Source organism: Micromonospora sp. NPDC003197, assembly GCF_053590565.1.
The window spans coordinates 1-57,671 of the sequence record NZ_JBSFTE010000017.1 but is presented as its reverse complement, the minus strand read 5'-3'; the positions used below and the strand labels follow the sequence as shown (position 1 = coordinate 57,671).

Here is a 57,671-nt window from a genome sequence, read left to right as displayed (position 1 = left end):
ACCCCTGCGGTGGCCAGGACGCCGACGCCCAACCGGTCACGCAACTGCTCCGCGAAGGACCGTATGCCGTCGCGCGGTACCCGTCCCGCCTCACAGGCGACCAGCAGGATGTCCGGACTGCCCGGCCCCCAGCCATGGGTCGTACGCAGATGGTCGGCGAACTCGACCGCCGTCATCCGCCGACCCTCCACCTGGATCAGCTGGGTCGCCGCGTCGAAGTGCGTCACCACGGTCAGGGTGTTCGCCGTTCGCGGTGCGATCGCCGCTGCGGCCCGTTCCGCTTCGGCGAGCGGCGAAATCGGATCGCTGAGCAGAAGCACGTGCCCCGCAGCGGACGCCGCCTGGCTCCGTACGTCAGCCGCGCCCGACGTACCGGTGGACCGCACGACGGTCAACTCCCCGAGAGCCCGGGCCAGATCCCCGGTCAGCGCCCGGGAGGCACCGCCGGATGCGGGATACCACTTCCAGCCGAGCCCCGTTGTCGAGCCCAGCCCGGCTACCCGCAGCATGCTCCGGTGGCCCGGGCGCTGGTGGAGTTCGGGTCCTCCGCTGACCGTCCCCGTGCCGGTGGTGAGCACGGTGCCCCGGGCCGCCAGCACCCCCACTCCGAGTTCCTCCTGCAACTGGCGGGCGAACGAGCGGCCGGATCGACCGAGCATCGACCGTGGCGAGCGGCCGGCAACGCTCGCGACCAGCACGATGTCGGGTCCACCACGCTCCGGCCAGCCATGCTCGGCGCGTAGGTAGGTAGCGAAGTCCCTGGCCGCCAACTGCCGGTCGCCCACCCGGATACGCTGCTGGACCGGGTCGAACTCGGTCACGACCGTGAGCATCCCGGCGGCGGGGACCGCCTGGGCCGCTGCCGCCCCGTCCAAGGACCCTGCCGCCCCGTCGGTCGAGGATGTCCCGAGCCACAACGTCGTACCGCCGGTAGCCGCCAACGTCGCAGTGGTCGAGGTCGCGGCCGAATCCCCGGTCAACTCCACCAGTTCCCGTACGGTCGCGTCGAGGGCGAGCTTCGCCGTGTACCAGGTGTCCTGTGCCGTGAGCCACCGCTGGGCGAGGTCGGCATGCTCGGTCCGGCGCAACTCGTCCCAGTCCAGCGGGGTCACCGCACCTGCGTCGAACTCGCCGGTGATCCGCTGTTGTTCGAGTTCCAGGTCGACGGCCTGCCACTCCTGGAACCGGGTGGTCACGGTCATGGCCTGCGCGTTCGCCCTGGCGAGCAGCGTCATCGCGGTCGGATCACCGGCGAAGCCCAGGTGCTGGGCGGCGTCGCGAAGGTCCATCCAGACCGGGGTGGAGTCCGGGACGAGCAGCACCGACTGCGCGGTGTTCGACCCGACGGCGTGGTGGACCTCGACGGCGACGACGATCTCCTCGGTCCACTCGACCTGAGCGCTGGGCTGGAGCTTGTTCACCAGGCCGACATCGGTGGTGATGTTCTGCCCGGCGCTGCCGCTCACACCCTCCCGGGTGTCGCCATAGCCGGTGAGCGCGCCGCCCGCCGAGGTGGCGTTCGGGTCGATGTCCTTGATCGCACCCCAACTGCCGCCCACCTGCCCGCCCGTCGGGCCGGTGTCGTCGGGCTGGTAGGCACCGCTGAGGGTCCCGATCGGCACCCCGATCCGGGCCACATTGGCGGTCACCGTGCTGCCGATGACCCGCCCGGCCCGTACGTCGCGCAGTTGCGGCGGCGAGACAACGGAGAGCCGGGCTCTGGCCACCCGGCTGTACAGGGTGACCGTGACCCGGCTGCCGGTCGCTGTCGGCTCGACCAGATCGACGCTGTACGGCCTGGCCAGCCGCATCATGGTGCTGCCCCACATCGCGGTCTGGCTGAACGCCGTCATGAGCTGGTGGGTGAGCGGCGCGCCCAGCCGGGCCAGTCCGTCCTCCCCCAGGTCGTGCAGGGTCCGCACGATCGCCGCCTGGACGAGCGCCGCTCCCCGGAAGTCCGACGGCTGGTACTTGACCGGCACCGGCACGGCTGCGGCGGCCTGCCAGCGCCGCAGCTCGGTGTCGGTCCGGACGGACCGCTTTTCGAACGATCCCGGGGGCGGGGCGGGGTGCCCTGCTCCACCCGGGGTGCTGAGGTGATTGGCCACCCGGTCCAGGACCACCTCGTGCGTACGCGTCAGCGGTGCGCCGAGCACCTTCCCCTGGTGGTAGGCGGTGATCTGGAAGGTGACGGTCTGCGCTATCCGGGCCCATGCTCCGCCGGCGTCGACGACCAGGTAGGTCCGGTCGCTGACGGTGTTGGTGGCGGAGACTGTGCTGACGTGGCCGGTCCGGTCGGTGACCTCGCCGCCGCCCCCGCCGGTGCCGGCCTGGCCGAGCAGTTGAGCGGTCCCGGCCAGATCCGCCCGATGGGTCCCGCTGCTGGACTGGGTTGTCGTCGCCACCCCCGCGACGTTCATCTCCAGCGTCTTCGGTGCCGGCAGCAGCCGATCCAGCCGGGGGCCGGTCGGCCTGCCGTGCGCATCGACCGCGAGGACCTGCATAACGACCTGGACCGACTCCCGACCGACCACGCCGGGGTATTCGAGCAGGAACGACGATCCACCGTCGACCAGTTCGCCCCAGTGCGACGCGAGGTACTCGACGGTGGTGTGCCCCAACACCGTGTCGGTGTTGACCAGGCTCGTCAGGTTCGTCCCCAGCAGTGGCGTGTCCGAACCGACCAGCGCCGGCAGTCGCAACTCCCGCAGCCACCGCAGCACCGCGCTGCCCAACGCCGGCGGGTTCAGTGGTCGACCGGTGCCGAGGTTGGCCGGCGGCGCCGCCAGTGACGTCGGGAGGGTCATCGGGGTGCGCGGAGCGGTGTGGAACATCTGCGGCAGGGCCAGCATCGGCAGACTGCTCGGTGCCGCCATGGGCGGACGGAGTACGCCCATGCGCCGGGCCAGGTCCGAGGTCATCAGGCCGTACAGCCTGGCACCGTCGACCATCCGGGAGGCCCGGTACGTCCGGTCGGCGCGGAAGGTCTGCTGCTCGGTCAGGACCACGTGCACCACGAACCTGACCGTGGCATTGACCGTCAGTTGGATGCCCCGTTCGCCGCTGAAGGTCTCGTTGCGCTCGATCTCGCCGCTGGTGGCCGACTGCCTCCCGTGCTCACGTTCGACGCCCAGCCGTCCGGCCAGCTGTCCCTTCAGCGTGGTCGAGGCGGTGGGGACGGAGATCCGACCCCCGGCCGAGAGATCGGCATGGAAGGCCCGACTCCGCGAGTTGATCAGCCCCTGTGATCCCGAGGTGCCGTGCTCGATGTCGTGCCGCACCATCCCCTCCGGGCCGGGCGTCGCGTTCGTTACCACGGCCCGGACATACACCGCCGCCTTGACCGCGCTGTCCCCGAGCACCTCACCGAGGTTGGCCAAGAGCACCGCCTGGCGGGACATCGAGGGCAGCATCGCGGCCAGCCGATCGGCATTGACCTGCTGGAGCAGTTGCAGGTGCCCGAAGGAGCCGAGTACCTCGACGCCGAGGGCCGTTCCCCGGCCGACCGGCAGCTTGGCGAACCGACGCCACGGGTCGTCCGCGACCATCGCGTCCCGCGCCTGACGTAGTGCCGAGCCGATGGCACCGCGAAGCGCCGCCGCCCCATCGACGTAGAAGACGTGGTCCCAGTGGGTCACCTCGCCGGTCTGCGGTGCGGCCAGGCTCAGGTCTTCGACGAGGTTCGCGTCCAGCTCGACGACGCTCGTGGTCAACTCGTCCAGGGACAGTGCCTCGGCCGCCGCCTGCCCGGCCTGGAAGGTCCGGTCGTGCGACACCGAGAAGGCCAGCCCCTGTTCGAACGTGTCCAGCGCGACGACCTGGTCGTTGGCCGCCAACTGCCGGGTGGTGGCCAGTCGTACCGGCTGCGGCACCTCGTCCAGCATTCGGCTGCCGAAGCTCCGTGGCCAGTCGGTGGGTTCCTTGAGGGCGTACAGCTCCATCGTGAACCGGAGCTGGTCGGCGAAGACGGCGGTCTGCTTGTCCCCGGCGTCGAGGTACGTCTCGTTCGCCATGTTGGTGGCGGACGCGCCACGACGTCGGGTGTAGCGCAGCCGGCCGACGGCGGACACGTTGCCGCCCAGCAGCGCCTCGGCCCGTAGTTCGTACCCTCTGATCCTGGTCGCCCTGCGCTGGTGCGTCTTGGCGATGACCCGGAGGTTGCGCAACGGGGTGCGCCGCAGCCGCTGCGGGTCCGTCGGTGAACTCGACCCCCGGTACGACCCCAGGTAGGTGGGACCTCGATGTCGGTCGACCCGCTCCGCCGTCAGCAGAACGACCAGACTGCGGCGACTCGCCGCCCCCAGGTACGGCAGGTGGATCACCAGGGTGTCCGAGGTGAGCGTGAGCAGGTCGGCGGCGAGCCGGGTCGGCCCGGCCTGGGTGGAGAGGCTTCCCGCGTTCTCCAGCGCCTGGACCACGTTCCGCATGATCCTCTTCTGCGTGTACCCGACCCGAGCGTCGTTCCAGGTCGGTAGGAATCGGCTGGTGTCCCGGTTCTCGGGCAGCGCCAGAATCTGTTGGATCCGCTCGGCGAGGGTCGCGGCCAACAGGTACACGCCGTACGCCGTGGTCTGCCCCGGACGCAGCCGGCCGTCCTGCCACATGTAGCGCGGCAGGATCCGGTTTCCTCCGGAACTGTCGGTCAACTGCGCGAGACGATCGATCAGCAGCTGGTCGGCGGACCGACTCCGTTGGGAAACGGCAACCGTCGGCGTGGCTGGTTCGACAGCCGATGTGATGACCGGTTCGACCGCCGATGTGGTGGCCGCCCCGACAGCCGATGTGACCAGCGGACTCGGTGTCGTGGCCGGCTCGGCGACCAACGAGGTGGGTGCGGGCAGCGGACGTTCCGGCGCCAGGTGTGCGGTTGCCTGCGCCAGGTGTGCGGTTGCCTGCGCCAGGTGTGCGGTGGCCGCCGCCACCAGGTCGAGCGCAGCCCGTTCGACGACGACGATCCGCACCGTCACGGGTGCGTTGACCTGCGGTCCCCGACGGGTCAGGATCCGCGACCGGTACGCCGCCTGACGTAGCTCCACCTCGTAGGTGGTCCGATACAGGCCGGTCGCCACCCGGTTCAGCTCCTGGGTGGGCCGACTGGTCGTAGCCAGCACGGCAGAGCTGCTCGACGAGGCGGCCAGCTTGACCCGGGGCCCCACGAGCAGCTTGAGCAGACCGAGATTCGCCCCGCTGTACGCCGCGAACCGGCTACCGGTGCTGCTCACCGCCTCGATACCCGCCTCGTAGGACGCGGTCGGTTGGAAGCGTAGCCAGGACTCCTCGCCCACCTCGCCCAACTGCTGCACCGCCACCAACCGCATCCGGGCTTGGACGCCGGTGGCGTAGCGGGGCAGGCCGAACCACCGCTTGGACATCACCAGTTGGGGCGGCTGGTCGCTCTTGAGCTGGCCGGACAGATCCGGGCCGGCAAAGTTCCGGCGGATCTGCTTCCGACCGGTGCTGCCCGGATCCGCCACGGACTGCCCCGCCAACAGGTGGAGCAGACGTCCGGCGAGACCACCGTCGTCGACGACCTGGACCGGGTAGAGACCGGGCTGCAGTAGCGCCACCGCCGCCTGGTCGAGTTGGTGCACCGGCTGGTTCTCTGTCGGGGTCAGCAGACCGAGCCCTGCGGTCAGCCGGAAGAAGTGCTTACCGGCCAGCCGGTTGATCGCCGCGTCCGGGTCGGTCGGCGGGACGTTCGCCCCCGCCTCCCCCACCACGATCCGGACCACCACCGTGGACTCGACCAGAAACGAGTCGTTCTCGCCGAAGAGCATGTAGTTGTCGGTGACACTGGTCGAGCTGGTCGCACCGTACGCCGGGCGTGCCAACTGCGCACCGGCACCGACCGACACCGGGACCCCGGCGAGTTCCATCGGCGCGACCAGCATCGCCGATCCGGCCTGCTGGTCGACCCGACCGACCGAGGCACCCTGCACCGCCCGCTGGAAGTGGCTGAGTCGGTGCCCCGGCTCGTGGTGGACCCGGTCGTCGGACGCGGGGCGGGGCAGCAACTGCACCCACACCGTACGCATCCGCGATCCGCTCAGCACCGAGCCGGAACTCGACTCGACCTCGTACGCCTGCGCGGTGTGCAGGAACGTCTGCGGTGCCGTGGACAGGTCGGCCAGGAGTTCGGCGGCGCTGGTCACCGACAGGCCGAAGTGGCGTAGGACGCTGGTTGCCTCCTCCACCAGCCGCGCCGACCAGTCGGTCAACTCCAGCAGGTCGGCGGGGTTGTTCAGCAACTGCGGCACCGCCATGACGGCAGCGCGTACCTTCGCCGCGTTCTCGGCGTTGGCCTCGATCACTCCCGCCCAGACCGGGTCGGTCAGGGGCACGGTGGTGCTCGTCGACGCTTCGGCCAGCCCCGCCGTGTTCGCAATCCGGGTGGGAACGGGCGGCGAGAGCAGGGACCGGCCGGTGGCAGGCACCCTCCGGTTGAACACCGCCGCCGCCAGGTGCGCCGACCTGCCCCAGTGCACCGGTTCCAGCGGCCCACCTGGCGTGGGTACCTGGACGATACCGCCCCGGATCTGCGGCAGAACCTTCGTCAGGTGCGGTCCCATGGTCTGTGCCGGTACGGCCGGGTTCGGCGGGTACCACTTCCAGCCAACGGCCGGGCCAAGACGTCCCAGGGTGAACACCAGCCGGCCCTCAGCCCGGCGCAAGCCGATGTCGTCCGCCACCACCTCACCGTCGGCCCGGGTGAACGCCGAGGCCCGAGGGGCCAGGACACCGACCCCGAGTTCCGCACGTAGCTGCCGGGCGAACGACTGCCCCGAGCGAACGCCCAGCCAGGATCTCGGGGACCGACCTGCCGTACAGGAGATCAGCAACACGTTCGGGCCAGCCACCGGCGGCCAGCCGTAGTTCGTACGCAGGTGTTCGGCGAACTCGCGGGCGGTCAGATAACGCTTCCCCACCTGGATCCGCTGACCCGCTTCATCGAAGTGGCTCATCACCGTCAGCAGATTCGCCGCCCCGGGAGCGGCCTCCACCGCCGCCCGCTCCGCCGCGAACTCCTGTGGCCCCCGGCTCCCCAACCACAACACGTACCCGCCCGACGCAGCCCGGGACCGGACGTCCGGCACCACCTCGACCCGTGGCCCCAACCCGTCCCCCGGATCGGCCACCGGCCGCACGAACACGTCCGCACCGAACAGATTCGCCAACCCCACCGAACCGGGCGACTGCCCGGCCAACACCGACACGTCCCGGACCAGCTCCGGACTGACCGCGACCAGCACCTCACCCGGCGCCGGCGTCGCCGTGCCCCAGGTGCGCACCGGTCCGGGCCCCGGCTCAGCCACCCACTCGCGTACCAACTGACGTACGTCCGTCCTCCCCGCCCCCGCCGGCAACGTCAGATAGCCCCACCTACCCGAGTCAGCAGGCTGATGCCGCTGCCCTGGCATCGCGTCGACCGTCGCCACCGCCGCGCGAACCAGGCCCCGCCACAGACTGGCCTCGTATGCCGCGAGGCCCGTCCTGCCCTGGCCGGTGGTCTCGTCGAGCATCGACGTGCGCGAGTCAATGTCGACGTACTGGTCCAGATATCGGTACACCGCCCGCAGCCCCTGCTCTGACAGAGGCTGCCAGCCCGCCGGCAGGTCTCGGCGGGCGACGACGACGTCCTCCTCGTACTGACCGCCAGGCCCGACCAACTCCGCCGCCATCAGGTCGCTCTCCCGTAACCGCCAGCCAGTGGCAACCGGGAAGTTCAACGCGCTGGGCACCCTAAGAAACGCGCCGGCCGGCGCGGGCAGCTCTTCTGACAATCGCGGAGCGTTGTCCGGGAAACGCTCCTGCGCCGCCTCCGGCTGCCGCAACGGCTCACCCACGCGGCGTCCGTACACGCGGTAGAACCGAGCGGCCGGGTGGTCCGGATCGGATACCAGCGCGGGCGCGCCACGCTTCACCGGCTGGTTCACCGCAACGAACCACTGGTCGGTCAGGTTGTTGTGCAGCACCAATCCACCGGCTGCCAGCAGGGCAACCTCCTGGTCGAGGCGCTGCGCCAGAGCGTCCGCAACCCGCTGGGCCACCGGCAGGAACGGCACCTCGCCGGCAACCTGGGAGTACGGGTTGCAGGCCGTCAGCAACAACTCTGGGCGCTGCCCCTGCCAGTACGGATCGTTCAGGACCATGTCGGCCACCGCGGCCGCGCCGAAATCCCTACCTTCGGTAATGCCCGTGCCCCACGGCCCGCCGTGCATGACTATGGTGTACACACCCGGTATGGGGTGGGCACGCACCGTCCCCATAAGCAGCAGCAGGTCACGTGGGGCCGGCGGGTTGCCCAGAACAATACGGGCACCAGGTGCCACGACACTGGACGCAAAGAGTTCTCTGGTGTCTCCATCCAGCTCCGGGGGCAGGTTCAGGCCCAGATCAGCGGTAGCGACGGCGTCGAAGGTCGGCAACCACTGCACAGGCTCTGCAGCCGAAAGATGCACAGGGGAATCGATGCGGAGAGAAGGGCCGAAGTTCCTCCTGGCAGCCAGCCGGCTGGTGCCGGAGAACGGACGAAGTAGCCGCCAACCCTTCTTTCGCTCCAGGGCGGGCAGCAGCTTCAATCCATCAGCGGTGCCATATACGCCTGCCCGCCCCGCGACGATCCGTCCCTGGACAACACCAACCGATCCGATCGGTGCCGCCACCTTGCGGGCGAGTCGGTTGCTCAGTCGTTGCGCAAGCGGGTTGCTGTCGCGGTGCATGGCGTCGGCAAGAAAGAGGATCGTCTTTCCAGCCCACACGTCCTGGTTGACCCTGAGGTACGCCGCGATCTCCCCGGCCACGTCCACGGAGCCCGAGCCATCCGCTCGGCTGACAAACGTCGGCACGTTGTGAATGAAAACCGGATAGTACTGATCGGATGGTGCCGCGCGCCATGCCGTCTTCAATGCCGCCACACTCGGTGAATCGATGCCATTGACCGCCCAGGTCAGACCAAGTTCATCCCGCGAGATTCTCGGTGAGGCGTGAAGGAGCTTCACGACGAAGCCGTCCGTGTCGTTTCCGAGTAGCTGCCATGGCTGGTAGGCAAGAGCGGCAAAGCCAACCGGCGTTCCCCACGCGACCTGCCCCAGACCAGCTCCCGAGAGGATGAGCTCATTGCTGACCTGAACCTCGATGACGTCGGTCAGCGGACCGGTACGCCGCGCACTGGTCAGGATCGGCCCGTATTCGCTTCGATTGAACCGGTACAGCAGCGAGTCCTCCGCTGACCGATTCGGCACGGGCTCCAGATAGGCGTAGCTGTAGCCATCCGGGTCGTCCATCTCTGGAAGCTCAGCCAACGCGGCCCAGACCGGCTCTACCAACGTCTCCCACAGGATCCGGGAAGGTCCCTCATTTTTTATGTCATCCGGGTCGATTTCGGGTGTCAAGTCCCAGTCCCGCACGTACCGCCACAACGCCAGCAGATCCGCGTCGCTCACCGACAGGTCCGGTGCCGCCGCCCGGGCCGCGATCAGATCCGGGTCACTCGCCAGGCTCGCGGTGTCGGCGCTCAGGGCGGAAGACGAAGCCAGCAGCGGGACGCTCGGTGCGCTCCAGCTGACCGACTGCAACGGCCGAGCCGGCGTGGGCATCGAGACAGCGGTACGGCGCAGTTCCCGCAGGCTGGCCAACAGATCAGGGCCCAGTTCCTGGGCTGGGACGGACTGGTCTCGTGGATACCACCGCCAGCCTGCCCCCGGCTGTTGCGCCGCAACCGGACGCAGTTGCACGCCGCCCCCGGGGGCGGAAACGACCTCGATACCGGCCGCCACCACCCGACCGTTGGGCAACGTGTACGCCGGCCCGCCGGGCGCGAGCACCCCGACCCCCAGTTCGGCCCGCAGCCGCTCGGCGAACGACCCCAGTGGCGGCACCGACCGGCCCGCTCCACAGGCGACCAGCAACACGTCCGGACCGCCCGAGGGCGGCCAGCCATAGTTCGTACGCAGCTGGTCGGCGAACTCCGTCGCCGTCAGGAACCGGTCCCCCACCTGGATCCGCTGACCAGCCTCGTCGAAGTGGCTCACCACGGTCAGCAGGTTCGCCGCCCGGGGCGCCACCGCCACCGCCGCCCGCTCCGCCACCACATCCTGCGGACCCCGGCTCCCCAACCACAACACATGCCCACCCGACGCGGCCCGAGACCGCACGTCCGGCACCACCTCGATCCGTGGTCCCAGCCCATCGCCCCGATCGGCCACCGGTCGCACGAACACGTCCGCACCGAACAGATTCGCCAACCCCACGGAACCCGCCGCTGGCCCGGCCAGCACCGACACGTCCCGGACCAACTCCGGACCGATCGCCACCAGAACGGTATTCGGGGCGGGGGACGCCACACCCCTGGTACGCACCGGCCCCACCACCGCGTTGGCCAGCCAGTCGACCACCGCCTGCCGCGGGTCGACGGCCGACGACACCGGAACACTGACATACCCCCACCCGCCCGAGTCGGCCGGTCGGGGCGGGGTGGCCGGCCAGGCACTCACCGCCGCCACCGCCGTACGCACCAGGCCCCGCCACAGACCGGCCTCGAACGCCGCGAGCCCGGTCCGGGCCACAGCGTTCTCGTCGAGCATCGAGGTGAGCGATGCGATGTGGTCGTACGCCCGCAGATAGCGCCACAGCGCTGGGGTCCGGTGCTCGTGGTGGACCGCGTCAGGCAGGCCGAGCGCCTCGACCGCCCGTACGTCCGCCGCGTACTGGCCACCGGGTCCGACCAGCTCTGTCGCCATCAGGTCGGCGGGCTCCATGTGCCAGTCACCGACCACCGGAAAGGGCAGGTCCACGGGCACCGGATAGATCGGCGACGTGTCGTCCGAGGGTGTGTTCACCGGAGTGGTCCCCACCGGGTACCAGCGCTCCATCGGCACCGGTGCCGCCAGAGGCTCGCCGTCTCTACGCCCGAACACCCGGAAGAACCGCGCGGCCGGATGGCTGTCACTCGGCACCGCCACCGAGCCGTCGGGACGAGGTACGTAGACCTCGACCAGCCGTACGCCCTCGGGTTCGGAGGTGACCACCGTGCCACCGGCGGCCAGCACCGTCACCGGCTGACCGAGTTGCCGCACCAGTGCGTCGGCGACCAGTTGGGCCACCGGGAGGAACGGCACCCCGTCGGGACGCTGGGCGTACGAGTTGCAGAAGGTCAGCAGCAGTTCGGGACGGTTGCCGGATTCGTCCGCGATCCAGTACGGGTCCACGGCGAGCGCCTCGGCCAGCACCTCCGCGCTGAAGAGTTCGCTGCCGACCGCGATCCCGGTCGGCTTGGCGTGCAGGTCGACCTCGTACATCCCCGGCACGCCGTCGCTGCGGACCCGTTCCAACACCAGGGCAAGGTCCTCCGCGCGAGGTGGATTCCCGTAGATGAGCCGCCCGCCCGGTACCAGGACGCTGCTTTCGAACAGCAGCTCGGCGTCGTCACTGAGCACGTCGTCATCCGCCAGGTCGGGTGCCTCGTCGCGGGGTAGTGCCTGCGGCTGGTCCAGGGTTGGCAACCACTGGCGGAGTTCACCGGTTTCCGGGAGGCTGACGCTGGCCGATCCGCCGAGGACCGGGCCGAAGGCCGCTGACGGAGCCAGGTGCGGATTGGGCCAGAAGTTCGCCCAGCCGGACCGGTTCCCGGCCACAAGCCGCATCGAGAGCGTCTCGTCCGGAGCTTCGAAGATTCCGAGTCGCCCAGCAACGATCCGGCCGCCGATCACCATAACCGCCCCGGTGGCGGCCACCACCCGATGTTGGAGCAGTTCGGCGACCCGCTGGGCGAACGGGTTTCCCCGGGTGGACAGGGCGTCGGCGATGAGGACCGGAATCCGGCCCTGCCAGACCGCGCGATTCACCCGCAGATACGCGGCCAGCGTCGTCGCCCGGTCCCGTGCGGCACCGTTCCGGTAGTCCAGCAGGACATCCTCGGGCGCGTTGTAGAGGAAGACCGGGTACAGGTCAGGGTTCTGCCCCGGATCCCACGCCCGGCGAAGCCGCTCCACGCCCGGGTGCGGCGCTTCCCAGTGGACGACCATGCCCGTGGCGTCGACCTGCTGCTGCGACGCGTCGACCATGGGGGGTCGCAGGGCAAAGGCGACACCCTCCCCCGGCCGTCCGATCCTGAGTTCCCATTCCTGATGGGCCGGCATCGTCAGGCCCGCAGGTTCCCCCGCCTCGACCCCCGAGATGCCGCTGACCGACCTGACGAGGGCGTTGCTGAACTCGACCTCCACGGTGCCGTCGGGTACGGGGCGGCGCGGCCCGGTCGGGGTCGGTCCGAGGGCGCGATTGTTCAGCATCTCGAGGAGTGACGCAACGATGGGACGTCCCGGCGGCAACCGCAGATAGGCGTAGCTGACCCCGTTCCGGTCGCCGACCCAGGGCAGTGCCTCCCACACGGCCAGGGTGGGCTGGACCAGGCGGGTCCACAGGTTCCGGTCCGGCCCCGGGGTGCTGATGCCGGCCTCGGTGAGACGGGTGGTCAGGTTTCGGTCCCGCACGTACCGCCACAGCGCCACCAGCTGGTCGGCGTCGAGTCGCATGCCCAGGGCCGGCGACAGGCGTTGCACCGCGGCCGTCAGGTCCGTTGTGTATGCGTCGTCGGGCGGAGCAGCCAGCATGGTGCTAGCCCCGGCCGAGGCGAGCACAACCGCGCCGACATCGTTGGCCGGCGGGTCCGCAGAGCGGTCCGCCCACTCCACCGGCTGTAGGGCCAGCCCTTCCGACTCGGACGAGGTGACCTCGCCCTGGCTCAGGCGGTGCAACACCTGGGTGAGCGAGGCAGATAGATCGACCACTGACGATGTCTGACCGGCCGGATACCACGTCCAGCCGGCGGCTGGACCGGCCGGTGCGGGCAGCATCCGGAGTCCGCCCGACGCGTTCGGTGTGACGGCGACGCCCCCGGCCACCACCGCACCGGTGGCCAGGGTCGTCACCTGCGTCTGCGCCGCGAGCACGCCGACTCCGAGGGCGGTACGTAACTGCTCGGCGAACGACGTACCGCTGGGCCTTCCGTCCGGCCCGCGTGGTGGGCGTCCCGCCCCGCAGGCCACCAGCAACACGTCCGGCCCACCCTGTGGTGGCCAGCCATGCTCCGTCCGTAGGTAGTCGGCGAACTCCAGCGCGGTCAGGCGTCGCTCGCCCACCTGGAGACGCTGGCTCGTCTCGTCGAAGTGCGTCACCACCGTCAGCAGGTTCGCTGCCCGGGGCGCTACCGCCGCAGCCGCCCGCTCCGCCACGACGGCAGCCGAATCCCCGTTGCCGAGCCAGAGCACACCACCGGTGCGAGACACCGTCGCGGCGGTGACCGGGGTGGGCAACTGCTGGGGACTCGGTTCGGTGTGGTTCGGGTTGACGTTCTGCGGGGTACCCAGGAAGGCGTTGCGGAAATCGTCCACCGTGTCCGCCGTCGACTCGACGGGATTCACGGTCGAGGGTGGGATGACCTGGTCCGGTGCCTGGTCGAGCGCGGCGAGCACCGCCTCGTACTGTGCGTCGACCTCTTCGGCGATGGGCGGGAGCAGTGCGATCGGGGTTGTCCTGGCCAACGGCTGGACCGGGGCCAGCCGGTCGGTACCGAACTCCTTGGTGCGCTGCTTGGCTGGCACGACGGACGTGAGGACGTCGAGGGCGATACCCAGTTGGAGGGCCCCCACCTGGTCGACGACCAGTTCGACACCACCGGTGGTGCGCACCACCGTCTGACCGGCGGCCTCAATCTCGTATTCCAGCGTGCTGTAGACGAAGTAGACCGAGGTGTCGTTCCGCAGCCAGGCCCGATGTTCGATCCAGTTGGTCTGGTCGATGCCGATGGTCTTGCCGCTCTCCTTGCTGGCGGCGAACCTCGGCCCGACCTTGTTCTGCGGTGCCACCTCGAACCCGAGAGTGAGCGAACCACTCACGCCCATCTGGACATTGCGATTGCGGTTGTGGATGGCCGAGTCGGTGCCGTGGTCGTAGTTCTCCAGTTCGGCCTTTTCCATGAAGTAGATCTGCCGCAGTTCACCGAAGCGCGCCCGCACCGTGAGGTACCCGTTCCGGGCCTGGAGCGCGCCGTCGGCGGTGACCACCCAGCGGAGCGGGGCACCGCCGGTGAGCATCAGCGGCAGGATGTTGCGCATGCTCTCGAACGTCAGCGGCTGGACCGTGCCGCGTGCCCCCTGCTCCGACAGGGGCGTGACGGTGGCCGGGTCGTGGTGTCGAACCAGCGGGGTGTCGGCGAGCGCGGCGTAGATGTCCTGAAGACCCCGGACCCCGAGGATGCGGTACGTGTCCGGCAATGCACCGTTGGCGAGCTGGAAGCCGAAGGCGAGAGCCGGAGTACCTCGTGGCACGGTTCCCTCAGTCGGCACGCTGACCACGTGTTCGGAGGTCACGTCGAATCGCCGGAGTGCTGGTCCCGCATGCCCCAGCAGGGTCTTGACCAGGGACTCGCTCCTGATCTCGCGGAGGACACCGCGATAGCGGATGGCCTGGGTGAAGTCGGTGAGCTTGTTGGCGCGTAATCCCTCCATGAACAGCAGAAGCGACCCCCGGCTGTCCGACTGGTCGGTGCGCGTGGTCGCGGAAAACGCGGCGCTGATCGCGGCCGGTCCACCAACGCCCAGCAGGTTTGCGGCTACACCGAGTGACGAGACGTTACGGCGGCTGGCGTCCCGGGCTTTGTTGCCCCGCTCGTAGAGCTTTCCGCCGGTGGCACCGGGGCGGCTGTCCCGTGCCGGGCCGACCAGTTCGGCGGTCAGTACCAGCTCGAAGCGCCGTGTGCCCACCGAGTACGTCCACGACGCGCCACCGTCGAACAACCGCGCCATGTACGCGCCCAGTCCACTCGGCAGCGACATGACCTGTAGGACCAGCTCCGGTCCGCCGACTTCTTTCGCCACCCTTTCCAGCTCGGCCAGTAGGGCACCGAAGCCGAAGCGGGTGTTGCCGCCGTTGAACAGGAGCGGCCACACGGCGGACCAGGAGTTGCCGTCCTGGAGGGCGACCGGTGGGTCGAGTTCCGTCGACAGGTCACGAGTCAACGCCGGTGCGGGCGGTGCGGCCGGTACGGGAGCGGTGATGTGCGCGTCGAGCAGGCGGTTGTTGTCGAACTCGTGCCGGTTGGCGACCACATCGCTCAACAGCACGTTGAGCAGGATCTCGCCCGGGCTGGAGATCATGCGGCCGTCCGCCGTGGCAATCCAGTTGATGACCGCCGTGCGGACGATCACCATCTTGGTGTCCTGGTAGATGGCCCGGTAGCTGCCGACGGTGGAGAGCGAGGAGACGCCTTCCCCCTCACCCCGATTCCTGGTGATCGAGACATCGCCGCTGATGTGGTCGGACCGGCCGCCGAACTGCCCCTGCCAACCCCGTTGCCGTAGCTTGTCGCTGCCCTGCTCGTGGCCGACCTGACTCTCGACGATCTGCTGCGTGTACGGGAACCAGACCTTGACGATCTGGGGTCGGCCGACCGGTTGGGTGACCAGCGCGACCCGCTGCTCGCCGAGGGGAATCATCGCGGCCCCGGACAGGCCACGCATCAGCGCGCTCTTGTAGGCGACGGTGCTCAGCCCCTGCCAGACGGCCTCCTTCGACAGACCTGGGATGGCCTGCTGGATGACCCGCTTCTGCAGCTCCCCCACACCCCTGGTGCCCATCGTCGTGTAGATGGCCGCCGCCATCCGTTCGAGTACCGAGGACGCCACGACCAGCGGTTTGAGCGGCGGTAGCGGGGCTTCCTCCTTCGTGCCGTGCAGCGCGTCCGGCTGGAGCAGGGTCACCGTCCCCGGCACCACGTCACCGGCCAACCGGGTGTCGTCACCACGCTCGGCGAACCAGTGCCAGCGGATCGGCAGGTGGTAGCGGGAGCTGGGCATCTTCTGACCGTCGGTGTCGGAGGTCAGCGCGGTCGACTGGGTCCGGCCGAGCTTGTCGGTCGACGATGCGGTGCCCTGCCGACCGTACTGACCGAGAACGTTGGCGTCGACCGGCAACAGGTCCACGGCCGCATACCCGGAGAGGTCCCGGGAACTACCGGAGACCTGCTTGGTCGTCATGGTGTCGACGCTGGTGTGGCCGTACTGGATCTGGTATTTGGTCACGCCCTGGTGCGTGCTGTCGCCAGCGATCTCAGCCCACAGCCCGACAGTGAGGCGCTGCTCCTGCACCTCGGGGTGGTCCGGGTGCGGAAAGGTCAGGGTCACGCCAGGCTGCTCTGCCTCGGCCCCCAGGACGTCATCGGAGAGGGTCCGCAACGCGTCCTCGGAGAGCTGGCTCAGGAGCATGCGCCAGTTGGTGTACGCCTGACCGGGCAGGTTGGTGTCCGCTCCGGTCCGGGAGAGGGTGTTCAGGTGCTCCCACGGCGTCATGCCGTCCACCACTGCCGTCGTTGGCAGGTAGCCCGCGTCGACCAGGGCCGGGACGATGCTGTCGTACAGCTGCGGCACCCCGTCGAGGCGCTCGACGAAGTCCATGGTGATCCCGAAGCCGTCGAGTTTCCACCAGGTCTTCGTGTCGTCCGGCGCGGCATCCTTGGCCAACTGTGCGTCCTCGGCGGCGTCGGCCTTCTGGTGCGCCGGCACGGTCGGCTCGGACCACTGCAGCGGCGTCGCGTTCCGCTCGTTGGGGCTCGCCAGCGCGCGCAGATCGGCCGAGTGCATCATCAGATGGGCGTAGCCGGTCAGCTCCACCGGCTCGCGGTCGACCTGCCCGTCACCGCCCCGATGGTCGACGTCCAACTGGACTGTGAAGTCGGCCAGGACAAACTGGAGCGTCCCACCGACCCGGCGGGCCCGGGTCAACCAGGCGCGGTGGTGCCGAATCTCCTGCAGTGCCCGGCGCCAGGTGTACCGCCCGGTGCCACCGAGCCTGAGCACCCGCTTCAGGGCCCGCAACCCGGCGCTACCGGTGATTCGCTTGCCGTCTGCCTGGTTGACGTTACGCAAGATCTTGCGGACGACGGCGATGACCCAGTCGAAGCGGGTCTCCCCGCTCCGGCTCACCTCGCTGATTTTCATGATCTTGTTGATCGGCTGTTCCTGAGCACCGCTGGTCAGGCTGAAGCTGAGGAACTTCCCGTCCCGCTCCAGCGTCTGCCGAAACACCTGCTGGTAGTTCTGCTCGCTGCCGGGCCGCAGGATGTTCTTCAGCCCCATCGTCAGCTGGTCGTTGGTCAGGTACGCCTCGACCACCGGTTTCCAGAAGGCGTAGTCCGCCGGGGAGAGCTTGGACCGAAGCCCGGCCAACACCTGGTCGGCCAGCTGCACCCGGGATGCGGCGAAGTCCATCCGCCACACCGGGAACTGCTCCGCGCTGGTTACCGGGATCTCCCGCAGGTAGTCCGGGTCGGTGCCCGGCTGCTGCTGCGCCTCCGCCGCCGAGTACGGCAACTGGAACTGCGCCACCGCGTACGTGACCGTGTCCCGCCGCAGGCCACCGGCCGGATTCTCGAAGAAGAACTCCTGCCACCGGAGGGTCTGCCGGTCCTCCACCCGGGCCACCCAGGTGACCGGCAACAGCACGTCGCCGACCGGCTCCTTGATCCGCAACTGCTGGTAGTCGGCGATTGCGGTCGCATCGAGGCGACGCCGGTCCGTCGCGGCCGACTGGCCGTACGAGACGGTAGCGTCCAGCCGCGTCGAGCTGATCGTCTCCGGCACCCCGAGTTCCGCCCGGTAGGCCAGGCCCAGGTCCCAGCTGAATCCACTCGTCGAAGTCTGGGAAATCGCCAGATCGCGGTACCGGTACACCCGGTTTTCCAGCTTGGCCGGACGCCGGGTGCTCCCCTCCTCCTTGGCACCCAACAAGCTGCCCGCGGCGACCTTGGGCGGGGCCGTCGGCACCGGCCACAGGCGAATGTCGTACCGCTTACCGCCGACCTCGACCGGAATGCTGAGACCGTCGTCGAGGCCCTGCCCGAAGAGGGAGACGAGCTTCTGCCGTACCTCGGTTGCGCCGATCGGGTGGTCTGCTTCGGGGATGATCCCGTTGAGCCAGTTGGTCAACTCCGGCACGAACGGCAACTCGCCGATGGCATGGAACGCACTGACCAACCGGCTGTGATCGACGTTGGGTGCCATCCCCGGTGGCGTGGGACGGTTCGAGGGATTGCCCTCGTGCCACTGCCTGACGACCGACGCCGCGAGCACCTCACGCAGGCTGCGCCGGTCGGTCAGGCTGCGCGGCTTGTTCCGGCTCTTCGCCAGCTCCGCCTCGGCGTCCCGGACCAGTTGCGCCATCTCGATCAGCTCAGCGGCGCCCACCGTGCGGCTACTACCGAGCAGTTCGAGCGCCATCGGCCGGTAGTCGGACAGGTCGGTGAACCGACGGTCACCCCGACCGGTGAAGAACTTGCGCCGGACCTGGACCAGCCGTTCGAAGTCCGCGAGGGTCGGCGGTGCCGCCGGGGCCGACGCTGGCGCCGACCCTGAGGGCGCCGATGCGCCGGTGGTCTCCGGCGTCGCACCGGGGTACGCCCTCCGCCACAGCAGATCCGCCTCCGCTCGGCGCGCGGCCGGCGAATCGGGTTGCCCCATCCGCTTGAGGCCGTGACGGCGTTGCCGCTCCAGCACCGACCGGAAGTGCTTGGAACCCTGCACTCCCGGGATCCGCACGACATGCGTACGGACCTGCCGGCCGGCCCAGGCCACCACCCGGTTACGGTCCCGCCACCGCTGCCGGGCCTGTGCCTCGGTCGCCACGGTCCTCAGCCGCTGCCAGGTGAGCGGTGTGCCGTCCCCGAGCAGCCGGTCCAGGTCACTCCACCGCACTGGCCGATCGAACGTGCGGCCATCGTTCTGCTTCGCGTACCGGCGGTAGGCCAACTCGATGGCGTGGCCGAGCACCGCCACATTGGCCGCGGTCGGGGCGAACATCATCCCCGTCGGCAACTCCCGGAGCAGGCCACGGATCTCCAGCTGCCGGTCCGGGGAGAAAGCTGTGGTGTCCCCGTTCAGCAGCTGTAGAGGTGTGCCCTCCGCCCCGCTGACGGTCGGCTGGTCGGCAGCCACGCTGTCCGAGCTGGGCTGGGTTGCCGGGTTTCCGTCGAGTTCCTGGCGGAGCACGGCGAACTGCTCGCGTCGTACCAACGCGGCGCGGGTCACCTCCGCGCCGGCTTCGAGCAGGTCATTGACGTGCTCCCGCAGCACCGTCAGATGCTGGTCGGTGACGGCCGCGACCGTCGGGCCGAAGACCGCGCGCACCAACGGCAGGTAGTCCTCTGGCCGCAACGCGTCCGGGGTACGCCCCAACGCACCGGTCCAGAGCGGGGACTCCCGGTACAACACTCGATTGAGCCACTGCTCGGCGCGATCCGTCCCGTGGGTGAGCGCCTGGTCGGCCTGCCTACCCGACCACGCCTGCCACTCCCGCTCCTGCTCGGGACGGGCGTTGAGCATCCGTACGACGACCGACTGCTCCGGAAGCCGCCCCTCGGTGAGTGCCTTCGCGACCGCGCTCCGATAGTCGCGGAGCGCCTCGGTCAACTGTTGGAACTCGGGAATGTCACGGGATAGACGCTGCTCGGCATGCGCCGCCCGCAGTTCGAGTACCGGCAGCATCTGGGCGGCCCAGACGCCGTCCCGTTGCCGGGCGTCGGCTGAGACGGCCTGCCCCGCTCCCGAGCTGGACCCCGAATCCGGGTTCGTGATGGTCGGGTTAGCGGCGAGCTGTGTCTCCGGCGACGTGGGAGGGGGCTGGGGCGGTTGCCAGGTCGTCGCGTCGTAGTGGTTGGTCCCGTTGTAGTAGACCCAGACCCTCGGATTCTCTTCCCGGCCGAAGGCACGATGGTAGGAAACCGGTGCCGGGTCGGCGGAGGGGATGGGGCTGGCCTGGATGAACAGGTCCAACGCGCCGGCCAGCAACGGACCGAACGCCTCCCCCTCGACCTGATACCACGACTCCTGCCAGCTCGCCACGCCGGCGACGATCAGCGCCATCTCCTCCGGCCGGACCGGAATCGCAAGGTCGGCACTGCCGATGCCGACCGCCGCCAGTTCGGTCCCGTACGCCCGCATCTGGAAGGCACCCTGCCGGAGCGCCTCGGTCAGCTCGCCGTTACCCAGACGGGTGCGCACGAGCGCGACCACGTGCTCGGCTATCGTCTGCGCCTCGACGGGAAACTCACGTGGTAGGCCGGATCGCGTCCACTCGTCCAACTGGCGCAGGCTCTGGTCCAGTTGCGCCGGCCGGTCGGCCACACCGTCCTGGAAGGTACGCCGCAACGCCGCGGCCACCAGGTTGGGCGCTGACATGATCAACGCGTACGCCAGGCAGAGTCCGTCACCCCGCACCGGATAACGCGCGGTCGGTCCGGTGTCCGGCGGAGTCGTCTCCCGCGCCCATTTGGCCCAACTCGGCGGGCTGTCCGTGGTGGACATCGACGGGATGGAGCCGGTCGTCGACTCCGGGCCGGTCGTCGTCTCTTCGGCCAGGACGACCGACTGTGCCCAGTGCATCGACGTGTCGAGGTTGCCGTGCAACGTGGTCGGCGACGCGTCGGACTCCCCGGGAAACAGTTGCCAGGCCGCCTGCCCGTCGGTGGTGATGAACGGCCGGCCGGTCGCGGAAACCGCGAACGTACCGGTGAAGGCGGCCCCGCTCGGCGAGGTCCAGACGTCCCCCGTCGCCGCCACGACCGGCAGCCCCAACTCGTCCCGCAGTCGCTGCGCGAACGACGTGCCGTCCGGGCCGGGCCGGGCGGCACCACACGCCACCAGCAGGATCGGGCGGCCGAACGCCCCCTCCGGCTGAGCCCGTATCCACGCGGCGAACTGTCGTGCGTCCAGTACCCGGTCGCCGACCTGGACGCCTCCCGGTACGCCGTGCGCGATGATCGTGAACCAGGCGGCCCCGTCGGTGGTGCGGTACAGCGGCAACGCTCGCGCGTTCGTGATCAGGTGCGCGCTGTCGCCAGAACCCGGGACGTACCGTCCGGCGGGAATTGCCACGCTGGCACCGCCAACCGACGACGACGGCGACGGCGACGGCGACGAGACCGGGGTCGGGGTCGTAGCTGCCGCCCCGGAAGTCTGCCCATTTTCCGCAATCGTCTGCTCGATTAGCGTGAGCTGTGTCCGTACCGTGCGCAGCAGGCCTGCCGCCGCCTCGGTCCCGCTGTCCTGTTCCACCTGACGCAAACTCGTACGGGCAGCGGCGAGCCAGGATCGGACCAGGCCCCGATGTGTCTCCGGCAGGGCCTCAACGTTTCTGGCCTCAAGGTCGGTGAGTTGCTGACGGAGTTCGGTGACCTGGTTGCCGAGCGAGGAAATGAGCGCGTCCGGTTTCCGCAGGTCACCCTGGTCCAGCCGGGTCGGGGCGGGAGCCGCGACCGGCACCACCCCTGATACAACCTGCTGCTGCGGTGCCGACGACCCGAGCGGATCCGTCTTCTTCACCGTCACCGTCGCAGTCGCAGTCGCAGTCGCAGTGGCAGTGGCGGTCGAGGCCGGCACCGCCGCCAGTTCCACTGTCGCCGAAGTCTCGGCCTCGACGGTGACCGGATCGACGTCCACCAGGACCGAATCGGCAGCAACGTCCACCAGGGCCGGATCGACCTCGACCGGTTCGACAGCTATCGACACCGATGCATCAACCGCCGCCGGCACCGCTGCCGCGAGCTGCGCCAACCGGGCCTCGACCTCGGCCTTGAACCCGTCGCTCTGCTTGATCGCCTGGACCGTCTCGACGACCCGACGCAACGAGACCGGTCCCGGGGCCGCCGTCAGCCGGGCGAGCAACTCGTCGCGGACGTGGGCGACGATGGTGTCCCGCAGCGCGATCCGGTCCAGCGCCGAGACGACGACAGTGGGATTCGCTGCCAGCCACTGGTCGGCAACCGCCTCCACCTCACTGCCGGTGAACGCGTGGGTGTACAGCAACCCGGCCCACGCCCCGGTACCCAGCCCCGCGACCTCGTGGACGTCGTCGACGAACTCCTGCCACCGCTGCTCCATCGCCCGCACCTCGTCCGGGGAGGTGGGGGTGATGGAGTCACCGGTGACCGGGTCGGTGGCGAAGACCAGCGGGCCGAACACGTCGTCGAAGTGCTTCTCCGCCTGCCGGAGCCACTCGTCGCGTAGCTCCGCCGGCAGCTCCGTACCGGTCTCCATGGTCGTCGTCGTTCCCGGCACGTCGAGGTCCGTACCCAACGACTCGTCCAGCAGTGTCGCCAGTCCGCCGATCTCCTCGGCCCGCCGCTGCTCGAAGAATTCGGTTCGCGCCTGCTCACCTGCGGTCTCGGTGAACAGCGTGGTGTAGTCCAGGGTCCCCGTCGACAGGCCACCACCGAATCCGGTGCCGGTCGGAACGCTGCCCGGGCCGGTCGCGGCGCTGGTGGGCTTCCCCGCGCCACCGGAGCCGGCGGCCGGGCTGGTCGCCGGGCTGGTCGTCTTCTCCGGTGTCGGCTGGGCCGTACCCGGGTTACCACCGGTGACGTACGGCGGCGGTGCCTCCCGGTCGTCCAGGACGAACTCATCCGCCTGGGGCAGTTGGGTGTAGGTGGGGACCGGATCGTAGTCGGCCGGATCGGCCTCCAGCTTGCTGCCGGTCTTCTCGTCGGTCTTGTCGTCGGCCTTCGGATCCTGCTTCGGGTCGGCCGGCAGGTCCTTGAGGATGTCCGGCGGCGGACCGAGCGTGATATTGGCACCGAAGAGTTTGCCCAGGGCGAACTGGAGAGTGCTGTTGGTGAAGATCGGCCGCCGGCTGCGGTTCTTCATCGGATGTTCGATCGCGCCCTCGACGGCCCCGGAGGAGAGACCACCCACGAAGCCACTCCGCGCCCCGATGTCATCCCCGCCGCTGTCCGCGATCTTGTCGGCGATCAACTCGGGCAGCCCTTCGGCCAGCGAGTTCTTGACCACGGTGCCGATGAAGCTCTTGCCCAACGGCAGGCGGCGCATCCAGCCCAGACCCCAGCCGATTGCCCCACCCAGTGCACCGATGCCGGCCATGAAGCCGGTCTTCTGCAGGTCCCAGTCCTTGATGTCGCGGGTCTTGAGGACGACCACCTGGAAGGTCTGCACCGCAGCGTCGAGCGCCACCATGAAGAGGGCACCCTGTAGCACGCTCATCGCCAGCCGCTTCAACAGGCGGATCGCCAGTTGCCGGAACGTCTCGATCAGCGGTGCCGTCGCCGTGGTCGTCGCCCCGAAGGTCACGATGGCCAGGTACAGCAGCTTCATGAGCATGTACAGGAGCATCGCCGCGAGACCGATGATCATCAGTTTCGCGTACTCGATCTCCAGCGCGACCTTGCGGGCGCCCGCCGACACTTCCTCGATCGCCTTGAGCAGGTTCGGCAGCACCGATTCGGTGCCACCGGCGATGCGGGACAGGAACTCCCGGGCCGCCTCCAGGGCCGGCCCCTCCCCGGCCGCCTCCAACCCGGCGATCACCGCCCGCAGTTGGTTCTCCAGCGGCGCGAGGTCGCTACCAAGGCGCTCCCACGCGTCGGCCAGGGCGCGCATCCCGTCCTCGTCGCCCTTGGGCCAGTTCTCCCCCACCAGCACAAAGGTGATCCACTGAAGTTCCTCGGGGGGTCCAGGAATGCTCATCGCGGTTACGTCCTCATCGGCTGCATCCGGCAGGGTGGTTGTCGCGGGTTGCGTCGGGTCGCGTCCGTGCCGAGGAGCGGCGACCCGGCACCACGCCTACTGGGCGTTTACCTCTTCGACCTGCGTGTAGCGGGTCGCCATCTGGTCGAAATCCGCCGACAGCTTGAGCAGCCCGTCGATGATCGCCTTGAATCCACCCTGCACGTTCTCCAGGCCCGGAACGTAGACGTCCGCCCACTGCTTGCCGATCTCATCGCCGCTACCGCCCCAGGGCTCGCCGAGGGTGAGGACGTTGTTGTTGAACGTCTGGACCGCCGCCCGCAGCGTGCCGGCCGGGACCTGCAACTCCCGGGCGATGAGTTCCAACGCTTCGGCGTCGATGGTGATCGTGTAGGCCATACCGTGGCTACGTACGCCAGGCCACGCCGGTTCAGCCCAGTCGCTGGTGCGTGCACCCCACCTGCACCTGGGCGGCGGCGTGCCGGGCTCCGGGTGCGCCAGTGCCCTGGTTGAGCAACCGGACGGCGATCTGCCCCCGCTCCAGCTGGTACGCCCCGGCCCGGACCCAACTCCCCCGGTTGGCGGTCTGGTCGATGGTGAACGTGCCGACCACCGTGGCGTCGGTCCGGCTGCGGAGCACCTGGTAGGCGGTCGGTTTTCCGGCCGCGTCCACCTCGCGTTGGGCATTGGGCACGTACACCCAGACCTCGCAGCTGCCCGTCGCCGACGTGCCGGTGCTGAACCACCACAGCACCTGGATGTCCGTATCGGACCGGTCAGCCTGACCGGACATCGGGACCGACCAGAACAGACTCCGAGAGCAGCCCGGGCCGGTCCAGCCCCCGGCCATGGCGACCAGGGGCGAGCTGGCCGGATAGCGGGCGACCGAGCCGGCGGTCGCCGTCTCGGCGCATCCGGCACCCGCTACCGCGGTGAACCCATAGGACCGAGAAGCCGTCGTACGCGGGGTTGGAGCCCCGGTGTGGCCCGGCGTGGCCGGCTCGTCGGGCGGCAGGATGGCCGCCGGGGTCTGCGTCGCCGCCACACCGGGGGTCAGCGTCAGCCAGTCCGGCGGGGGCATCGGTGGCTCGGTCCCGGTGTCGGCTGCCGGGGTCTGGCCCGGTGCTGTCCGCCCTGCCTCACCCGATGGTGACGACGTGCCCTGCCCCATGACGACCAGCAGCACGACGACCAGCACGATCGTCATGGTCAGTACGAGGATCGCCCCACCCGCGAAACTGTTGCGGGGCCGTGGCTGCGGCTCCACTGTCATGTCTCCTCGTTGGGCTGCCCGACCGGGTCGGCCTCCGCTGGCGGCGTGGCTGGACCCCGGGCGGGACGGGCTGCGGGTTCCGGACCGGCCTCAGCGTCCGATGAGGTCACCACGACCGGCACGGGCACCACCACGGGTACCTCCACCGGGACCGGCGGTGATGGTGCCGGCTCGGGCCGGTGGGCAGACGCCTCGACCGGCCTCGGCACGGATTCGGCCCGTCCAGGTGCTGGTTCGGCCGCCCGCTTCGTGAGTTCAACTGCCGGCTGCGTGGGTTCAGCCGCCCGCTGGGTGGGCAACTCGTCCCAGGCCGGTGCCCGCCGAATCTGGTCGACGTAGTGCAGCAGCCGGCCCACCTCGTCCACGGCGGCCCGGCCACGGCGGCTGCTGGCCGACGACCGGGTTTCGGTCGGCGAGGTGTGCTCGGCCGGGTCGACCACGGTCTGCCCGGAATGGTCGGTCGCCTGTGCCGCTCCTGGGCCCACCAGTCGGCCGCCGCCAGTCAGCACCAGCAGGGATACCCCCTGCAGGATCCGCCGGAGCCCCTTGACCAGCGCCTCGGCCAGCGCCTCGCCGGCCGCGGCGGGCACGGCCAACCGCAGCCGGGACTGTGCCTCCGGTGGGAGGCGACGCAACAGGCGGTCGATGGCGCGCCACGGCGGTTGTGCCTGGTCCTCGTCACCGACCCCGATCACCACCGTGCAGTGCTCTGCCAGCAGCGGAAGCTGGCGCACCGTGCTCGCCCCCTCGGTCCGGTTCATCTCCCGAATCCACAGCCCCGCCTCAATGATCTCCACCAGCCAACGCTCGTTCAGCATCAACTGGGCCGAGCCGGCGGGCAGCAACTGCTCGGCGGGCGCGGTCCAGGAAAGCACCCGCCCGCCACCGTGTGGCCGCCACGCGATCTCGCGAGCGAACGGCGTCCAGGTGGGCATCCCGTCCGCCCCGATCGCCGCCACCTGCTGTCCCCGCCCGGAGAGCCGGATCGGCAGACCGGTGCGGACCCGCAGGGTGCGGTTGGCCGCAACGGACGCCACCGCACCGAGTTCACCATCGGCTACCGGCGTATCTCCGTACGGCGTGACGACGATCCGCTCCAACAGCGAAGCCGGCATCACCTCGATCATCCGACGCAGGTCGGTGGCACGTAGCGGTGCGTCACCAGGGCGGGAGACCAGCATCGTGACGCTCTCCGACTGGATCGGAATGGCGTACGCCAGGTCAGCCGGCTCCACCGGCCCGGCCCGCCCTCGGGACCGGCGGACCCACAGCCCGGCCGGAATCTGCTCGACGGTCACCTCGGGGATGCCCGGTTCGGGCAGGTCGGCCAGGTCCCGTTCCCACTCCGGGGTGGGAAACCGCCGGCCGGCGACCAACGGGGTACGGCCGGGCCGGTACCGCCACCACTGACCGTCCGTCCGCGCAGCGCCGGTGGGCAGGACATACAGCGCCCCACCGGGTACGGCGATCAGTTCCCCGTCCGGCGCGACCACGTCGGCTTCGAGTAGTTCGCAGAGGGCCTGTGCGGGAATCCGGCCGGACGGGTCTGCGGTCGCCGCGCACGGGGCCACCAGCCGGACCGACTCGTAGCGCACCGGCACCCACCGGCACAGTCTGGGCACGAGGTCCGGGTGGTACGCCAGGTCCGCGTCCGGCATGACGACGCTGATCCGGCCGGCCTCGGCCGGCAGCGCCCGGGCCACCGCAGCCGTGGCAGGGTGGACCCCGCCCACCGAGACGAGCAACACGTCGCCGACCTCGTCCACCCGCAGTCGCTGCGGTCCAGTGGAACGCTGGTGCTGCACCGTCGTCACGGTCACCTCCGATCCCCGGCCCGATCCGGCTGTCACGACAGGTCCCCGACCACCGTCACTGCAGGTCCTCGGGCAACAAGAGGGTAAGTTCCACAGTGGTCGGTGCGGACATGCCCATGGTGCGACCTGCCTGCCTGGTGACCATACGATCGAGCACCTGTCGGGCGTACCGACCGTTGCCGAAGTCCCGGCCCCGCTCGACGCTGCCGAAGTGTCGGGCCAGGGTGGCCAGGGTGGCGGGTGGGCAGGTGTAGCCGGCCGCCTCCGCGTGTTGGTTGAAGATCACCACCAACTCGTCCGGGGTGTAGTTCTCGAACTCCAACGGCCGGGCGAACCGGGAGGCGAGGCCCGGGTTCGCCGCGAGGAAGCCGGTCATCTCCGACCGGTAGCCGGCGGCGATGACCACCACCTCCTCCCGGTGGTCCTCCATCAGCTTCACCAGGGTGTCGATGGCCTCCGCGCCGAAGTCGTTGCCCCCGGTCCCCCGGCTCAGGCTGTACGCCTCGTCGATGAAGAGCACGCCGCCCCGGGCCCGGTCGAAGGCGTCCTTCGTCCTGCGGGCGGTCTGTCCGACGTACTCGGCCACCAGGTCGCCCCGGGACACCTCGACGAGCTGCCCCGACGACAACACCCCGAGCGCGGCCAGCACCTGCCCGAAGAGACGGGCGACCGTGGTCTTCCCGGTCCCCGGTGGACCCGAAAAGATCAGGTGACGGGACAGGGTCGGCACCGGCAGCCCTGCCTGGCGTCGCCGTTCCGCGGTGCCGATGAGATTGATCAGATCGGTGACTTCCCGCTTCACCGAGGCCAGGCCGACCATGCCGGTGAGCTGTTCGAGCAGGGCCGGCAGCTCCTCGCGGGTGGCACCCGCCGCCGTGCCGATACCGGGCCCGGCGACCGGACCGAGATCCTCGGGTACGAGCCGGCTGAGCTCCTGCGGCGACATGTTGCCCTCGGCCGCCAGCCGTTGGGCCTGCCGGTCCACCATCTCCTCGAAGACCTTCCGGGCGGTACGCGCGTTGCCGAAGGTCTCGTCGCGGTGGATCCGGCCGAAGTAGCCCTCCAGCGCGGCCCGGGTGCCGTACTCCAGCGTGTACTGGTGCAGCCGGCAGAAGTTCTCCACGATGGTGACCAGCTCGTCCGGGGTGTAGCTGGCGAAGTCGACGGTGCGGGTGAACCGGGAGGCGAGGCCGGGGTTGGTCTGGAGGAACTGACGCATCTCGTGGGAGTAGCCGGCCGCGATCACCACCACGTCGTCCCGATGGTCCTCCATCAGCTTCACGATGGTGTCGATCGCCTCCCGACCGAAGTCCGCGCCGGACCCACCGCTGTCGGCGGCGAGCGTGTACGCCTCGTCGATGAAGAGCACGCCGCCGAGGGCCTCGGTGAACTTCTCGGTGGTCTTGATGGCGGTGGCACCGACGTACTGGGCCACCAGGTCCTGGCGGGCCACCTCCACCACGTGCCCCTTCGGCAGGGTGCCGAGCGAGGCGAGGATCTTGCCGTACAGACGGGCGATGCTGGTCTTGCCCGTACCGGGCGGCCCGGCAAAGATCAGGTGGCGGCTCATCGGCGGACTGGGTAGTCCGACGGCGGCCCGTTTGCGCGCCAACTGTTGCAGGTTGACCAGGGTGGCTACCTCCCGCTTGACCGAGGCCAAGCCCACGAACTCCTGCAACTCGGCCAGCAGATCCTCAGTGGAGGGCAGGTCGACGGGCACCGCGCGGGTCCGGGTCCGCCCAGAACTGCCGGGCCGGCCGCCCACGGTGGCCTGTACGCCGTACGAGTCGGCCTCGCCGTTGTCCGCGCTGGTCACCTTCTCGACGGTGAGCCGGGGACCCGGAGTGCTCTGCCGGAGCCCGGCCCCCTCGTTGCCGGAGAGGGTGCAGTCACGTACGACGATCGGCTGGTCGCTGTCGACGCAGATGCCGTCCCCCTCGTTGCCGGTGACCTCGCAGTCGGTGATCTCACCGCGCGCCCCGGCGGCGAGCCGCACGCCGTCTCCGCCACAGTCCCGCACGGTCGACTCGGTCAGCGTCGCCTCGCCGCCGTCCTCGACCGCCACCCCGCCGGTACGCGCCTGGACGATCTCGCAGCCGCGAAGTACGCAGCGGCCCTGGGCACCGACGAGCACCCCGACGTCGTCGCTGCCGCTGAAGCGGGACTCGGTGATCTCCGGGCTACCGCCGTCGAGGCTGCGTACCGAGGCGAACCGGGTGTCGGTGACCTCCGCGCCCTGGATCCGGCCCCGGCCGTTCTCCGCCACCACGATCCCGTGGCCGTGGCAGCCGGTGACGACGAGTTTGCGCAGTAGCGGATTGGCGCCGGTGGCGATCCGTACCCCGTGCTGGCGGGAGCGCAGGATTTCGACGCCGTCGAAGGTGCCCGCCGCCGAATCGCTGATCAACAGTGCCGCGTCCGCGCAGTCCCGTAGCCGCAGTCCGGTGAAGGTCGGGTCGCTGTGCCCACCGACCCAGGCACCGGAGGCGGAGACGTCGCTGACCTCGCACTCCTCGAACGTGCCCCGGGACCGGCCGACGATGCGGATGGCGTGGCCCCGGGTACGACTCACCCGGGCCCGTACCACCGACGGATCGGCACCGTCGGCGACGAGCAGACCGACCCCGGCGGTCTCGGTGATCTCGCAGTCCTCCACCGTCGCCCGGCCGTTGCCGGTGAGGTAGATACCGACGTCGGAGGTGTCCCGCACCGTGACCCCGCTGACCCGGGTGGTGGCCCCCTTCTCCAGCACCAGGGCGGGACCACCGATGCGGAAGATCTCGCACCGCTGCACGAGCCCCTTCGCACCCTCGGTGCTGCAGATCCCGTTCCCCTGGGCCTCGTTGATGACGCAGTCCCGCAGCGCCAGGTCCGCGCCGTTGCGCAGCACCACCCCCGAGGTGCCGATCCGCTCGATCCGGCACCGCTCCACCGAGCCGGCGGCATCGTCGGTCGCCACGATGCCGGCCCCGACCGAATTGGTGATCCCGCAGTCGGTCATCACGATCGCCGCCCCGGAGCGGACGAACACCGCGGCCGGGGCCTCGGCCTGTACGTCACAGCCGTCGAGCCGGAGCCGCCCCACGCCGACGTCGATCGAGGCCCGCTTGTCGTCCCGATGCTTCAGCACCAGCCCGGCCAGGGTCGCGGTCTCGGTGTGCATGAACACCGCGTGCCCGTCCGTCGGGGCGACGAGGACACTGCCCCGACCATCCCGCGCGGTGATGGTGACCGGGGTGGACAGGTGCAGCGTCTCGGCGTACTCCCCGGGCAGAACGTCGATGATGGCACCGCTCTCCGCCTTCGCCAGGGCGTCGGAGATCCTGCGGTAGCAGCCGGGCACCGTGGCCGAGACGGTGTACACCCGACGCGAGGTCATCGGTCCGCTCCCGGCTCCGGACGCCGTGCGAAGGCGTCCTCGTGGCCGTCCGGTCGTTCGGTGCGGTCCAGGTCGACGCCGTCGAGCAGGTCGGTCGGTGGTCGTTGCAGCATGTCCAGGAAGGGCTGCGGTACGGCCAGCGCGTCGGAGAACGCCCGTCCCCAGTCGACCTGCCCGTCGACGAGGTCGTGCAGGTCGGCACCATCGACGCCAACACTGCCCACCTGCTCGGCCAGTCGGACGCGGGCGTCCCGGCGGGCCTCCTGGATGGTGGTCACGATGAGGTTCGCCAACTCGGTCGCCGACATCGACCGGTAGCTTTGGTTGAGGAACTTGAGTTCGGTGATCTCACCGTGCGCGTCGACGACGACGGAGAGTTGCCGCTTCGGCGCGGTCGCCGAACCGGTGACGGCGGTCAGCCCCTGCTGCATCCGGGTCATGCTCTCCCGCTGCCGCTCCAGCTCGGCCAGCATCTCGTTGATGGCCGCCTCGAATCCCGACGCCATGCCGCTCAGTCCTCCCACTCGTCGTCATAGGCGGGGCGTCCCAGCGCCGAGTTCGCGCCGCGATCATCGCGCCAGGCATCGTCGTCCTCAGCCACCGACGTCCAACGCTGTGCCCTGCTGCTCCCGATGGGCGCACCGACGCCGGCACCGTACGGCATCGCCGGGGAACCGGCCCACGCCGGGTTGCCGCCGTACGTGACACCGTCCACTGCCGCCGCGCGGGGAGAGCTCGCCACCGCCGCGCTGAGGCTGGTGAGCACGGTCGGCGGGTCATCGTAGTCAGGGGCGTACGTGACGGTCTGGCCACCGAGGTTGGCGGAGGTGAGGCTGGTGACCGGTGTCTGGGTCTGCGTCGTCTGTGGGGTGACCGGAAGGTTCGGGCTGCCGAGGGCTTGGATGCCCCGCTCCACCGGCACGGTGATTCCGCCGAGCACCGCGATGTCGGGCTTGCCGTCGCCGTTGACGTCGACCCCGGCCATTCCGTCCGGAGTGGAGACCATGGGGGCGAAGTCGAGAATCTCCCCCTGCATCCCGATGTCGGGTTTCCCATCCCCGTCGACGTCGACTCCCCGCACGCCATCGACCTCGATGATCTTCGCATCGGGCAGCGGCTTACGGTCCATTCCGAGGTCCGGAATGCCGTCCCCGTCGACGTCGACGCCACGTACTCCGTCATAGGTCACGATCGGCGCGTCCGGCAGGATCTGCCCGCTGATGCCCACATCGGGTTCTCCGTCGCCGTTCACGTCGATACCGATCGTGCCATCCGGACCCTGGACGATCGGGGCGTGCGGCAGGATCTCGCCGTCCACCCCGATGTCCGGACGCCCGTCGCCGTCGACGTCGACGCCCTTCACGCCACCGAGCTCGACGAGTTTGACGTCGGGCAACGGCTTGCCGTCGAGGCCAAGGTCCGGTACCCCATCGCCGTCGACGTCTATGCCGGTCACGTTGCCGTTGCGGTCCTTGGTGCGGGGCGCGTTGGGTAGCGCGCGATTGGTGTCGCTGAGCCGACCCGGGACACCGGTGCCAGGCCCGCCACCACTGCCGTCGCCACCGGTACCTTCGCTGCCCTCGGTGCCTTCTCCACCGCTGTCCTCGCTGCCCTCTCCACCGGTGCCCTCACCACCACCGGGCCCGCTGCTATTGCCCTCGCCACTACCGTCACCGGCCGGGTCCTCGGTCCCGTCCTCCGTTCCGTCCTTCGTTCCGGACCCTCCGCCCTCTTCGTCCTTCTCGTCTTCGGATCCCGTGCCCTGATCGTCCTTGTTCTCTTCGTCTTCGTCGTCGTCGTTCGATCCGCTGCCGTTCTCGTTGCCGTTGGTGCTGGTCGACCGCACCTCCTGCGGACTGATCGGAACGGGCTTCAGACTTGAGATGACGGTCTCGTACCTACCCCCCAGGGTCTCCAGAATCTGCTGCGCCGACCGGTCGAACCTCGTGGTGTTCGGCGTGCGATTGGCTGCGAGCTCCGCTTCCACATACCGGTCACGATCCAGCTTGAGCTGATCGATCTTGCGCTTGGCGTCCAGCCACGCCTCTTTTCCGTCATCCAGAGCAGCCGCATAGCCCTTCATCGGCTCCCGTACGGCCACGACGAAGCTGGCCACCTCCCGCAGGACAGGAGTGAACGCTTCCGCCGCCGGCCCGGTCCAGAAGGTCGGAACGCCCTTCAGCTCGTCGATGAGGCCGTCCTTCGCCTTTTCGAGAGCGGAATACATCCTGGCGAAGTAGTCACCTCCCTCCGTGAACGGCGCTTCGGATCCCCGACCTATCGCCGACAGCACCCGGTTCAGGGTCCAGTCGTCGTACTTTCCCGCCATCGGGCGCCTCCCCTTCAGACCGACCATGGAACGCCACCAGCTGGCGGCATCGCTAGAGCTCGACGCCCGGAAGCTCCGCCTTGACCTTTGTGATCAACGCGTCCAACTCGGCCGCGGTGATCGTGTTGTCATCCTCGGTCTGCTCGTACTTCTGACTCACCGCATCCAACTGGGCCTGAATATCCATGGCAGCCTGGGTGATCGCCGCGAGCGCCTGTCTGGCCTCTTCCCGTCGCTTGTCGAAGGCCAGCTTGAGCGCATCGCCATCCGGGAAGTCGCCGGGGGCGAGACTCTTCAGCTGATCGATCTTCATGTACTCGGTGAACGCGTCGTTCAAGTGCTGGACGATGTTCTGGCCTAGGGTCTTTATTGCCGCGTGGTCCACCTGGGTCGCCACAACACACTCCTTTCAAGGGTCCTGATCTGCCGGCTAACGTCGGGAAGTGCCCGGTGGCCAGCTGCCCTGGGCCGGCCGCTGCGGTCGGGGCGCACCTCGGGGACGCCGAGTCGGAGCCGCCCACTCGTCGACGACCTCCTCGTCCTCGTCGTACCCGGGGCGTCCGAGCGCGGTCACCGGGACCACGTCATCGGTCCAGACCGCGTCGTCCTCCTGTAGCCAGGTCTGCCGCTCGCGCTCGTCGTTGTTTCCACTGCCGGCTCCCCCGCCCACCGCTGGCGGGATCGGTGGTGGATAGCCGAAGCCGCTCTGCCCACCGCCGCTGAACACACCGGCGGACCCGGAGCTGCCCTCGTCCTCTGGCACCAGTCGGACCTGATCGCCCGGTACCCGCCCACTCGGGTCAGGCGAACTATCCAGGTCGGGTGCGATCGGCCGACCGTCGATCCCTCGGTCCGGGACCCCGTCACCGTCCAGGTCGAAGCCGGTCTGGCCGTCCGGGCCGGTGACAAGGCGACCACCCGTTGGCGCACTGCCCCCGGGCAGGGCCCGACCGTCCAGCCCCACATCGGCGACACCATCGCCGTCCAGGTCGATTCCCTGGGCTCCGTCCGGGGTGGTGACCAGGCTGCTGCCAGCGGGCAGATCGCCGCCGGGGAGGGGCCGCAGATCCAGACCGAGATCGGGCACGTCGTTACCCGTGATGTCGTATCCCGTGGTCCCGTCCGGGCCGGTAACGAGGCGGCTCTCCTCCGGTGCGCTACCGCCGGGCAGGGCCCGACCGTTTCGGTCGACGTCGGCGACACCGTCGCCGTCGAGGTCTACTCCGACCGAACCGTCTGGCCGACGGACGAGGCGACTGCCGGCGGGCAGATCCCCGGTGGGCAGCCGGAGCCCACCAGGCCCAAAGTCCGACACGCCGTTGCCGGTCACGTCGTACCCGCCCAGGCCGTCTACGCCATCCGGGTCGCCCGCTGTCGGCCCCGTACCCCCGTCCAGGCCGCCGCCCAAGCCATCGAGGCCGCCGTCCAGACCTCCCCCTACGGCATCCGGACCGCCCAGCCCGTCCAGGCCGCCGCCGTCCAGACCGCCCAGACCACCGCCGGGTCCGTCCGAGCCACCGAGCAGGTTGGACAGGTCTCCACCGCCACCGAGCAGTGAATTCAGGTCGAACGGATCGTCCTTGTCATCCGTGGTGGAATCGCTCTCGTCGTCCGAGTCCTTCTTGACGGTGACGGTAGAGAAGTCCGGCCCGGGCGGCAACGGCCGATACTTCGGGGTGGCCTGCTCATAGCTGTCCGAGAGCTTCTTGACGATGCCATCCCGGGTGGCCTTCACGTCATCGAACAGCTTGTTGACCGCCTGCTGGTACTCCGGCAGCGCCTTGTTGAACCGCCTCTCCTCGTCGGAGCTGTTGGTGCTGTTCTTGTCCCGCCAGTACGCCGGGTGGTGCATCGCCGTCCAGAGACTGGAGTACTCGGTCGTACCCTTTCCGTCCAGGTTGATCCGGCTCCACTCCCGATAGAGGACGTCGTGGAGGTTCCTGGTGAAATCGTTCTGCGCAGTCTCGTGTGGCGTCGCCACCATGGTCCGGGTCGTGGTGACGTACTCATCGAGTCGTTTCGCGATCTCGTCGATGAGCGACAGGTACGCAGCGATCGTGTCGCCGAAGAGTTTCGCCGCCGGGCCGGTCCAGTAGCTGGCGCGGTCGATCTCCTCCAGATAGATCTCGCTACGCAACTCGTCGAGTCGGTCCTGGATCACGGTCAGTCGGTCTGCCGCCTGGTTTGTCAGGACAGGGCTGGACTGCTTGGCGCTCTCTCCGGCGCTTTCCTGGAAGAGCAGGGCGCGGTAGGTGATGGTCTGCTGCTCGATCCGCTCACCCGCGCTGTTCCGCTCCTTCCACGCCCTATCCGTCCACTCGCCCATGCTGCTTTCCTCCCCTCCGCTCGGCTGGCGGCGACACTCGCGCGAGCCGCGCGCTGACCGGTGGTATGGAACGCGGTGCGGGTGTGTCATCCAGCGGGGACGCCACCCAGGCGGTGGCCAGCTGGACATCCGATGCGGTGACTGTCATCGAGGGCGCACGCTGGAACTCGGTGATCGCATGCCGGTAGGCGGTGTCCAGCGACTGCAGGATCTTCTCCGCCTCGCGATCGATGGAGAAATAGTCACATGCCACGCCGATGGCACGCATGTGCACCTCGTAGCTGCTCACGTCCCGCTGGAACTCGGCCAGATCGCGCTGCGCCGTCGACAGTGCGTCCGCCGCCCGGTGCAGCGCCCGGCCCTGTCCCCGTAGCGGTACAGCCAACCGGTCCATCGCATCCGCCAGGCTAATGATCAACAACGAGACCTGCGCCGCTGCCGGGCCGGACCGGCGCAGCACCGGCAGGGCATCCCGGTTCGCCTCCCGAATCCGGTCAGCCACGCCACCCAACGTCGAGTCCATGTCGAGTAGTGCTTCACCAGCAGCGTGCAGCGTGCCCGGATCGCCGCTACGAATCGACCGCTCCACAGCATGGCGATCGACGACTGCCTCCGTACTCCGCATGGTTCCTCCCTTCCCCGCTGGCCGCCCGGTGATCAGAGTGCTGGCGGCGTCAGCGGGTCCTCAGCCAGTGGGCTGTACTCCGGGTAGGTCTTGCTAATTACCTTGATCATGCGATCCAGCCGCTGGATGTCCTCGTGGCTGAGGTCCTCCGTCGTCGCATAGACCTTGGCCACCCGGGTCAACTCGAGGCCGATGTCGTAAAACGACTTCTGGAAATCGGTCAGCAGTTTCACCAGATCGGTACCGACCCGCGCGCCGTACCGCTTCTTCAGCAGATCGGCACCCGGCTCCACATGCCCCGGTCGGATCTCCGCCGCCTCGGCCTGCAGCACGAGTTCGTCGAACTCCTCGGACCACGTCTGGTACTTGATTCCGAGTAGCCGGATTCGCTCGTCATCGGCGGTCACCGTCTCGTCAGGCATCCTGTCCTCCTTTCCGGCAGCGGGCGGCGGCCGGGCCAGCCGGTGGGCTGGCCCGGCCACCGGTCAGCCCTGCTGCCAGCCCGACGCGTTGATCCGCTCGGTGTGGTTGTAGTTGTCCAGAATCCGCTGTAGGGACGGGATGGCGCCGTTGACCATGATGTCCTTCATGTTGGTGACCGACTGGTCCCAGCGCAGCTTGTACTCGTTGTACTTCTGCCGGGTGTCACCGTCCCAGGTCTGCAACTGGGTGTCGGCGTAACGCTCCAGCGCGTCCAACGCGTCGTCGATCCGGTTGTGGGCGGCCTTGATCGCCGCCATGCCCTGGAGGATGGACTCCGGGTCGTACCGGTAGGTGGGCTGACTCATGGGAAACTCCTCAACCGAGTTCGGGTGCCGGTGTCATGGCCTACTTGAAGAAAGAGCCCTGCTGGATGGCGAAGTCCTCGGCGGCCTCGACGTGACCGGCGCCGCCGATCAACCGGTCGGCCATCGAATCGAGGTCACGGAGAATGCTGTCGAACTGGACACCCCACTGGGTCATGGTGTCCTCGAAGACCCGCGCGGCGCTGCCGTCCCAGCGGGACCGCAGGGCCTGCAACTCGCTCCGCAGGCTGTTCATGTGACCGGTGATCTCGTCGTACGTCGCGATGAACTGCTGGCCAGCGGCCTGCATGCCGCTACTGGTGTTTGACGTGGGAGACGTCATCGATTCGCCCCTTTCCTTTGCGTGCCGATTGGCTGACTGACGGTTTGTTGTCGGAGAAGGCGCCGGCGCCTCGACCCGGATCGGCTAATCGGTGGCACCACTCCCCCCGGCCGGGCGGGCTCCGTCCGTACTCGACGGACCGGGGGCTTCAAAGGGTGCGGTGGCCCGGGCCGCTGCGGGTTCCAGTGCCCGTCCCACCGGCAGTAGCGCCAGGATCGGAGCGGGCACCGGCAACGCGGGGACAGCACCGTAGCCGAGGGTCTTGACCACCTCGTCGCTCGGGATCGGATACCGCACCCCGCTGTCCACCACCAGATAGCGGGTGCCGCCCGGAACACCGGGACCGGGCAGATCCTGCAACAGCAGGCCGGACCCGGGGGCCACCATGATCTGGTCGGCGCCACCACCGAACGGGTCCTTCGCGACCTCGGGCGGCTCGCCCACTGTCAGCCGAACCTCAGGCCCATCCTTGGTCATCGAGATCGACAGACACGGCACGTGGCCCGGGTCGACCTGCATCAACCGGGGCGACTCGGCCGGCAACGCCTGGTTGACCGACGAGTACGCCGACAACCGTGACTGGGCCAACGTCGCCGGATTCAGCTCCAACATGGTGACGCGGGCCCCCGCATACGCCGCACGGGTAGCGGGATCGGCGAGCATGAGCGCCGCCCCGAGCGGCGTCAACGGCGACAGACCATCATCGAGCATGACGAAGAACTGGTCTGGTTCCCCCGTACCGACTCCGGACACCTTGAACATCTGGCCGACCACCGAGGCTCGACCGTCGAGTCGCGGACCCGCCGAACCTCGGGCGGTCACGTCCCCGGCTACCAGGTCCGGTCCGGCCGGTACCGCGTTGATCCAGGACCACCCGACCTGCCGTACGGTCGCCGCGGAGTAGCCGAGGGCACCGAGCATCGCCAGGTTCGGTACCCGTAGCCGCTGGTTGTTCCACACCAGGAAGACCTGGTTCGCCGGGGTCCGTACGACCACTGCCGCACCGTCGGCCGCACTCCCCGCCGTACGGGTGGTTCCAAGCTCCAAGGTGACATGCGGCTGCTCCTTGCCGGTGGCATCGGGTCGGGTCGTCGAACAGACCCGCCACTGGTTGGCGTCCATCCGGCTCGCATCCGGCAGGTGGTCCGGTGCGGCGAGGATGCCGACCGGCAGCCCGTGCGGCGCGTCGCGCAGCGAGTTACGGGAGACAGTCACCACCTTCGGTGCACCGCCGAGGATCAGCCGGGCCGAGGTGTGGTTGAGCACCGGACGCAGCACCCCGTCGACGACGACGTACCGGGTGCCGGTCTCCTTCTCCACCACCAGCACACCCGGCTTGCGCCAGGCCGTACTACCGCCCGGGGAGAAGAAGCCGTAGACCCCAAAGCCGACCAGGGCCAGCCCGCCCAGCAGCACCCCGCAGATCGTGCCGACCAGGAAGCGACGCAGCGGCGTCATCGGCGCGTCCGGCTCGGCGCGCAGCAACGCGGAGACGAGGCGGCCCATCACGAAGGCATGTGCCTGCGCCTGATCTCGGCGGTTCTGCACGGGCGGGTTCTCCTTCTCCTTCGATACGATGCGGGCGAGGTGGGCCGGTCGACACGGCGACGCGGGCTGGCTAACCGGCGATGGACCGGGCCCACTGGTAGGCGTCGAAGATGGCGAGCAGGGTGAGCACCATCGCGATGGCGAAGACGTACTCGGTGAAGTCGGCGACCCGCCCCCAGTAGGGCAGCAACCGGCGACCGGGCAGGCTCCGAGACATGGCCAGCAGGGCGGCCGCGATGACCAGTAGCAAGATGACGAGGAGCCCGGCGATCGCCGCGTCCCCCTGGCCGGCCAGCCGGATGGTCAGCAGCGAGCCGCCGGTGAGCACCGGCAGCAGGGTGGCCGCCCGTTGCCATCCCGAGCTGAGGCTGCGGGACCGGATGGCCAGGACACCGAGCACCGCGACGACGAAGAGCGTCGGCGACCAGCCCCGGGCGGGTGCCAGCACCCAGAGGCCGGCCGTGCAGATCAGGCCGGCAGCGGCCAGCAGCCACGTGAGGTAGGTGTCCGCGACCACCGCCCCGGAGATCAGTTTGGTGCCCGGGTACGGGTCGATGTCCTCGGCGAGATCGGTCGCGCTGGTCGGCAGTTGCGGCAACCGCAGCAGCGCCAGCCGGAATGCCAGGGAAGGGGCGGCGGCGGTGGCGAGCAGAGCCACCGCGACGGTGGCCGCCGCCGCCTGGGCGGTGCTCAGTCCGAGCACCACCAGCAGGGCCTGGGCGGCACCGGCCAGGCTGGTCAGCCAGCCGGCGAGGAAGAAAGCTCGGTAATGGCCGACCGCGAAGGTGACCAGCAGGGCGGTGACGCTCGCAGCGACGGCCGCGCACAGCAGTTGCGGCGCGGTGCTCCCGGCGATGGCCGGTGCTGGTATCAGGCTGTAGCCGGCGAGTCCCGCGAAGGGCACGGCGGCCACCCCCAGCGTGACGGCGGCCCACCCGTCGGCGAGAGCGCGCGAGCACATCATCGCCCCGAACGCGAGCGCCGCCGCGCAGCCGGTGGCCAGGGCACCCCGGCGTGGGACCGCATCGTCGAGCAGGATCACGAAGCAGGTCAGCAACGTGACAGCGCAGACGACGAGGAACAGCACCCGGGTCAGACTGTCCCGCCACCGGTCGGGACGGTTCCGTACGCCGGCGGCGAGGCCGTCGATGAGATCGTCGAAGTGCACCGGCGGCAGTTGCGCGTCCCGTGGCCGCAGGTAGAGGGTCTCGCCGTCGCGGATCTGCAGCGACGCCGGGGTGAGTTCCTCGTCGAGCGGCCCACTGCCGAGACGTTGCAGCACCCAGTCGCCCTCGCCGGTGAACGCACGGTGCTGACCCGGCTGCTCCAGCGCACCGGACATCGTGGCGCGCTGCACGAGCACCGGCATCAGGTCCGCCAGCGGCACCATGGACGGCAGGGCCACCTCGACGCTCCGTTGGGGGGTGACCAGGACGACGCGGCTCAGGTCGGTCATCGGGTGGCCTCTCGTGCGTTGTCGCCGGCCGGGCCGGCGACCAGCGGCGTCTGGAACTGGATCGGGTCGGCGCGGCGCCGGACCAACTGCGCCCGCCCGGCGGGCAACGTCAACGGCTTGACCTGGCCGAGGAACCCGCTCTCGTCGCGGGGGCAGGAGAAGAGAACCGCGCTGCTGCCGAGGTCCCAGAGGCGACGCAGCAGGGGATCGGTCATCCCCCGGGCCGCACCGGCCGTGCTCCGGGCGACGATGACGTGCAGGCCGATCTCCGCGCCGTGTGCCAGCAGGTCGACCAGGGTCTCGGCGGGGTAGTCCATCATCCCGGAAACCATGTCGTAGTCGTCCAACAGCACGAACAGCCGAGGCCCCGACCACCAGTCCCGGGTGGAGAGCCGGTCCGGGGCGATGTCCGGGCCGGGAACACGGCTCTTGAGCAGCGGCACCCCTCGGGCCAGTACCTCACGCAACGCCTTGCCGTTCAACGCGTACCCGACGGTCTGGTTCGCGGCGAAGGCGGTGGCGAGGTTCCGCCTCGGGTCGGCGACCAGCACCTGCGCCTCCTGCGCCGGGAACCGCTCGACGATGGCCTGCGCGAGGTGGCGCAGCAGGTTCGTCTTGCCGGTCTCGGTGTCGCCGAAGACCATGAGATGCGGGTTGGTGCCGAAGTCGTGCCAGACCGGTTGCAGCCGCTGGTCGTCCAGCCCCAGCGCCACCCGCAGCTCGCCGTCGGTGGGGGTCGCCGGTAGTACCTGTCGGTCGAGCACCTTGGGCAACAGGCGTACGGCCGGGGCCGGCGGCGCGGACCAGCCGGACCGTACCGCCTCCACCAGGGTGGCCAACGCCGTCCCCGCCTCGCTGGCCGACTCTGCCTCGGCACCGGTGGCGTCGATCCCGGCCGACGGCGCCCCGATCGCGGGCACCGCCGACAGGAAGTGGAACTTGTCCACAGTGAGCCCGCGTCCCGGTGCCTCCGGCACCGTCTTGGCCTTCCGAAAGTCGATCTCGGACTCCATCGAGTCACCAAGGCGAAGCTCGAAACGGGTCTGTAGCACATCGCGCAGCCACGGTCTGATCTCCGACCAGCGCCCAGCGCTGATCACCAGGTGTACGCCGTAGCTGAGGCCCCGGGTGGCGATTTCCTGGATCGTCGGCTCCAGTCCCTCGAACTCCTGGTGCAGGGTGAACCAGCCGTCGATGACGAGGAAGACGTCGCCGAACGGGTCGTCGGTGTGCTGTCCCGCCGCCCGGGCCCGCCGGTAGGCCGCCATCGACTCGACGTCGTGTCGGCCGAAGAACTCCTCGCGCTGGTCGAGGATGTCGTACACCTCGGCGACGGTGCGGGTCACCCGTTCCCGGTCCCGCCGGTTGGCCACCCCACCGACGTGTGGCAGCCCGGCCAGCGCGGCCATCGCGCCACCGCCGAAGTCGAGGATGTAGCACTGGACCTCGCGGGGTGTGTGGCTCAACGCGAGCCCGGCGACCAGGGTGCGCAGCAGGGTGCTCTTGCCGCTGCGTGGCGCGCCGACGACGGCCGCGTGCCCCTTGGCGCCTTCGAGGTCGGCTACCAGCAGATCCCGGCGCTGTTCGAAGGGCCGGTCCACCAGACCGACCGGGACCCGCAGTCCGCCGTACGGCGCGCCGTAGCCGCGCTGCGGATCGAGGGTGAGTGGCGGCAGTACCTCGTCCAACCGGGCCGGATCGGCCAGCGGCGGCAACCATACCGGGTGTGCCGGTGGGCCGGCGTCGCGTAGTCGGTCGACGATCACCGCCAGGGTGGTCTCCGTGCTCGGAGTCTCCTCGGTGGTCGAGGGGTCCCGGGGCGGGGGCTCGATCGGGCGCGTCGGCACCACGAATCCCGACTCGAAGTTGACCACCTGCGAGTTGCTGACCGGTTGGGTCACCCGCTTGCCACGCACCGGGCACGGTCCGGAAACGTACGCGCCCCGGAACTTCACCAGCGTGGTGGTGTCGGTACGCAGATATCCCGAGCCGGGCATGAGTGGCTTGTCGTACGCGTCGCTGACGCCGATGACGCTGCGCGACTCCATCGCCGAGAACATCTTCAGCCCCATCCGATAGGACAGGTGCGTCTCCAGGGTATGGACCCGCCCCTCCTCGAATCGCTGCGAGGCCAGCAGCAGGTGCACCCCGAGCGAGCGCCCGAGGCGACCGATCATCATGAACAGGTCGGTGAACTCGGACTTGACGCTGAGCAGTTCCCCGAACTCGTCGACGATCAGCACCAGCGTGGGCAGCGGGTCCAGTTCGGCACCGGCAGCGCGGGCCCGCTCGTACTCCAGCACCGACGTGTGGCTGTGCCTGCGCAGCAGCTCCTGCCGCCGGACCAGTTCGCCCTGCAGGGCGTCCTGCATCCGGTCGACCAGTGGCAGTTCGTCGACCAGGTTGGTGATCAGTGCCGACACGTGCGGCAGACCGTCCAGACCAAGGAAGGTCGCTCCGCCCTTGAAGTCGACCAGCACCATGTTGAGCTTCTCTGACGAGTGCGTCAACGCCAGTGACAGCACCAGTGTGCGGATCAGCTCGGACTTTCCGGAGCCGGTGGCCCCGATCAGGATGCCGTGTGGCCCCATGCCACCCTGGGCCGACTCCTTCAGGTCGAGTTCGACCGTCTGTCCTCGATCGGTGATGCCGATCGGCACCCGCAGGTGGTCCCAGGCCGTTCTGGCCTGCCACAGCAGCTGCGGATCCATCAAGCGCAGGTCGGCTATCCCGAGCAGGGCGGGCAGGTCGGCGGTGACGGCCGCGGCGTCGGTCACCGTCCCGCTACCCCCCAACCGGTACGGCGCGACCTGCCGGGCCAACGCCCGGACCCGCACCAGGCTCAACGCGTCGGCCCGCCCGATCGGGGTGACCTTCTCATCGCCCGACCGGGTCATGTCGACCTTGTCGATGTGCCCCTCGCTGATCCGCAGCCGCAGGGCGGTGGCGGCACCGTCCCAGGGCAGGGTGGCGTCGACGTCGATCGCGACCAGGTTGCGATAGCCGGCCCCGCCGAGTCGATGGTTGCCCGAGACGGGCGGATCGTCGAGGATCACCACGACGAACGGCTCGTCGGGGGTTGGTGACGTGCCTGGCTCGTACCGGCCCCGGTCGTCCAGCGCCTTTCCGCCGAGCAGTTTCTCCAGGTCCACCCAGGAGTCGCAGACCAGTCGTACCGCCCCGGCCGCATCGGTCTGCTCGGCATGCTGGGCGTGTGGCAGCCACTTGACCCAGTCCCAGTACCTCAGCCGGTCGGTGCTGGCCAGCACGGCGATGTGCAGATCCTCCGGGGTGTGGAAGGTGACGAGCTGCGCCACCATCGCCCGGACCAACGCCCGGTTGACCTCGTCGTCGCCGTCCAGGCTGACCCGGGCGAAGCCGCGCAGGTACACCGCCACCGGCATGTCCTCGATCACCGTGTACGCGCGCAGAAACCGACGTAACGCGCTGGCGCAGAGCGGTTCGAGGTCCTCCACGGGTTTGGTCTGGGGTGCCTGCAACGTCAGCGCCAGGCGTTGCTGACCGAGACCGATGCGTACCTCGGCGAAGTCGGCATGGTTGGTACGCCGCTCCCACAGCCGGTCGGTGGGGACCAGTGCCCAGAGCCGGGCCGGATCGGGGTGGGTGAACAGCACCGAACGACGCTGCCGGTCGACGCTGCGTCGTACCTGCTTGCGGGCCTGTCCGAGGTAGCGCAGATAGTCCCGCCGCTCGCCCTTGAGCTTGGCTTTGCGTTCCGAGCCGGCCCGCATCAGCAGGGCGAACGCCATGATGATGGCTGACAGGCCCATCAGCCCCGAGGTCAGGTAGAGCATCACCCGGCTCTCGCCGGACTGCAGGTAGAACAGCGCCAGCGCACCGGTGCCCATCATCATGGGCAGGTAGGTCAGCAGGTTGGTGAGCTGTCCGCCAGCGGCCTCCGGCAGTCCCGGCGGCTCCTGTAGGGCGAACTCCCCTTTGTCGATCGCCGGGGCGGAGCGGCGGGGCGACCGGGTTACGGGAATCGTGCTCATCCGGTGCTCCATCGTCTGTTCCGGCCCGAATCGGGGGTGTCCGGGTGCCGGTTCTCCCGGTGCGAAACCTGATCTGGCTCGGATTCCGGTGCCGGCTCCGCAGCAGGCTCGCCGACGCTGCGCCAGCCGCGGCGAATGCCGCGCGGTACCAGGTAGGCCACCAGCCCGAGGAGGGCGGCCACGACGACAGCGGCCAAAGTGAACTCGATCGCGGTGTCACGGCCGCTGGCCGACTCCGTCGCGGTCCCGGCGACCGGGCCCATCGGGGGCTGGTCGATCGAGGCGGTGCGGTGGCCGTGTTCCTCCGGCAGGATCGCGGTGACCGCCTGGTACGGGTTCACCACCCCCCAGCCGAGCTGCGGATTCGGCAGCGTCGTACCCGGGTGGTCGGCCGTTGCTTCCAGCCGATGCTTCACCTGCGCCGCGGTGAGCTTCGGGTGGTAGGCCCGGACCAACGCGGCGGTGGCGGTCACGAACGGCGTCGCGTAGCTGGTGCCACTGTCGACGAGGTGCCCGGAACCGGCCCGGCTCAGACTCACCACGTCCACCCCCGGGGCCACCAGGTCCAGGTAGGTGCCCACCTCGGAGAATTCGCTGCGCCGACCATCCGGGCCGACCGAACCGACCGCGACGACCTGCGGATAGGCCGCCGGGTAGGCGATTGGATTGCCCTGTTGCGCCTCGTTCGCGACCGCCGCGACCAACAGCACGTCCCGCTGCGCGGCGTACTCCACGGCCCGCCGTAACTCCTCGTTGGGGAAGAAGGAACTGGCCGAGACGTTGATGACGGAGGCGTTCGCGTCGACAGCCGCCCGGATCGACCGGGCCAGGGTCGACGCGGTGCCGTCGCTGGGGCCGTTGGCCTGCCGGACAGGCAGAATCGTCACGCCCGGCGCCAGCCCCACCATGCCGGTGCCGGCGGCCGGCTGGGCGGCGATGATGCCGGCGACGAAGGTGCCGTGACCGTAGCAGTCGTCGTCGGCGCGGCCCGTTCGGTTGACCACATCGCTGCCCTTGCGGACTCGCCCCGCGAGCTGCGGCACCGTCCCGTCCACCCCGGTGTCGATGACCGCCACCAGCACGCCCTCGCCCCGGGTCAGCGGCCACACCCGCTGCGGCGTCAGCCGCTGGTGCGTCCAGGGCACCTCCGGCAGCAGTTTCTCCGATGGCGATGTGCAGCGCATCGTGGGCGCGGCGCCTGCTGACGCAGCGCCGACCGATAACGATGTGGCCAGCAGCATCATCCCGGCGAGCAGACGCGCAAGCATCCGGACCCGCTGCCGCATTCCTGCCTCCCGCCGGCGTCACCGCCACGACCTCTCGTCGCGGTGACTACGGCCCGGTCGACCAGATGGTTCATCACGATCGGTGAAGATTCTCGGCGCTGCTCAACGGAACGATCCACGCGACAGCATGGGCAATCGGCACGATGACGTGGGTGATCTCATGACGTCAACGCGCGGACCAGTTCGACCCGGGACCGGATGCGGAACCGGCGGTAGATCTGGGTGAGGGAACCCTCCACCGTGGTCACTCCGATGGCCAGGCTCTGCGCGATCTCCCGGTTGGTAGCCCCCTGTACGACCAGCGCCGCGATCCGCTCCTCCATCGGAGTGAGCTGGTTACCGGCGCGCCCCCCGGGGGTGAGCCGGGCGAGTTCGGCCTCGACCCGGTCCCGCCAGACCGTCGCGCCGGCCGCCTCGCATCGTCGGGCTGCCTCGTCGAGCAGGGTACGCGCCGCCGCCCGCCGCCGCTGCCGGCGTGCGACGTTGGCCCAGACGGTCAGCGTACGGGCGAGTTCAAGCGGGGTGTCCAACGCGCGGTACGCCTCCGCCGCCCGGCTGAGCAGGTCGATGGCGGCGTCGGCCCGCCCCTCGGCGAAGGCGAACACCGCCTCGGCCCGCTGAGCGGCTGCGGCGGCGAAGGTGGATGTTCCCGCGTCGCCGTCGCCGCAGGTCTCGTTGCCCCGGCCGAATCGCGCGGCAAGGTCGCGTAGCTCGGTGAGCAGCTGGCGTGCCTGCTCCCGGTCGCCCACGCCGACCCGCACCTCCACGAGTTCGGCCAGCAACAGCACGCTCTGGTTGCCCGGTGCGAAGTTGGCGGCGTGCTCCCGGGCCTGGTCGAGCATGGCCAGTGCTCCGGTGTCGTCCCCGGCGAAGTGTCGCCAGCTACCGAGGAAGTGGCAGAACTGGATCAGTTTCTCGACGTCGCCGATCCGTTCCGTCTCCGTGACCACCTGCTCGGCCAGTTCGATGGCCCGGCCCAGGCTGCCGGTAACCGCCTCTGCCTCGGCCGAGGCCCACCGCACCAGATTGCCGTACGCCGGCTCGACGTCGATCGCCAACTGCTGGAACCGGGATACCGTGGCCAGTGCTGCCGTGCACCGCCCCCGCCGCCAGTCGACCCGGGCCAGCAGGTGCAGCACCCACTCCAGCCCGCCGAAGACACCTGCCTCCTCGGCCCGGCGTACGGCTGAGCGCAGCAACTCGTGCGCCTCGTCGTACCGATCGTCGTCGAAGTGTGCGCGGGCCAGGTCGTAGCAGATCAGGTGGGCGGCCTCCCCCAGGTCGCGCCGCTGGGCCAGCAGCCGGCCGACCCGGGCCAACTCCACGTCGCGGGACTGGCCCAACTGTGCCTTCACGGTCAGTAGCACGTGCAGTGCCCACGCCTCGGTCCGGCCGTCCCCCACCACGGCCGCCGCCTCAGCCGCCCAGCCCGCATCGGCCAGGGCAGGTTCGGCGCGTAGGGCGGCCGCATGGTGGATGGCGCAGTAGAGGCGTACCCGGGGTTCCAGGTCTGCCTCGCCCGCAGCGGCTTCGCGGGCCGCCGACACCTGCTGGCCCATCCCCCCGATCGCATCCCCGCTGGCCTCGAAGACGGCCAGCCAGGCGCGTATCCGCAGCCGGCGCGGTACCTCGGCGGCGAGCACCTGCCCGGCCACCTCGCGCGCCTCGCTGAGCAGCCCCGCCTGGTGGGCGTAGTGGGCCTCGGCGAGTTTCCGCTCGGCCCACCCGACCTGGTCGGCTGTGGGCGTACGCAGCGCGGCCAGGCCGATCAGCTCCCGGGCGACGCCGGTGGCCCCACGCCGGCTGGCCAGGTCCGCGGCGGTGGTCAACGCGGCCGCCACGGTCTCGTCCTCCAGGCCGGTCGCCAGGGCTAGATGCCGGGCCCGCTCGATGGGGTCGGTGGTGACCTCGACGAGCCGGGCGTGCAGTGACATCCGGACGATGACCGGGGCCTCGGCGTACACCGCAGCCCGCAGCAGCGGATGTCCGAACGAGACGGTGCCACTGGCGTCGAGGTCGCAGATGCCCGCCACGGAGGCATCGGTCAGGTCGGTCACCGCTGCGTCGCAGCCGGCCCGGCTGAGCAGCGCCAGGGTGGGGCGGTACGCGGTGGCGGCGAGCCGGACGGTGTCTCGGGCGCGGGGCGACAACGTGGCCAGGCGTTGCCGCATCAGGGTGTCGAGGTGTACGGGCACCGGCAGCGGCGCGCCCGGTTCGGGTCGTACCCCGCTGCGCCGTACCGCATCGGAGATCTCCAGCGCGAAGAGCGGGTTGCCGGCGGAGAGTGCCCAGATCTGCTGGGCGATCGGACGGCTGACCAGCCCGCCGGCCCGTGCGGTGATCACCGGGACCAGCACCTCCGCGGGCAGTGGGCCGACCGCCAGGGTGACCACACCTGGGGGGACTACCGGCCCAGCCGGGGGTTGCTGGGCTGCGGTGTCGGAGCGTTGGGCGGCAAGGATCGTCATCCGCCCGAGTGGTAGGCGTCGGGCAGCGAAGCTGAGCACCTCCGCACTGGCCGGGTCGACCCACTGGAGATCGTCCAGCAGCAGGGTGATCGGCATCGCCGACGTGATCGTCCGCAGTAGGTCGAGAATGCCGAGGCAGACGGCCAACGTGTCGACCTCGCCGCCGCCGGGATCGCGACGACGTAGGGCAAGCTCGACGATCCGTAGCGTCGCCGGGGACAGTCGGTCGAAGTGTTCACCGGGTACGGCACCGAAGAGGTCGATCAGGGTCACGAAGGGCATCCGGGCGTCCGCCTCGGCCGGGCTGGCCACCAGCACCAGGCCGGGCCGCTGCCCGGCGGCCCGGCCCAGCGCGGCGAGCACGGTGGACTTGCCCATGCCCGCACCGCCGACGAGGACGACGCTTCGTCCGTCCGCCCAGTGGTGCAGTGCCTGGTCAACCAGATCTTGGCGGCCGGCCAAGATGCCCGAGGTCACGGCGCCAACAATCTCAAAGTGATCAACTCGGATCGGTCAACGTATGCGCCAAAACGTAGCTGCCAGCAATGAGAAGCCAGTGAACGATGGGCGACCCGCCGGGGTACGGGGAAGAGAATCACGGCGAGCCGCCCATCGGCGGTTCATTCGCGGGTGAGCAGGTAGGCCCGCTCCGGGTCGAAGGTCACGTCGACCTTGGTGCCCTCGGTCAACGCGTCCCGCGGGTCCTTACCCGGTTCGGTCACCGTGATGGTGCCGCCGGTCGTCTCCACCTCGTAGTCGATGGACGGTCCGTGGAAGGTGGAACGCAATACCACGCCCATCCCGTTGCCGCCGTCGGTGACCGGGGTGAGCCCCGCTGTCTCCGGCCGCACCATCAGGTACGCATCACCCGCACCGGCCGCCACCTTGGGGTGGGCCGGAACAGTGATCTGCCGGCCGAGCACGTTGACGGTGGCCCGGCCTTCGGTGATGTTCTCCGGAACCGTCTCGATGAAGTTGGCCCGGCCGATGAAGTCAGCGACGAAGACGCTGGCCGGCCGGGCATAGATCTCGCCCGGGGTGGCCACCTGCTCGACCATGCCCTTGTTCATCACCACGATCCGGTCGGACATGCTCATCGCCTCGTCCTGGTCGTGGGTGACGTAGATGCTGGTGATGCCGAACATCTTCTGGATGCGGCGGATCTCGGCCCGCATCGCGTCCCGCAGCTTGGCATCGAGGTTGGACAACGGCTCGTCGAAGAGCAGCACCTTCGGCTGCACCACCAGGGCACGCGCCAACGCGACCCGCTGTTGCTGGCCGCCGGAGAGTTCGTGTGGGCTGCGTTCCTCCAGGCCGACCAGGTTCATGCTGGTGATGGCCATCCGCATGCTGGAGGCGATCTCCTCCTTCGTCCGCTTCTGGAGGCGCAGCCCGTACGAGATGTTCTCCGCCACGGTCATGTGCGGAAACAACGCATAGCTCTGGAACACCATCGCCATCGGCCGCCGCTGGGGCGGGATGTCGTCGATGACCTTGTCATCGAGCAGGATCCGGCCGCCGGTGGCGTCCTCGAACCCGGCCACCATCCGCAGGGTCGTGGTCTTGCCACAGCCGGAGGGACCCAGCAGGGTGATGAACTCTCCCGGCTTGACGTCGAGGGTGACGGCGTCGACTGCGGTCACCGTGCCGGAACGGCTGGTGAACTGCTTGGTGAGCGCATCGAGCTGCAGGTGCCCGGTGCTGGCCTCGGCCGGCATGTCCGGCAGGGTCGCGGCAGGCGCGGCGGTCATCGTTTCTGCCTTTCAGACTTGGCGGTACGTTGCAGCGCGACGCCCCCACCGACGATCAGACGGATGAGCCCGAAGGCGGCCAACACGAGTGCCGTGAGCACGGTGCAGTAGGCGAACGCCACCCCGTACCGGCCGGTGTTGGCGGCGCTGAGCACCTGCGATGTGATGATCTTCGTTTCCGGGGTGACCAGCAGGACGATGGTCGAGACCGATGTCATGCTGCGGGCAAAGCTGTAACTCAGACCGGTGAGCAGCGCCGGTCGGATCAGCGGCAGGGTCACCCAGCGGAACGTCTGCAACGGGCTGGCCCCGAGGTCCGTCGACGCCTGCTCGATGTAGGGGTGCATCTGGGAAAGCGCCCCGACCGCGATGCGTTGGCCGGCCGGGACGCTCCGGACGACGTACGCCAGGACGATGGCTACCGCGCCGCTGGCAATGGCGCTGCCGCCGACCAGGCTGGGGAAGGCCACGAAGTCACCGATGTAGCGGTCCGGCCGGTAGGCCAGCACGAAACCGATGCCGAGCACCGTACCGGGCACCGCGACACCGAGGGTGCCGCCGAGGTCGAGCAGCCAGGCGGTGTAGCGCAGGTGGCGCACCACCAGCCAGGCGATGACCAGACCGATGATGCCGGCGATCGGCGTGGCGATGATCGCGAACATCAGCGTGTCGAGGACCGCCTCGACCCCCACCCCGAGGATGACCTCTTCGAGGTATTGCAGGGTGAAGGTGTTGTCGACGCCGAACACCTTGGTCACCGAGCCAATGATCACCGTGCCGTACAGGCTGACGATGATCAGGGCGGCGAAGACCGCCAGTCCGTAGATCGGCCAGCGGCTCCAGCCGGTGATCAGGTGGACGCTGCCGGACGGACGGCCGGTGATGGTGGTACGCACCTTGCGGTTGAGCCACCAGCGCTGTCCGAAGTACATGGCCAGCGACGGCACCAAAAGGATCACGCAGTAGACCGCGGCGCTGGTGGTGTCGTACTCGCCAGTGATCGAGAGGTAGGCGCGGCTGGCCAGCACGGTGTAGTCGCCACCGAGCACCAGCGGGTTGGCCAGGTCGGCGATGGCCTCGACGAAGAGCAGCAGGAACGGGGCGACCAGGCCCGGTGCCAGCAGCGGCAGAATCACCTTGCGCATGATCTGCCAGCGACTGGCGCCCATGTTCATCGCGGCTTCTTCCAGCGCCGGGTCCAACGCCCGCATCATGCCGAGCAGACCCTGGTAGGCCACGGGGAACAGCGACAGGGACAGTACGAACACCAGGCCGTCGAGGCCGTAGATGTCGTACTCGAGGCCGAAGAGACCGTTGCTGATGACGCCGCGGCGGCCGTACAGCACGACGGTGGCGGTGGCCACCGCGAAGGGCGGGCTGACGATCGGCATCATCGCGATGATGTGCAGGATCTTCTTCCCGGGTACGTCCAGACGGGCCTGGACGAACGCGAAGAGGAAGCCCAACGCGGTGCCGCCGAGACCGACGAGCAGGCCAAGCACCAGCGTGTTGCGCAGAATACCGAGATCGACGGAGGAGGTGAAGAACTCCGCGTAGCGGGGCAGCGCGTCCGGCGAGAACGCCGTCGCGAGCACCGCGATCAGCGGGACGACCGCCCCGATCGCCACCAGCACGACGCTGATGGCGATCAGGACACGGATGCCCACGTCACGGTGCCGACGCCGCCGCCGCCGCGGAGGGGCCACCTCAGGTGCGGTGGCCACCTCGCGTTCGGACAGCAGGGTCGTCATGACTTCGGCGCCTGCGCAACTTCAGCGTCAAACCGCTTGTTCAGCGCCGACTTGGCGCTACCGGCCGCGACAGCGTCGTACTGCACCATCGTCAACTCGGAGAGCTTGACGACCTTGTCCGACACCTTGGCGTTCGGGTTGGTCGGGAACTGGTATGCCTTGACCGTGGGGCCGATCTCCTGCGCCTCGGTGGTCAGCGCCCAGTCGATGAACTTCTTGCCGCTGGTCGGGTTCTTGGCACCCTTGACCAGGGCGATGCCACCCGTCTCGTAACCGGTGCCCTCCGACGGGAAGCTCACCTTCAGGTCGGGGAAGCCCTCTTCCATGGTGGCGACGCAGTCGTGGGAGAAGATGACCCCGACGGTCACCTCGCCCCGGGCGGTCATCTGCCCCGGCGCCGAGCCGGACTTGGTGTACTGCAGCACGTTCGGGTGCAGCTTGCGCATGTATTCCAGCGCCTTGGTCTGGTCACCGCCGGCCAACTGCACCTGCGTCCAGAGCGCCGTGTAGGCCGTGCCCGAGGTGGACGGGTGGGCGATGCCGATTTCCCGGTTGAGCTTCGGGTTGAGCAGGTCCGCCCAGGACTTCGGGACTTCGAGCCCCTTCTCGGCCAGCAGCTTGCCGTTGCTGCAGAAGCCCAGCGCTCCGACGTACACGCCGGTCCACGAGCCGGCCGGATCCTTGTACTTGTCCGGAATCACCGCCGCGTTCGGCGATACGTACGAGTCGAGCATGCCGTCCACGTTGGCGGCGGCGTAGCCGTCGGCCGGGCCGCCGTACCAGACGTCGAACTCGGCGTTGCCCTTACCGGCCTTGATCCGGGCGAGGGCTTCACCGCTGGAGAGCCGGACGAAGTCCGCCTTGATGCCGGTCGACTCGGTGAACTTCTTGGTGGTCGCGGCGCACCAGTCCTCGGTCGCACCACACACCACGTGCACGACGCCACTGTCCTTGGCCGGGTCTCCCCCGACGTCTTCGCGGGCACAACCGGCGGCAGTCAGAGCGACCGCAGCGGCCAGCGCCATCGTAGTTGTCGCGCGTCGGCGCGACCGCCCCTTCAGCAACACGTCTACCTCCGAATGCTTGATCTGCGAGGACTGCTGAATGAAATTTCGGTCAGGTTAGAGGCGTGTAAACGATGGTTTGGTAACGGTGGCGTGAGTCCCGGTGACACCGCCGTCACCTATGTCCGCGGGCAGCAACGGGTCGCGTCCTCGGTGGGTGGCCCCGCGACGGTGGGTGGGGCGATTCGGGCCGCTAGGCCGGCGTTCCGGGGGCCACGTCGGGCATCAGGTAGCCCACGCTGCGCAGCGTACGGATGTACCCGGTGCCGCCGGGCACGGCAGCGAGCCGGGATCGCAGCCGGTAGACGGTGGACTTCACCACGTCCCGGCCACCGATCAGATCAGTGGTTCCCCACACCTCACGCAGCAGGTCCTGCCAGGACTGTGGTACGCCCCTCCGCGTGGCCAGGTGGGTGAGCAGCTTGAACTCGGTGAACGGCAGGTCCAGCCGATGCTGGGCCAGGGTGGCGGTCTGTGCCGCCGGGTCGATGACCAGTTGCCCTACCCGGATGGTGGTGGTGCTGTCCCGCCGACGGCGGACCAACGCCTGCGCCCGCAGCGCCACCTCGCGCGGGTGGAACGGTTTGGTGACATAGTCGTCCGCACCATGCTCCAATCCGATAATTACGTCTTCGTGCTGCGCCAACGCGGTGAGCAGCATGATCGGCACCTCGGAGCGGGCCCGGATCCGCTGGCACAGGGTCAGCCCGTCCATCGTCGGCATCATCACGTCCAGTACGACCAGGTCGATCGCGTGCGATCGGAGTAGGTGCAGTGCGGTCGCACCGTCGTGCGCGGTCAGCACCGTGAACCCCTGGGTCTGCAGGGCGAACTCGACGATGATCGTCATCTGCGGCTCGTCGTCCACCACCAGGGCGGTCGGACCGCCTGTCCTCCCCTCGACTACCGGCCCGGTCATGAGCCGCTCGGCAGGGTGAGGAGGAACGTGGTCCCCCGGGTGGACGCGGTATGCACCATGATCTCGCCTCCGTGCAGCTCGATGATGGTCTTCGTGATCACCAACCCGAGGCCGGTGCCGTCCGCCAGCGGCCGACCGGTCGCGAACCGGTGGAACAGCCGGTGCCGCTCGGCTCGGGTCATCCCGGCGCCGTCGTCGGTGACGTAGATGGCCACTCCGGTGTCGATCAGCATGACCCGTACGTCCATGTTGCCGCCGGTGGTGGTGAACCGGCTCGCGTTCGACAGCAGGTTCGTCAACGCCTGGGTCAGCAGCATCGGGTCGGCGGCGATGCGCGGCATCACCTGCGGCACGTCGAGGGTGATGCGCTGGTGGCGTTGGCCGGCCAATGGCCGCATCGCGGTGACCACATCGCGTACCACCACGGAGACGTCCACCTTCTCCAGCTGCGGGGTGAACAACCCGGCCTCGATCTTTGCCTGGATCAGCAGGCTCTCACACAGCCCGATCACCTGTGTGGACTGATGATCGGCGACCTGTAGAAATCTCTGCTGAGCTGGGGTAAGGGGGCCGGGAGTCCCCTCTCTGAGCAGGTCGACCGCACCTTTGATCATGCTCAGTGGGGTACGTAGTTCGTGGCTGAGGGCATTGACCTGGTCCGCCCGCCGCTGCACCAACTGTTCCAACTGGGCCAGTTCGGCGATCCGTGCGGCAGCCGCCCGGCGCATCCGCCACGCCACCAGTCCGGCCCCGACAAGGGCACCACCGAGCGCCGCTGCCAAGGACCACCAGGCGGCCTCCATTGCCCGTCCTCCTCAGACGCTGCCGCCCACCGGCGGGCCGACGCTGGCTGCCGCTGTGGTTACCTCGCATCGGCAATATCACGGGCTTCGGCGAGGTGATGGTCTGCATTCTGCATGTCAGGGGCGGGTGCCACAACGGCCGAACGATCCTCGATGATCTTTCGTAACCGTTCCGCACCTGACCGGTGACGACCGAAGCTCCCGTCATCAACGGTTCCCACACCCTCAGTGATTCATAAATCACGACCTTCGAATGTCAACAGGCTTGGTAGCCCTGCGGGAACATCACCCTGTCGGCACTGTGCCGGGGCCAAACCGGCGCCGGTACTGCGACGGGCTCAGCCCGGTCTCGCGGCGCATCAGGGCGCGCAGGTTGGCAGCGGTGCCAATCCCGCTGCGCCGCGCGACCACCTCGAAGCGCGCCTCTCCGCGCTCAATCAATCGACATGCCAGATTGAGGCGCTCCCGGGTGAGCCAGGCCAGTGGCGTCGTACCCAGTTGCGCTCGAAAGCGACGGTGCAGCGTCGCCGGGCTGACCGAAGCTCGCCTCGCCAGGGCGGCCACGGTCAGCGGTGCGTCAAGTCGATCCTGGGCCCAGGCCAGGGTGGGCGCGAGGGACTCGTCGGGGATGTCGAGCACGGCTGGCCGACGCGGCACGTCGGTGTCTGGCCGATTAGGAACGATCAAGGTGTCCGCCCTCTCGGCCGCTGCCAGCCCGGAAACCCCGGTCAGGGTGAAGAAGCCGTCCCGCATCAGTGTGCTCGGCTCGGGCGAGCAGAGGCGGAAGTCGTACAGATCGCGGCCGACCTCGGGCCTACGCAGCCCAAAAACCTCGGTTGCGCAGCCAAGCTCGAAGGGGTTCGAGTTCTCGTCCACGATCACCACGACCCGGTGGAGGCGCGCCGAAGAAACTGAGTGCGAGGAATCTTGCGGCATGTGCGATTTCTAGCACTCACCCAGACCATGGTCAACGGGCGAGGATCTATTCATGAGCCACGAACCAATCGCCCTCAGCGAGGCCCTGGCCTCCTTCAATGCGCTGTGGAGCCCCCGTATCGTCACCCGGGTCAACGACTATGACGTACGCGTCGCCAAGGTCGCCGGGGAGCACGTCTGGCATACCCACGACGACACCGATGAGTTCTTCCTGGTGCTCGGCGGGGAGTTGTTCATCGTCCTACGGGAGCCGACCGGGGAACGGACGGTACGGCTTGGGCAGGGTGCGGTCTTCACCGTCCCGCGCGGCACGCAGCACAAGCCGTACGCCCCCACCGGCGCGACGATCCTGTTGTTCGAGCCCACGGGGACATCGTCCGTTGGCGACCGCCACGATGAGGTTCCCGACCACGTCGACGCGACGACCGGACACACGCTCGATTCCTGAACGGCGCTGCCCACGAAAGCGGTGAGCTGAGGGCGGAAGCCCGACGAGTACCCTGTCGCGACACCGCCGCCGAATGATCACCATTCGGATCGTGAACAGGAGATTCGCCGCCATGATGCCTCCGCCTCGTTCGCTCGAGCAGCGCAAGCAGGACACCCTGCACCGGCTCGAACATGACATCGACACCTGGGTGGCCACCGCCGACTCGACCGGCGTGCCGTACCTGGTGCCCCTGTCGTTCCTCTGGGACGGCGAGACGATCCTGCTCTCGACGGCAGCCACCAACCCCACGGCCCAGAACCTTCGCGGCAGCGGGCGAGTCCGCCTCACGATCGGACCCACCCGCGACGTGGTACTCATCGAGGGCTCCGCGGTGGTCGTAACCGAGGTCACGGATGAAGTCGGCGACGCGTTCGCCGCGAAGACCGGGTTCGACCCCCGGAAGCTGCGGAACCACCTGTACTTCCGGATCCGGCCGGAACTCATCCAGGCCTGGCGCGAGGTCAACGAGATGGTCGGCCGGGATCTGATGCTCGCCGATGAGTGGCAGGTGTAGTTCTCCTCGGCGCACGATCACACGTCGTTATCCGGCCCCTTGGGTGTCGTGCGTGACGACTATCAGAGGCCAGCCAGGGAAAGAAGCCGCTCCATGTCGGCGGCTGGTAGGGATGGCGACGCGGCAGCGGCGCGCGCCACCCATTCGTTCGGATCCGCCACCAGGGTGAGCAACGCGCGGGTCGGCAGACGCGGATGGGTGGCGACGGCCCGCCGCACTGAACTCTCGGGGTCAGCGGCCAACTGCTCAGCCAGGTCGGCGGGAAGGTCGGGATTCCGGGGCGCCAGGCAGCGCATCCTCGGATCGGCATCGGTCGCAAACCGGCAAAGGCTCTCTGCCGGGAAGGGGAAGTCGTCGGCCGGACGCCAGTTTGTCCTTTTGTCCGGCCGGAACTCGCGATCGATACGCTCCGCAGTGGCTAGGTCGACCAGGTGGGGAGCATGCCTGGCCATCGTGGTGCGGACGATGCTCTCGTCATCGTCGAGCAGTCGCAGCACGGCATCCGACGGCAGCGCTCGGCTGCGCGCCGCCGAGCGACGGAAGCAGACGTACGGCGAGTTCACGTAGGGCACCGGGTCGGCGGTCACCCAGTCCAGACGCAGATGCTTCAGCTCGGTGACGGCAATATGGTTCCCGATGCTCCGGAGCAGGGCCTCGTCATCACGATCGCCAGCCAACTCGTCGATCAGTCGTCCGGGGCGGGGCTGGGTCCCGTGATAGATCCGCTGTCGAATCGGCTCGGGGGTGTCTGGCCGGGCGAAGATGCCGACTCGTACGGAGGCGCTCGAATCCTCAGCGAGCCGGTCCCGCAGGTCCGGAGGGAGCTGTGGATGTTCCGCCACCTGCCGGCGTACCTCTTCGTCCGGGTCGTTGGCCAACCGCAGGGCCGTATCGACGGTGAGGGGCACATGTCGCACCACACCAGCCCGGGTCGCTGGGTCATCGAGCAGGCCGGGTACCAGGTCAGCTGGCGGGATTGGGTGGGGTAGACGCGCGTAGTAGGTGGAGCAGGCAGCTGCCCGGACCGTATCGACGGGATCGGTCAGCAGAATCCGGCGTACCTCCTCTGGGGCCTGTGGCCACCAACGCGCGAGCGTGGCCCGGATTTCGGGATCCGGGTCCCGTACCAGGTGGGCACGAAGGTCAGCGGGGACAGTATCGCCCTGTGCCAGATACTCACGTACTCGTTTGTCCGGGTCGTCGATAAGTCGTTCGAACAGGTCTCGAGGGGCGTGGCGGCCGCCGATGACCAGCGCGGCCCGGACGGCGGGATCTTCATGCCCGGCAAGCTGAAGCCGTACGGCGTGCGGCAGATGCGAGTTGAGCGCAAGCGAATGCAGCAGCCAGTGATGGTCCGTGGCAATGATCTCGGCAATGAGGTCAGCGGTCAGATCCGCCCGCTTGGCCACGTGCCCAAAGCCGCGCCGGCAGGCCAGCAACCGACGGGTCAACCGCGCTGGCAGCGCTGGGTTTTCGGCAAGACCCTCCAGCGTCGCGGCTTGATGGATAGGTGTGGGAGCTGCGTCAGTCACCCCTGGTGCCTCTCAACCAAAATCGACTCACCGTGGCTGGTGCCGAGTCTCGCATGCTGAGTCGCGCGGCAATCAAAGTTCGCCTCAGCCGTCGAACCAGCTGGGTCGCTCGCTCGTTACCCGTGCGGTTCCTGATGGCGGGATGCTCCGGTGGCAGCAAGCAGACTGACTGTTTCCTCGTGGCTACCTCGGATGGCCCAGTCGAGCGGCGACAGGCCCCTGCCGTGATCTTCGCGGAGGTTCGGCTCCGCGCCCTGCGCAAGAAGCTCGCGTACGACGTCCGTGTGCCCCCACGCTGCAGCGCCCGTCAGCGGTGTGCCCTCCTCGCCGTGCCCGCTCTCGACGTTCGGGTCCGCACCGGCGTTCAGGAGAATCCGCACCATCAAGGGCCTGTTCTGCACTGATGCCAGATAGAGGGGTGTTGTACCGTCACGATCTGCCGCATTCGGGTCCGCCCCCGCGCGCAAAACCGTAAGCAGGGCCGGGAGATCGTCGCGCAGCAACGAGGCCATCAATTGGGAGGTGAGCCTCTTACGCTGCCGGACGTTCACCTTCGTCAGGGTAGGCGTTGGTCAGAATAAACGGTTTGCCGGACGGGCAGCACAGGCCGACACTCTGACTTTCGTCCACGCTAGCTGGGAGAGTCTTAACGATCCCCACGGATTAATCCGGGGGATTTTCCCTCCCGGGCAAGCCCGGGATTCCCAGCTCGGACCGCACCTGATCCACCGTCCCGGAAGG

28 protein-coding genes (1 of these 28 running past the window's edge) are annotated in these 57,671 nt (G+C 69.2%); 2 read left to right on the top strand and 26 right to left on the bottom strand.

Going from position 1 to position 57,671, the window contains the following annotated elements:
• From ACWDV4_RS19705 to ACWDV4_RS19590, 24 genes are all read right to left on the bottom strand, one after another.
• On the bottom strand, positions 1-23,525 hold the 5' portion of the coding sequence (locus ACWDV4_RS19705; protein ID WP_449980849.1) for a WXG100-like domain-containing protein. 2,695 nt of this gene lie to the left of the window's left edge; 23,525 of the gene's 26,220 nt are visible here — the first part of the coding sequence; it begins with the start codon at positions 23,523-23,525; its stop codon lies off the left edge, out of view.
• A 96-nt stretch (positions 23,526-23,621) separates the two neighbouring features.
• Entirely contained in the window at positions 23,622-23,924 is a 303-nt protein-coding gene (locus ACWDV4_RS19700; protein ID WP_449980847.1) for a WXG100 family type VII secretion target, read from the bottom strand.
• A gap of 31 nt (positions 23,925-23,955) precedes the next feature.
• Positions 23,956-24,792, bottom strand: coding sequence for a hypothetical protein (locus ACWDV4_RS19695; RefSeq protein ID WP_449980846.1), 837 nt, complete (start codon positions 24,790-24,792; stop codon positions 23,956-23,958).
• A 2-nt stretch (positions 24,793-24,794) separates the two neighbouring features.
• The gene (locus tag ACWDV4_RS19690; RefSeq protein WP_449980844.1) at positions 24,795-26,612 is read right to left on the bottom strand and encodes a hypothetical protein; all 1,818 of its coding nucleotides are present in this window, start codon (positions 26,610-26,612) and stop codon (positions 24,795-24,797) included.
• Positions 26,613-26,667: 55 nt separating this feature from the next.
• Positions 26,668-29,991 (bottom strand): right-handed parallel beta-helix repeat-containing protein, encoded by a 3,324-nt coding sequence (locus ACWDV4_RS19685; RefSeq protein ID WP_449980842.1) that lies wholly within the window; start codon positions 29,989-29,991, stop codon positions 26,668-26,670.
• Complete coding sequence (locus ACWDV4_RS19680) at positions 29,988-30,497, bottom strand: YbaB/EbfC family nucleoid-associated protein (protein ID WP_449980840.1); 510 nt, start codon at positions 30,495-30,497, stop codon at positions 29,988-29,990. Before ACWDV4_RS19680 ends, ACWDV4_RS19685 begins: the two co-directional genes overlap by 4 nt.
• A gap of 5 nt (positions 30,498-30,502) precedes the next feature.
• On the bottom strand, positions 30,503-32,320 hold the full coding sequence (locus ACWDV4_RS19675; protein WP_449980838.1) for a hypothetical protein: 1,818 nt from the start codon (positions 32,318-32,320) through the stop codon (positions 30,503-30,505).
• A gap of 52 nt (positions 32,321-32,372) precedes the next feature.
• The gene (locus ACWDV4_RS19670; protein WP_449980836.1) at positions 32,373-32,717 is read right to left on the bottom strand and encodes a hypothetical protein; all 345 of its coding nucleotides are present in this window, start codon (positions 32,715-32,717) and stop codon (positions 32,373-32,375) included.
• Positions 32,718-32,750: 33 nt separating this feature from the next.
• Positions 32,751-34,646 carry a hypothetical protein gene (locus tag ACWDV4_RS19665; protein WP_449980834.1) on the bottom strand — a complete coding sequence of 632 codons (1,896 nt, stop codon included), beginning with the start codon at positions 34,644-34,646 and terminating at the stop codon, positions 32,751-32,753.
• A complete protein-coding gene (locus ACWDV4_RS19660) occupies positions 34,627-35,271 on the bottom strand; it encodes a hypothetical protein (protein ID WP_449980833.1) in 645 nt (214 codons plus the stop codon). The genes ACWDV4_RS19665 and ACWDV4_RS19660 overlap by 20 nt, the downstream gene beginning before the upstream one ends.
• A 32-nt stretch (positions 35,272-35,303) precedes the next feature.
• On the bottom strand, positions 35,304-35,693 hold the full coding sequence (locus tag ACWDV4_RS19655) for a hypothetical protein (RefSeq protein WP_449980832.1): 390 nt from the start codon (positions 35,691-35,693) through the stop codon (positions 35,304-35,306).
• A 63-nt stretch (positions 35,694-35,756) separates the two neighbouring features.
• Entirely contained in the window at positions 35,757-36,059 is a 303-nt protein-coding gene (locus ACWDV4_RS19650; RefSeq protein ID WP_449980830.1) for a WXG100 family type VII secretion target, read from the bottom strand.
• Between the two features lie 40 nt (positions 36,060-36,099).
• Positions 36,100-36,399, bottom strand: coding sequence for a WXG100 family type VII secretion target (locus ACWDV4_RS19645; RefSeq protein ID WP_449980828.1), 300 nt, complete (start codon positions 36,397-36,399; stop codon positions 36,100-36,102).
• Between the two features lie 84 nt (positions 36,400-36,483).
• Entirely contained in the window at positions 36,484-37,947 is a 1,464-nt protein-coding gene (gene eccB / locus ACWDV4_RS19640) for a type VII secretion protein EccB (RefSeq protein WP_449980826.1), read from the bottom strand.
• A 70-nt stretch (positions 37,948-38,017) separates the two neighbouring features.
• Positions 38,018-39,403 carry a type VII secretion integral membrane protein EccD gene (gene eccD, locus ACWDV4_RS19635; protein ID WP_449980824.1) on the bottom strand — a complete coding sequence of 462 codons (1,386 nt, stop codon included), beginning with the start codon at positions 39,401-39,403 and terminating at the stop codon, positions 38,018-38,020.
• Positions 39,400-43,416: a type VII secretion protein EccCa gene (gene eccCa / locus ACWDV4_RS19630; protein ID WP_449980822.1), complete on the bottom strand. Its 4,017-nt coding sequence runs from the start codon at positions 43,414-43,416 to the stop codon at positions 39,400-39,402. Before eccCa ends, eccD begins: the two co-directional genes overlap by 4 nt.
• A complete protein-coding gene (mycP, locus tag ACWDV4_RS19625; RefSeq protein ID WP_449980821.1) occupies positions 43,413-44,702 on the bottom strand; it encodes a type VII secretion-associated serine protease mycosin in 1,290 nt (429 codons plus the stop codon). The genes eccCa and mycP overlap by 4 nt, the downstream gene beginning before the upstream one ends.
• A gap of 158 nt (positions 44,703-44,860) precedes the next feature.
• Positions 44,861-47,647: an AAA family ATPase gene (locus ACWDV4_RS19620; protein ID WP_449980820.1), complete on the bottom strand. Its 2,787-nt coding sequence runs from the start codon at positions 47,645-47,647 to the stop codon at positions 44,861-44,863.
• A gap of 143 nt (positions 47,648-47,790) precedes the next feature.
• Entirely contained in the window at positions 47,791-48,921 is a 1,131-nt protein-coding gene (locus ACWDV4_RS19615; protein ID WP_449980818.1) for an ABC transporter ATP-binding protein, read from the bottom strand.
• Entirely contained in the window at positions 48,918-50,672 is a 1,755-nt protein-coding gene (locus ACWDV4_RS19610; RefSeq protein ID WP_449980816.1) for an ABC transporter permease, read from the bottom strand. Before ACWDV4_RS19610 ends, ACWDV4_RS19615 begins: the two co-directional genes overlap by 4 nt.
• Positions 50,669-51,739 (bottom strand): ABC transporter substrate-binding protein, encoded by a 1,071-nt coding sequence (locus ACWDV4_RS19605; RefSeq protein WP_449980814.1) that lies wholly within the window; start codon positions 51,737-51,739, stop codon positions 50,669-50,671. Before ACWDV4_RS19605 ends, ACWDV4_RS19610 begins: the two co-directional genes overlap by 4 nt.
• A gap of 190 nt (positions 51,740-51,929) precedes the next feature.
• Positions 51,930-52,655, bottom strand: coding sequence for a response regulator transcription factor (locus ACWDV4_RS19600; RefSeq protein WP_449980812.1), 726 nt, complete (start codon positions 52,653-52,655; stop codon positions 51,930-51,932).
• Positions 52,652-53,458: a sensor histidine kinase gene (locus tag ACWDV4_RS19595; RefSeq protein WP_449980810.1), complete on the bottom strand. Its 807-nt coding sequence runs from the start codon at positions 53,456-53,458 to the stop codon at positions 52,652-52,654. The genes ACWDV4_RS19600 and ACWDV4_RS19595 overlap by 4 nt, the downstream gene beginning before the upstream one ends.
• A 285-nt stretch (positions 53,459-53,743) precedes the next feature.
• Positions 53,744-54,394, bottom strand: a complete 651-nt coding sequence (locus ACWDV4_RS19590) for a helix-turn-helix domain-containing protein (protein WP_449980808.1) — start codon at positions 54,392-54,394, stop codon at positions 53,744-53,746.
• Positions 54,395-54,446: 52 nt separating this feature from the next.
• Between ACWDV4_RS19590 and ACWDV4_RS19585 the strand changes: the two genes are divergently transcribed.
• Both ACWDV4_RS19585 and ACWDV4_RS19580 read left to right on the top strand, forming a co-directional pair.
• A complete protein-coding gene (locus ACWDV4_RS19585; protein ID WP_449980806.1) occupies positions 54,447-54,842 on the top strand; it encodes a cupin domain-containing protein in 396 nt (131 codons plus the stop codon).
• A 91-nt stretch (positions 54,843-54,933) separates the two neighbouring features.
• The gene (locus tag ACWDV4_RS19580; RefSeq protein ID WP_449980804.1) at positions 54,934-55,398 is read left to right on the top strand and encodes a pyridoxamine 5'-phosphate oxidase family protein; all 465 of its coding nucleotides are present in this window, start codon (positions 54,934-54,936) and stop codon (positions 55,396-55,398) included.
• A gap of 62 nt (positions 55,399-55,460) precedes the next feature.
• Here the strand turns inward: ACWDV4_RS19580 and ACWDV4_RS19575 are convergent, their stop codons facing one another.
• Both ACWDV4_RS19575 and ACWDV4_RS19570 read right to left on the bottom strand, forming a co-directional pair.
• Positions 55,461-56,930: a hypothetical protein gene (locus tag ACWDV4_RS19575; protein WP_449980802.1), complete on the bottom strand. Its 1,470-nt coding sequence runs from the start codon at positions 56,928-56,930 to the stop codon at positions 55,461-55,463.
• A 116-nt stretch (positions 56,931-57,046) separates the two neighbouring features.
• Positions 57,047-57,481 carry an ankyrin repeat domain-containing protein gene (locus ACWDV4_RS19570; RefSeq protein ID WP_449980800.1) on the bottom strand — a complete coding sequence of 145 codons (435 nt, stop codon included), beginning with the start codon at positions 57,479-57,481 and terminating at the stop codon, positions 57,047-57,049.
• Between the last annotated feature and the right edge of the window lie 190 nt (positions 57,482-57,671).

What these genes read in the sequence shown, in the direction of transcription:
- ACWDV4_RS19585 (WP_449980806.1), top strand. Translation starts at nt 54,447, where the DNA reads ATGAGCCACGAACCAATCGCCCTCAGCGAGGCCCTGGCCTCCTTCAAT.
- ACWDV4_RS19645 (WP_449980828.1), bottom strand. Translation starts at nt 36,399, where the DNA reads ATGACGTCTCCCACGTCAAACACCAGTAGCGGCATGCAGGCCGCTGGC.
- ACWDV4_RS19685 (WP_449980842.1), bottom strand. Translation starts at nt 29,991, where the DNA reads ATGACCTCGCGTCGGGTGTACACCGTCTCGGCCACGGTGCCCGGCTGC.
- ACWDV4_RS19665 (WP_449980834.1), bottom strand. Translation starts at nt 34,646, where the DNA reads ATGGGCGAGTGGACGGATAGGGCGTGGAAGGAGCGGAACAGCGCGGGT.
- ACWDV4_RS19675 (WP_449980838.1), bottom strand. Translation starts at nt 32,320, where the DNA reads ATGGCGGGAAAGTACGACGACTGGACCCTGAACCGGGTGCTGTCGGCG.
- ACWDV4_RS19655 (WP_449980832.1), bottom strand. Translation starts at nt 35,693, where the DNA reads ATGCCTGACGAGACGGTGACCGCCGATGACGAGCGAATCCGGCTACTC.
- ACWDV4_RS19660 (WP_449980833.1), bottom strand. Translation starts at nt 35,271, where the DNA reads ATGCGGAGTACGGAGGCAGTCGTCGATCGCCATGCTGTGGAGCGGTCG.
- eccCa (WP_449980822.1), bottom strand. Translation starts at nt 43,416, where the DNA reads ATGAGCACGATTCCCGTAACCCGGTCGCCCCGCCGCTCCGCCCCGGCG.
- ACWDV4_RS19590 (WP_449980808.1), bottom strand. Translation starts at nt 54,394, where the DNA reads ATGCCGCAAGATTCCTCGCACTCAGTTTCTTCGGCGCGCCTCCACCGG.
- ACWDV4_RS19680 (WP_449980840.1), bottom strand. Translation starts at nt 30,497, where the DNA reads ATGGCGTCGGGATTCGAGGCGGCCATCAACGAGATGCTGGCCGAGCTG.
- ACWDV4_RS19595 (WP_449980810.1), bottom strand. Translation starts at nt 53,458, where the DNA reads ATGGAGGCCGCCTGGTGGTCCTTGGCAGCGGCGCTCGGTGGTGCCCTT.
- ACWDV4_RS19650 (WP_449980830.1), bottom strand. Translation starts at nt 36,059, where the DNA reads ATGAGTCAGCCCACCTACCGGTACGACCCGGAGTCCATCCTCCAGGGC.
- mycP (WP_449980821.1), bottom strand. Translation starts at nt 44,702, where the DNA reads ATGCGGCAGCGGGTCCGGATGCTTGCGCGTCTGCTCGCCGGGATGATG.
- ACWDV4_RS19610 (WP_449980816.1), bottom strand. Translation starts at nt 50,672, where the DNA reads ATGACGACCCTGCTGTCCGAACGCGAGGTGGCCACCGCACCTGAGGTG.
- ACWDV4_RS19700 (WP_449980847.1), bottom strand. Translation starts at nt 23,924, where the DNA reads ATGGCCTACACGATCACCATCGACGCCGAAGCGTTGGAACTCATCGCC.
- eccD (WP_449980824.1), bottom strand. Translation starts at nt 39,403, where the DNA reads ATGACCGACCTGAGCCGCGTCGTCCTGGTCACCCCCCAACGGAGCGTC.
- ACWDV4_RS19615 (WP_449980818.1), bottom strand. Translation starts at nt 48,921, where the DNA reads ATGACCGCCGCGCCTGCCGCGACCCTGCCGGACATGCCGGCCGAGGCC.
- ACWDV4_RS19600 (WP_449980812.1), bottom strand. Translation starts at nt 52,655, where the DNA reads ATGACCGGGCCGGTAGTCGAGGGGAGGACAGGCGGTCCGACCGCCCTG.